The following is a 55,805-nucleotide window of genomic DNA, read 5'->3' as shown; positions in this document are numbered from 1 at the left end:
GCATGACCGATGCCGCGCCCTTCTTGGTTCAGGTATAACAAAACGCCGCTGCCCGTTTCCCCCATATGCGTCAAAGCCGCGTGAAGTTGGGGTCCGCAATCGCATTTGAGCGAGCCAAATATATCGCCGGTAAAGCAGGCCGAATGCAGGCGGGCCAGAACGGGGGCATTTCTGTCGGGTTTGCCAATCTCGATCGCGAAATGCTCTGTGCCACCATCATCGGGGCGAAACACATGCACGCGTCCAGCGTTATGGGCAGCAAGTGGCACGCGGGCGTGTACCACATCCTGCAGCGGCGCGAGCAGTGACATATAAGGAGAGGCCTCCTCAGCGGGAACCACGGTCAAACCATTCTGTGCCGCAAGGGTCATTGCGTCATCTGTGTTCACAAGTAAGACAGCGGGCAGCAGTTGCGCAGATTTGGCCAACTTGATTGCAGCGCGGTGACGTTCGGCGCAGCCCTCGCGTGCGCTGACAAAAGGCCCTTTCAATGGAGAGGCCAAATCATCCGCAGGGTTTGCTATGGCTTCGATCCACGATGTTTTGGCATCTGCGGGCAATTCCAGCCGTGCGATATCACCGTCATATGCAGGCGCTTTAAGTGTTGTGGCCCTGCGCTCGGTGATCGCGAGCACAACAGGCCCGATGGATTTGAATGTCTCCAATCTGTCTTTGGACAGGTGTTCTGCTGCAATCGCCAATGACATGCCCGTGTTTGAGCGCAACACAATCGGCACCCCCATACGTAAATCAGCGCGGGCACGGGCAATCAGTTCGGGCAGACTTGGGGCTAGGCTCATGTTCAATTCCATCAATATCAATGCGGCATATGTACTGATCTTTGTCAGAATGTGAAACATATCGCATGAATGTGAAACATACCCCGTTAAATTGACACGGTTGCGTGAGAGCGCTGTTGTAAATCTTGCCGAAAGCGTGAAGCCACATCACATCATGGGCAGAGATAAACAAAGGAGGGCATTCAAAATGGCCACTCTCAAAAAAATTCTGCTGGTGGACGATGACGACGATCTGCGCGAAGCGCTGAGCGAGCAGTTGGTGATGACCGAAGATTTCGATGTTTTCGAAGGCGACAGTGGTGCGGCCGGCATGGAGCGAATCAAAGATCAACATTACGATCTGGTGATGCTGGATGTGGGTCTGCCCGACACGGATGGACGCGAGCTGTGCAAATTGATGCGCAAAAGCGGTGTGAAGGCGCCCATCTTGATGCTCACTGGGCATGACACCGATGCGGACACAATCTTGGGTCTGGACGCGGGGGCAAATGACTATGTGACCAAGCCGTTCAAATTCCCTGTGCTTTTGGCCCGTATTCGTGCGCAGTTGCGCACACATGAGCAATCAGAAGCCGCGGTGTTCCAGCTTGGCCCGTATTCATTCCAACCTGCGCAAAAGATGTTGGTGACCGAAGACGAAAAGAAAATTCGTCTGACTGAGAAAGAAACCAACATTCTCAAGTATCTTTACCGCTCCTCTGAAACTGTTGTGCCGCGCGATGTGCTGCTGCACGAGGTCTGGGGCTACAACGCGGGCGTGACCACCCACACGCTTGAGACGCATATCTACCGCTTGCGTCAAAAGATCGAGCCTGATCCCTCGAATGCGCGTATTCTTGTGACGGAATCTGGTGGGTATCGTTTGGCGTCTTAAGCCGCGTCATCGACTTATATTTATGTGGAAAGGCCCAGGTCGTTTTGATCGGGGTCTTTTTTTGTGCATTTGGTCAAAAACGGGACTTCTTTTTTGGCATAGCTTGGAATGCACGCAAACCATGTGCACGTCGTCTTGTGTCGCCTTAGCGTCGCCTATTGTGTCGGTTCAAGTACATGATCGTACACGAGATTGTAGACATAAAGGTCGGCCAGATATGGAACTGCGCTTTTTCGAAATATATCGAAACCCCGAATATCTTTGGCTTTTGGCTGAAGGCATCGCGTTGAGCGCTGGTGTGACGCTGGCTGGCGCTTTGCTGGGGTTCATTTTGGCGCTGGGCTTGGCCGCCGCGCGCTATGAAAAAATTCCAGTTCTGCGTTACATAGCTGCCGGCTATGTGGATTTCATTCGCAACACGCCTTTGATTGTACAGCTATTTTTCGTGGCTTTTGGCCTGCCGCAATTGCTTGGCTATGTCTGGCCATTTTGGGCGCACGCCGTCTTGGCACTGATGTTGAACTTTTCGGCCTATTTCGCCGAAATTCTGCGGGCAGGGTTTCAGGTGGTCGATACAGGCCAGCATGATGCTGCCAAAGCTTTGGGCATTCCGCGCTATATTCAATTCATCAAAATTATCGTGCCGCAATCGATTGCGCAAATGTTTGCCTCGCTCAATTCGCAGTTCATCTTCTTGTTTTTGACCACAGGTGTAATTTCCGAGATCGGCGTGCGCGATTTGACCAATGCAGGCCTTTATATCGACAGTCGCACGTTTCGGTCATTTGAAGTCTTCTTCACCCTGACCGTGCTGTATATCCTGCTGTCTTTGGCCTTTAAGGCCTTGATGTACGCAATTGAGAAGCGCGCCTTTCGTTGGAAAACAGCACGATGAGAGATCTATTTATTTCCCTGATGGGCAAGCCTGACGGCATCATTTTGTTCCAGCTGATCGAAGCCACGCAATTCACGATTTATCTGTCTTTGATCGCTTTTCTTGGTGGTGGAATCATTGGCGGGTTGGTGACTTTGCTTCGCATTATGCCGAATAAAACCGCGAAAGGCATCGCTGTCAGCTACATTTGGCTGTTCCAATCCACGCCGCTGTTGATGCTGCTGTTCCTCACGGGACTTGGCGCGCCTGCGTTGCTGGGCATCACCATTGACCCTTGGGCTGCTGCGATATTTTCGCTGACGATTTATTCGTCGGCCTATCTGGCTGACGTTTGGCGCGGGGCGATTGAAAGCGTGCCGCAAGGCCAATGGGAAGGCGCGCGTGCGATTGGGCTTGGGTTCTACCCGACCTTGCGCAAAGTGGTCTTGCCGCAAGCGCTGAACATCGCTTTGGCGCCGACTGTGGGCTTTATGGTGCAGATCATTAAAGGCACTTCGCTGGCTTATATCATCGGGTTTCATGACCTTATGGCGATCGGCAAGCGCTGGGCCAATGCCCCTGTCGAGGGCTCAGAACCCTTCGTGATTTATCCGCTCATGGCGCTGATTTATTTCAGCCTTTGCTATCCGCTGACCTTGTTCTCACGCTGGCTTGAGAAACGCCTTGGGTCGCCCGCGCACTGATACACCTCATTCAAACTTATTCACCTTAAGGAGACCCCAATGTTGAATATTAAAGTAAAATCCCTGATTGCAGCCGCAGCGCTGGCCCTGCCATTCTCGGCCCCCGCCCATGCGGACCTATCGGATATACTGTCCGAGGGCGTGATCAAAATCGCTGTGCCTGAAAGCTTTGCGCCTTTTGGATCGCTTGGCATGGAAGGCGAACATGTTGGTTATGACGTCGATGTGGCGAAGCTTTTGGCTGAAAACCTTGGTGTTGAACTTGAGATCGTGCCCGTTGTGTCGAAACAACGTATTCCGTTTCTTGAAACAGAACGCGTTGATTTGGTGATCTCGTCATTGGGTGCCAACCCTGAACGTGCGAAATCCATCTGGTTTTCTGCTGCTTACGCGCCTTTCTATTCTGGTGTGTTTGCATCTGACGACACAATGATCAGCTCTGCTGCTGATCTATCTGGGCTGACCATCGGCGTGACCGGCGGCAACTTGGAAGACCTAGAACTGTCCAAAATCGCCCCTGACGATGCAAAAATCGTCCGTTTTGGCGATGATGCGGCCACTCTGTCTGCCTATACATCTGGTCAAATCGACGTTCTGGTTACAGGCAACACTGCTGCGGCGCAGTTGACTGTTGATCACCCCGAAATCAGCATTGCGACCAAGATAATCCTGAAAGAAAGCCCTGCGTTCATTGGCGTGAAAAAAGGCGACTTTGATCTGCTGCAATGGGTCAATGTTTTTATCTTGCACAAAAAATTGGGCGGCGAATTGGACGTGATTTCCCAAGAGTGGTTCGGTCAACCATTGCCGCCACTGCCAACATTCTAAGACGTAGAGATTTTCGTTTTGAGAAGGCCCCGCATGTCGGGGCCTTTTTGTATGCTGACGGAGGGTTCGAAATGAACCACATGATTGATTCAGTTCTGGGTGGCGCTGGCGGTTAAGGCCGATTAACCTGACGACCAAACCTAAAGGCCGTCTTGGCCAAATTGCAGGAACCCGCATATGTCATTTACGCTTGCCACTTGGAACATCAACTCAGTCCGCCTGCGCGCACCGCTTGTTGAAAGACTTTTGTCTGAGCAAGCCCCCGATGTGTTATGTCTGCAAGAGTGCAAATCCCCCGTTGATAAAATCCCGCTCGAGGGCTTTCATGCGCTGGGCTACACCCACATGGTTGCGCGCGGACAAAAGGGCTATAACGGCGTTGCGATCTTGTCAAAACTGCCGATTGCGGATGCGGGCGGCGAAGATTATGCCAGCTTGGGCCATGCGCGCCACGTTGCGGGCACGTTGGAAAACGGCGTAACCATTCACAATTTTTATGTGCCCGCAGGCGGTGACAAACCCGACCGCGAGATCAATGAAAAATTCGGGCAAAAGCTCGATTACCTGACTGAAATGCGTGACGCCTTTCACGCGGCAAAACTTGAGAAATCGATCCTTGTGGGCGATCTGAACATCGCGCCGCGCGAAGATGATGTGTGGGACCACAAAAAGATGCGCAAAATCGTGTCACACACAGAAATCGAAATCGAACATCTGGCGCAAACCCAAGAGGCAGGCGGCTTTGTCGACATCACACGCCAAGACATTCCCGAAGGGCTTTTGTACAGCTGGTGGTCGTATCGCGCCAAAGATTGGGACGCCGCAGATAAGGGCCGTCGTTTGGATCATATTTGGGGCACATCCGATATTTCAAACGCTGCACATTCCAGCCGTGTTCTGCGTGATGCCCGCGGATGGACCCAACCGTCTGACCATGCGCCAGTCTTTGCCACCTTCGACCTTTAATTCTGCTGCCAACAGGCGCATATAAAGCACAAGCACAGTTACAGGAGAGACCCAGATGATTGAACTCGGGACACCCAAAACCCCCACTGCGGGTGCGCATATTATTGACGTAAACGAAGACAACTTTATGGCTGAAGTCGTAGAGATGTCGAAAACGGTCCCTGTGATCATCGACTTTTGGGCGCCTTGGTGTGGCCCATGCAAAACGCTTGGCCCTGCTTTGGAAGCGGCAGTCAACGCCGCCGATGGCAAAGTGCGTATGGCGAAAATTGATGTCGACAAAAACCAAATGCTGGCAGGGCAAATGCGGGTGCAATCGATCCCGACTGTTTTCGCGTTCTGGCAAGGCGAGCCGATTGATGGCTTTCAAGGCGCGCTGCCGCAATCCGAAATCGATGCTTTTGTCGCCAAGCTGTTGGACCTCGGTGATGACGGTGGCTTGGACGCGGCGGTCGAGGCGGCTGATGAAATGTTTGAGGCCGGCGAGTTTGCTGATGCAGCTGAAACCTATGCGGCGATCTTGGAAGAAGACCCTAAAAATGTCGGTGCATTCGCAGGTCTAGCCAAATGTCACATCGCTCAAGGCGCATTGGATGAGGCTGAAGCGGTTTTGAACGGTATGCCAGCCGAAATTTCTGAAAACCCGATGATCGAGGCGGTGTTCGCGCAAATAGCACTCGCACGCGAGGCGGAAAACGCTGGTCCAGTTGCCGATCTGACCGCAGCTGTCGCGGCTGATCCCACCAATATGCAAGCGCGACTTGATTTGGCCACGGCCCTGCACGCAGATGGCCAAGTTGAAGACGCGGTTGAAGCGCTTCTGGCGGCGTTCAAGCAAGATCGTGATTGGAATGAAGGCGCAGCCAGAGAGCAATTGTTCAAGATTTTCGACAGTCTAAAAGCCAGCGACCCGATTGTTTTGAACGGACGTCGCAAATTGTCGTCGATGATATTTGTCTGATGGGACTGGCGGGCTAAGTCATGGCTATGAAAAATTCAAATGACCTGCCTTTGACGCTGCCCGTCTTTCCGTTGCCCGGTGCGCTTTTGTTGCCGCGTACGCCTTTGCCGCTGCATATTTTCGAACCCCGCTATTTGCAAATGGTCGAGGATTGCATGAAAACACCCGAACGCCTGATCGTTATGGCGCAACCACGCGGTGGGGCGGCGGGCGATCGTCTGAATGCCATTGGCTGTGCTGGGCGTTTGACGGGCTTTAACGAGACCGACGACGGGCGTTATATGATCACGTTGACTGGTATCTCGCGTTGTCGTATCGGCGATGAAATTGACGGGTTCGTACCGTATCGGCGCGCCACTGTTGAATGGTCCGGTTTTGAACGAGACCTTGGCGGGGCGGAACACGATATGGGGATGGATCGCAAAGCGATGCTGACACTGTTGCGTCGGTATTTTGCTGAGGAAGAGTTCGATGTCGATTGGGACGGGCTGGCTGGGGCCTCTGACGAGGTTTTGATCAACTCCATTTCGATGCTTTGCCCGTTCGATGCGGAAGACAAGCAAGCCCTGCTCGAAGCACCGTCTTTGTCGACACGCAGAGAAACGCTTGTCACACTTATGGAATTTGCCCTACGTGGCGGCACCAACGAGGACATGATGTAATGACACCTGATGAAATCCCTTTTGATCGCAGAATGCTGGAAGCCTTGGTGTGCCCGCACACACGCGGCATCTTGACCTATGACGCCGAGGCGCAAGAGCTGGTGTCCAAAACCGCGGGTCTGGCCTATCCCATCCGCAACGGCATTCCGATTATGTTGATGGACGAAGCGCGGCGTTTGGACGACTGATCTTGCCTCTGGCGACCTGCGTTAAAGCGGTTTGCCCTGCATCAGCTTGGGCAAATCACCACTGACACCAGCCGCCTCGCGCATGGCTGCACGGCGCAAGGATGGCAGGGCGTTCACCACGCCCATACCCAGATCACGCCCTAATCGCAGCAATGGGTTGTCGTTTGAAAACAACTTGTTGAACCCATCTGTCATCGCGGCCTGCGTGGTGACATCAAAGCGGCGCCACTGCTGGTAACGCATCAAAACATCGATGCGCCCTATATCTTCGCCGCGCCGATGTGCATCCACCAAAACTTCGGCCAGCGCACCTACATCTTTGAAACCTGCGTTCAAACCTTGCCCTGCAATCGGGTGCATTCCGTGGGCGGCATCACCGACCAAGGCCAGGCGATCAGCGGCAAAGGCATTGGCTAAGGTTAAGTTCAACGGATAGGTAAATCGCTTGCCCGCCAAAGATATGTCACCCAGAAAATCGCCAAAACGTGGCCGTAATACGTCTAGATAATCTGCATCTGGCAGTGCGTTTATATCGGTTGCGACGCTGGTTTTTTCGGTCCACACGATCGAGCTTTTGTTGTCTGGTAAAGGCAAAATGGCCAAAGGACCTGCGGGCATGAAATATTGATGCGCACAGCCCTCGTGGGGCAACTCATGTGCAATAGCGCAGACCAAAGCGGTCTGATCATAGCCCCAGCCGGTGCGCGCAATACCTGCGCGACTGGCCGTGCCGGATGTGCGCCCATCACAACCTACAATCAAAGCACCCGACAGTGTTGCCCCATCGTCCAATGTCAGATGCGCCCCCAAAGCGTCCACAGTTTGCGCGGCCACTGAGCCTGTCACTTGCGTGATGCGAGGATGTTTGGCGAGCGCCTTTAATAACGCGCGGCGCAAAAAACGATCCTCGACCATAAACCCAACGGGTCCGTCATCGGTCTCTGTGTGGTCAAATTCCAACATAAACGGCGCAGGGCCGTCGCCCGCTTTGCCGTCTGTGACTTTGACGTCCAAAATGGGCTGGGCGTTGTCGTGCACAGCGTTCCAAACGCCCAAAGCTTTTAGCAATCGTTGCGAGGATACTGACAGCGCATAGCCACGCCCGTCAAACCCATCATCTGCCAGCGCCGAGGCGCTCAATCGGTCGATAATGGTCACGCTTAAGCCAGCGTTTGCAACTGCCAAAGCCAAGGCTGGACCGTTGAGGCCACCGCCTACAATCAGGATGTCATTTGAATTTGTCATGCTGTCAATATGGCGCGCAATGCGGGATTGTCCATGCGTGTTTGTGCCGCTAGCTTAGGGCAAAATGATACGAATTGTCATTCGACCTTATCCTGACATCAATTTGACGACAAAAAGGCGACTCATGTCCAATATTTTCAAAAAATCCATGTGCGACTTGGGCCGTCATATCGGGGCAGGCGCACTGGACCCGCTCGACATTACGGCGCAATATCTTGACGCCGCCGAGGCGCATTCTAATGGAGCCCGCATATATGCCCGCATCACGCGTGAGCGTGCGCTGAGCGAGGCTGCAGCCGCCAGTAAACGTGCCAAGTCTGGTACGCGGCGCGGGCTTTTGGATGGTGTGCCTGTGTCTTGGAAAGACCTGTTCGACACAGCGGGCACAGCAACGGAAGCTGGATCAGGCCTGCTTGAAGGACGCGTGCCAACTGATGACGCCGAAGTGGTGCGCCGCGCCACAGCAAGTGGCCTTGTATGCTTGGGCAAAACCCATATGAGCGAATTGGCGTTTTCGGGTCTGGGCCTCAATCCGGTGACCGAAACAACGCCCTGCGTGAACGATTCCGCGGCTGTGTCTGGTGGATCATCGTCAGGCGCTGCGGGCTCTGTCGCGTTTAAATTGGCCCCAGGTGCTATCGGCACAGACACTGGCGGATCGGTGCGCATCCCTGCGGCGTGGAATGATTTGGTGGGGTTGAAAACCACATCGAACCGCGTACCACTTACGGGCGTTGTACCATTGGCTGAGTCCTTTGATACCGTTGGGCCTTTGGTCAAAACGGTTGAGGACGCCGCTGAACTCTTCGCGATTTTGGATGGCACACCAGCGGTGAATTTGCGTGATGCGACACTCAAAGGCAAACGCCTGTTGATGCTAGAAACTGTAGCTTTTGATGATATTCGCGAGGCTCCGCTTGCGGGATTTGAACGTGCGGTAATGCAGCTAAAAGATGCGGGTGCTGTTATTGAACGCGGCGCGGTGGATGTGGTCGAGCAAGCAATGGCTCTGTCGGGCATTTTATTTCCCGCAGAGGCTTATGGCACGTGGCGCGATGCAATTGAGGCCAATCCAAATGTAATGTTCCCGCCGATTTTAGAACGCTTCCGCGCAGGCGGCACAGTTATGGCGGCGGATTATGTCGATGCTTGGCGTAAATTGCAGACATACCGCGCCGAATATTTGGCCGCCACAGTTGGCTACGACGCGGTGATCTTGCCCACGGCACCGATTTTGCCGCCAAATATGGATCGGCTTTTGACCGATAGCGATTATTATGTGACCGAAAATCTTTTGGCACTGCGCAATACGCGCATTGGCAATTTGATGGGGTTGACGGGCTTGACGCTGCCAACAGGTGTACCATCGACTGGGCTTTTGTTGCAAACTCCGCCAAATACTGAGCACGAGTTGCTACGTTTGGGGGCAGCGGTAGAGCGCGCCTTGGCCTAAAAGTCACAGGTCCGTACGGCTGGCTTTGAAAAGGGGCGTCTTTTTCTGGACCGTTTGGCTTGAACGCGGTAACGTAGCTGCAAACAAGCGGGCAAAATGATCCGTAAAGACGAGGCAGTAGCAGTAATCATGACGTTTCCTGAGCGGTTTTCGAACCTGCCTGAATATGCGTTTCCGCGTTTGAGAACTCTTCTTGATGCGCATGCGCCAGGCGGTGAGATCGTACATATGACCATCGGCGAACCCCGCCATGCGATGCCCGATTTCGTCGGGGATGTTATGATGCAAACTGTTGATCTATTTGCGAAATACCCTGCCAATCACGGCACGCCAGAATTGCTTGACGCGATCGCCGGTTGGGTCAAACGGCGCTTTGATGTGGTGGTTGATCCGGCCACTCAAATCATGACGCTCAACGGCACACGCGAAGGCCTGATGAATGCCTGTATTGCGCTTTCGCCTGAAACCAAGCGCGGTAAAAAGCCCGTCGTTTTGATCCCCAATCCGTTTTATCAAGTCTATGCCGTGGCCGCCGCCACGGTCGGTGCGGAATCCGTTTTCGTGCCTGCGACTCGCGAGACGGGATTTTTACCAGATTACGCCAGTTTGCCGGCTGAGGTTTTGGATCGAACCACTGTGGCCTATATTTGCAGCCCGTCGAATCCCCAAGGGGCCGTGGCGCCGCGTGACTATTTGTGTGATTTGGTTGCATTGGCGGAAAAACATGACTTCACGATTTTTGCCGACGAATGCTATTCCGAGATTTATCGCGGCGCGGCCCCTGTGGGCGCGCTTGAGGCGGCGCAAGACATCGGCGCTGACCCTGAGCGTGTGGTGATTTTTCATTCGTTATCAAAACGCTCTAACCTTCCGGGCTTGCGTTCTGGCTTTGTGGCCTCTGGTCCTAAAAATATCGAACAGATCAAACAGCTGCGGGCTTATTCTGGCGCACCTTTGCCTTTGCCCATTCAAGCGATTTCTGCGCGGGCTTGGGCGGACGAGGCGCATGTTGCTGCATCGCGCGCGCTTTATGTTGAAAAACTAAATCTGGCGGATGAGATTTTTTCCGGCATCGATGGTGCTGGCGCACCGCAGGCTGGTTTCTTTTTATGGCTTCCTGTGGAAGACGGCGAAAAGGCAGCTTTAAAACTATGGACCGAAACTGGCGTGCGGGTTGTTCCGGGCGCTTATTGGTCACGAGACGTTCAGGGGCACAACCCTGGCAAAAATTATATACGGGTCGCTTTGGTGGCCCCAAAAGCAGAGACACAGCACGGGCTTATAACGCTTCGTGACTGTTTGTACGGTTGAAAGAGGCGAAAATGGCATCCTATCAGGCACGTGGTCGCGACCCACTTTTTGACAAAAACACCCAAGCGATTTTAGAACGCAGAGGGCGAGAACTTGTAGGGATCGGGCTGTTGCTTGGTGCCGTGATCATGGCGTTGATGTTGGGATCGTATTTGCCTGAGGACCCAAGCTGGTTGTCGGCCACCGATGCGCCAGTAAACAATGCCTTTGGGCGCTTGGGCGCGTCAATTGCTTCGCCGTTGATGATTATCGTTGGTACGGCGTCTTGGGGTATTTCAGCCGTGTTTGCCGTTTGGGGTGTACGTTTCATCACGCATCGCGGGGCCGAGCGGTCTTTGTCACGCGTGGTATTCGCGCCGATTTCAATCGCCTTGATTGCTGTTTATGCGTCAACCTATGCCAGCGTTGGTGTGCAAAGTCATGGTGGATTGTTTGGTGATACGGTTCTGTCTGCTTTGATCCAAATTCTACCGATCACACCCGCTTTAGCATTGAAATCATTGGCTTTTGTGACGTTTTTTGCGGCTGTGACCATGACGTTGTTTGTGTTCGGGTTTACACGTCAAGAGTTGAACGCTGTAGGCCGTTTTATGCTTTACGGCTTGATCGGTCTGTACTCTTTGATTTTGCACGCAACTGGTAAGGCTGCGCGTGGCTCTGTCGCGACGGGCCAACGCCTTGCGGCGACAAACGCTGAACGCCGAGCTGAAAAGCAGCGTATCTTGGCGGAAAACCAAGCTCTGGTAGAGGCTGAACAAGCGGTCGCTCCGCGTGTCGTTCGTGCTGAAGCGCATCAAGACGATGTGTTGGAACAGCCCGAGCCGACAGAATATGCAGAAAAATCTGGCCTGTTTTCCAAAATGCCCACCTTGTTGAAGCGTTCGCCAGATGTCTCGTTGCAGCCTGAGTTGGTTGAGCCAGAATTGGCACCAGAGCCGGATATGGGTGGCGGATTTGATGATCGTATTCGCAGCAAAATTTCAAATGTGGTGAACGCGCGGGTGCGGGCAGGATCACGAGCGATTTCCACAACAGGTGGTCGTGTCGAGCCGCCGTTATCTGCTGCACAAGCGGCCGTTGCAAAGTACAAAAAAGGCCCGAAACCGATGATCTTCTCTCAACCTGCGCCCTCTGTCGCGGCTGAGACTGGCGCAAGGTTCGATGATCCAGCGACTTACACCGATGAGGCGCTGGCCTATGCAGATGATAGTTATACCGACGAGGGATATGCTGAGGGTTATGATGAAGCCCCCACAGGTTACGCGCCGGTGGATTATGACGATGACATCGCGCTGGATACGCCCGAATATGTCGCGCCAAATGCAGCACGTTACGAGCCCGCAGTGACGGCACCTGAGCCAAAACGCGTTGTGCAGCATCCAGTGCGCAAACCTGCTGTGAAGTCAAAGCAAGCCCAAGCCGAAGCCCAGCCCGCGTTAAAATTCGACCCGAAAGAGGCCGAATATCAGCGTCCGCCATTGTCGCTGTTGGAGAGTGGCGATACCGTTGAGCGCTTTACTCTGTCTGATGATGCCTTGGAAGAAAACGCGCGCATGTTGGAAAACGTGCTGGATGATTACGGTGTCAAAGGCGAAATCGTTTCTGTGCGTCCTGGCCCTGTTGTGACCATGTACGAACTTGAACCTGCACCCGGTTTGAAGGCCTCGCGTGTGATCGGCTTGGCCGACGATATTGCGCGCTCCATGTCTGCGCTTTCTGCGCGTGTGTCCACTGTGCCGGGGCGCACCGTTATCGGGATCGAGCTGCCGAATGAAAACCGCGAGAAAGTTGTCTTGCGTGAAATTCTGTCAGCGCGTGACTTTGGCGACAGTAATATGAAGTTGCCGCTGGCTTTGGGTAAAGATATCGGTGGTGATCCTATCGTCGCCAATTTGGCCAAGATGCCTCACCTTTTGATCGCGGGGACCACCGGTTCTGGTAAATCTGTGGCGATCAATACCATGATCTTGTCGCTTTTGTACAAGCTGACGCCGGATGAATGCCGGATGATCATGATCGATCCGAAAATGCTTGAGTTGTCGGTTTATGACGGCATTCCACATCTGTTGTCGCCTGTTGTGACTGATCCGAAAAAGGCTGTTGTGGCGTTGAAATGGACCGTGGCAGAGATGGAAGATCGCTACCGCAAGATGTCCAAAATGGGCGTGCGCAACATCGATGGGTATAATGGTCGCGTCAAAGAAGCATTGGCCAAAGACGAAATGTTCTCGCGCACTGTGCAAACAGGTTTTGACGAGGAAACCGGCGATCCTATTTTCGAGACCGAAGAATTTAAGCCTGAAACCATTCCCTATATTGTTGTGATCGTCGACGAGATGGCCGATTTGATGATGGTGGCTGGTAAAGAGATTGAGGCCTGTATCCAGCGCCTTGCGCAGATGGCGCGGGCTTCCGGTATTCACATCATCATGGCGACGCAACGTCCGTCTGTTGATGTGATCACCGGCACGATCAAGGCCAACTTCCCGACACGGATTTCGTTCCAAGTCAGCTCGAAAATCGACAGTCGCACAATTTTGGGCGAACAGGGTGCTGAGCAACTTTTGGGCATGGGCGACATGTTATATATGGCGGGCGGGTCGAAAATCACCCGTGTGCACGGGCCGTTTTGTTCGGATGAAGAAGTCGAAAAAATCGTGTCTTACCTCAAATCCTACGGTCCGCCGTCTTATGTCGGGGGTGTGGTCGAAGGTCCGCCGTCTGACAAGGAAAGCAGCATTGATGCTGTGTTGGGTCTGTCTTCGGGCGGCAATACTGACACGGAAAATGCGCTTTACGACACGGCTGTGGCCATCGTTATCAAAGATCGCAAATGTTCAACCTCCTACATCCAACGCAAATTGGCGATTGGCTACAACAAAGCCGCGCGCCTTGTTGAGCAAATGGAAGACGAAGGCGTGGTCTCAGCGGCCAACCATGTGGGCAAACGTGAAATTTTGGTGCCTGAACAGTAAAACATATTGTCGCGTGATGTGCAGGACTTTGCTCATCACGCGGCCTTCCTGTTTATGTGATCAATTCTGGGATGTTTTGACACGCAAAGCTGCGTATATTGAGCCTATGAAAACACTTCGTTTCGCATTTGCGCCCGTTATCGCGTCTATTTGTTTCGCCCTTCCCGCAGCGGCTGAAAAGTTGTCGCTGACTGAGTTGTCCACTTATCTCAATTCGCTCGGCACGGTTCAGGCCGATTTCATTCAAAAGAATGACGACGGATCGTCGGCCAGTGGCGTGTTGACGCTTAAACGCCCTGGTCGGATGCGCCTGTCTTATGGCGGTGAAAATGATCCTTTGGTGCTTGGATCGGGCGGACAGGTGGGCGTGTTTGATCCTGGATCGAACGAGCCCCCTCAACGGTTTCCTATGTCCAAAACACCGTTGTCTTTGATTTTAGCGAACAACGTTGATCTGTCGCGGGCGAAAATGGTGGTTTCTCATACGGAACAAAATGGTGACACCGTTGTGCGTGCCCAAGATCCTGAGCATCCAGAATACGGGTCTATCGATTTGATTTTCGGCGATACGCCCGTCTTGAAAGCTTGGGTTATTCATGATGAAGGCGGCGGATCGACCACGGTTCAACTGACCAAAATGCGTCTGGGAGGAACAGTGCGAGATGCCGAATTCAACATCAGAGCGGAAGCGCGCCGCAGGGGCACGCCGATCGAATAGTTAAAGCTTGGTTTGCCTCATGCCCGCAGTGAGCATGAGGCAAAGCGTATCAAATTTTATTGCAAGATTTCAACTGAGCATAATAGCTGTTGGACCGCACGCTTGCTTCCGATGCGACGCGCAATAGCCATGGTTTCGAATTGTAGCTGCCACGGGCGTAGCCGGTGCGCCCCTCATGATAGGCCAAGTATTGTGACCGCGCATCGGTTTTTGCGATCCCAAGGCGCTCGGTCGATTTCGCCATATACCAGCCCATGAAATCTGTGGCGTCGTTGATCCTGTCGCGTTTCGCACCAAAGCGGCGCTGATCTTCGCGGTACTCATCCCATGTGGCATCAAGGGCTTGGGCATAGCCATAAGCAGAGCTTTGACGACCCATGGGAATGACCCCTAGCACGAACCGATATGGGGTGCGTGCGTTGCCGATGAATTTACTTTCTTGGTACAACACCGCCATCTGCACGTTCACCGGTACGCCCCATTTGCGCTCAGAGGCTTTCATCGCCCTCAAATACGTAGGGCGCTGGCTCACGATTGAGCAGGCGTTATCAAGATTGCGTGGTGCTGAAAAATTACCGCTGCCACAAGCGGCAACCAGCACCAACAGTGCCATCGCGCGAAGACCTTTTCTCATAACTGCTCTCATGTGTTATTTTTTCCAAGCATACCGCGTTTTTGTCTCACCGTAAAATGGCTTTCTTGTGAGTGAGCCGTTTCTTGATCATACAACAAAAGCCAGCAAAAGCGGCAAATACAACACCGACAACAGGGTCGATGCGACGACAAGTCCGGCAACGTCTTCGGCCTTGGCGCCGTATTTTTCAGCAAGCAGATAGGATGTGACAGCGACGGGAGTGGTGATTTGCAAGATCAAAACCGCATAAGGCACCGACGATAAGCCAAACCATTTGCCAAGAGCAACGGCGATGCCCGTGCAGATCACGGCTTTGAACACCGACAGTGCAGCGGCCTTTCCCAACCCGCGGGGTTCAAGCCGCGCGACGGCTACGCCGAGTGTGATCAGCATGGTGGGAATCGCGATTTGTCCCAATAAGTCCAAGGTGTTCATCATAAAGTTCGGAATCGTCCAACCTTGCCATAAAAACAACGATCCCAAAAGGGTGGCCGCCACTAGGGGTTCCTTTAAAGCCTTGCCGATAGAACCGCCGCCAGCCGTGATGTAGACACCGAAGGTGAAGGACCAAATCGCCATGACCGCAAAAATGATGATGGCGTAGCTGAGGCCTTCGTCGCCGAATGCGAAATAAGCCAAGGGCAGGCCAAGGTTGCCAACATTGCCGAAAATCAAAGGGTTTAGAAAAGTGCGGGTTTCAAGTTTGAGAATTTTCACAGCAAGATACATGATCACCGTCACAGACCCGTAAGCAGCTATAGAGGCCAAGGACAGTTTGGTTAACGCTGCAGGGTCGATTTCGGCTTTGACCAATGCCGTGAAGATCAAAGCGGGAACCGATAAAGTCATGGCCAGTTTGGTCACGAATTCAATGCGGTACTCGTGACCGCTTTTCACCCAAATGAAGCCAATCGCAGCCAAAAGAAAGACTGGCGACACGATTTCTAAGACTGTTAGAATTAAGTTCACAAACTGTTTCCCGAATAATCGGCCGTCCCCCGTGGACACCGCCAGCTGGAAAAGCTTAATAACGTGTAACGGGGGTTGCAATGTTATGTTGAAAACACGCGCAAAATATCATTTGGGACAAGTTGTTCGCCACCGAAAGCATCCCTTTCGTGGCGTGGTTTTTGACGTGGATGCCATTTTTGCCAATACCGAAGAATGGTATGACGCCATTCCCGAACAAAGCCGACCCAAAAAAGATCAGCCCTTTTATCATTTATTGGCTGAGAATGATCAAAGTTACTATGTCGCCTATGTCTCAGAGCAAAATTTGATTGCTGATTATTCTGGCGTTCCAGTGGAACATCCAGATCTTTCGGATCTTTTTGGACCGTTTGAAGATGGCACATACCCGCTTCACTTTCAGATGAACTGAGGTCGGAGTGAGCTAATGCTCGGTTGCAAATGGAAGTCTAAAGGACAGTGTGTTTTGGTTTGCGCGGCGCGCGTAGTTTAATTCGCGCGTCAGTTGGTGGATGAGGAGCCAACCAAACCCACCTTCTGGTAAATCTGCAATGTCACATGTCAAATCTATTTGAGCGCCTTTGGGAATCTCGCCATTTGGCATTGAGTGTCCCGTGTCGATTATTGTGCAGTCTAACGTTTCTTTTGAGTAATTCAGATGGGCCTCAATCAGTCCAGTGTCACTGGCGGAGTAGGCGTGTTTAACAATATTGTTGAGCACTTCTGCGATGACGAGTTCAACTGTACTCCAGTCATCTTGTGACAAGCTCAGATTGGACATACTGGATTTGATGGTCTGCAAACCACGTCGTACAGAACGATCGTTAGCGGGGATGATCAAACGCAGGACGCCGTTTCCACCGTGATGGTTGTAATCGTCGCCCAGAGAAGCGCACGTAGAGACGTCCGAATTTTTTTCAGGACGCATCGGCAACGCCCGCCATCGCTGAGGTGGCATTGTCATGAATTGCGAAAACAGTGTCCATACGTGTCAGGTGGAACACTTTTTGGACAGCGGGTTGTAAAGAGGCAAGTTCAAGTGTTTGCTCTGCTTTCTTGGCTTTGAGCGCCGCAACCACAGCGCCCAGCCCTGAGCTGTCGAGGAATTCAACTTGGGACATATCAAGCACAACACGTCTTGGGCCAGCGTCTGTGAGTTTGCGCATTTCATCTTTGAACTGAATGGCGCAGACCGCATCAATTCTATTTTCGCAGATTGTTACCAAACGTGCGTTATCGAAGTCTTTATGATTTAATTTCATTTGACACCTTTTGATCGAATTCAATCTGATCCTAGGGGAAATGTCTTACCAAGGTGTGTGTTGTGACCGAAATTATGCCCTGAATTGGCGCGGTATTTAGATATAAATTTATCAAATAATTGCGTCTGTTTGATGAGCCTGTGCCCATGCGCTTTGAGCAAAGATCTGTTGGTCAATGGGGGCGAACATGGTATTCGGCTGCGCATGAGCGATACATATAATCCCCCCCAAGACCCGCTGGATGTGATCCATGCAGATCATCAAATTCTGATTGTGAACAAACCTGCAGGGCTTTTGTCCGTTCCGGGCAAAGGCGAGCATCTATCTGATTGTTTGATGGCGCGCATTTTGGGGGCCTTTCCTGAAGCCTTGCTTATTCACCGGTTAGACCGCGATACCAGTGGCGTGATGGTCTTTGCTTTGACACCCCATGCGCAAAAACACATTGGTCAGCAGTTTGAAAAACGGCGCACAAAAAAGACTTACGTCGCGCGTATTTTTGGCAAGCTGGAACCGAAAACAGGCACTGTCGATCAGCCGATTATCGTGGATTGGGAAAACCGTCCTTTGCAAAAAATTTGCCATGAAACAGGTCGTGCTGCGCAGACGGATTGGCGGGTGCAACGCTATGACGAGACAGGCACGCGGGTGCGGCTTTATCCCCATACGGGGCGATCACATCAGCTGCGGGTGCATATGCTGTTTCTGGGGCATCCGATCATGGGCGACCCGTTGTATGCCACTGGCGATGCCCGTGATGCGCCGCGTTTGATGCTGCATTCCGAGAACCTGAAATTCCGTCACCCTGATGGTGGGGCTGGCGTAAGCTACACCGCGAAGTGTCCATTTTAGTCCCTTTATGTCACATGAGATGGGGGGTGTAATTGGCCGTCCGATTGCTTATCTTAATCTATAGATAATCAAAGGGAGTGGACTGATGAGTCTTCGCATTAATACGATTGTACCGAACTTTACCGCTGAAACAGACAAGGGAACGATTACGTTTCACGACTGGATTGGCGATTCTTGGGCGATTTTGTTTTCTCACCCAAAAGATTTTACGCCTGTATGCACCACCGAATTCGGCGCTGTTGCACAATTGGCTGATGAATGGGCCGCGCGTGGCACCAAAGTGATCGGCGTTTCTGTGGATGGTGTTGAAGAACACAAAGGCTGGAAAAAGGACATCGAATCTTTTGCTGGCACAACCGCTGATTTCCCGATCATCGCAGACAGCGATCTGGCTGTGTCCAAAGCTTTCGATATGCTGCCAGAAGACGCGTACATGCCCGATGGCCGCACGCCTGCTGACAGTGCCACTGTGCGCTCAGTTTTCATCATTTCGCCTGACAAAAAAGTCCAGTTGATGATGACTTACCCTATGTCTGTTGGCCGTAACTTTGCCGAGATTTTGCGGGCTCTGGATGCCTTGCAAAAAACATACGGCGCGCCGCTTGCGACGCCTGCGAACTGGGTGACGGGCCAAGACGTTGTTGTGGCTTTGTCGCTTGATAATGACGCGGCTGAGGCCAAATTTGGTGCGCTTGATATCAAATTGCCTTACCTGCGTATGGCCAAAGATCCTAAGTAAGGTTCTAGAGTTTTCCAGTTGATATTGGCATATAGGGGCCACGCGCGCTGAGGTGTGCGTAGCCCTATCTCGTTAAGGTTTGGACATTCAAAATGCAGTTTTTAAAATTAGACACGAAAACTGTGTCGTCATTCGATGAGGTTCTCGGTGCTGATGTGCATGTCGTACACAGTGGCATTGGTCCAAGCTTTCGGACGCTTAAGGCGCATATGGGGGCAGGGCGCGCTTGTGCGTTGATGTTGAAAGCTTTCATTCGCCCCAGTCCGCAGGCGTCTGACAACGTGTCGGGTAATATTTACCGCAAGCAGGTCCGGTTTCCCAAGGTGTTTGGCAATCCGGCCATTCGTGGGCTGTACCGCTATTTCAAATTGGTCGATGCCACTTTGTTAGAGGCCGCTTTGCAAGTCGAAGTGGAAGCCGTCAATCCTGAGGTTACTATTGTTTATAATGGTACAAACTATCCTGAATCTGTGCTCAATCAGGTCACCAAGGGGCGCAAGCGCGTGTTCCTTGAGGCTGGTTTTTTCCCCAGAACGCTGCAATTTGATCCTGTTGGGTTGAATGGGGCCAATTCGGTGCCGCGTGACCCAAATTTCTATCTTGATACCGACGAAGATTTCGCCGCAGATGACCTGCCTGATCTGGTGAATGATCGCGCCTCTAAAAACCAATTTGATGCCACGGAACTGCCGAAAGATTTTATCTTTGTGCCGTTCCAAGTGCCGTCCGATATGCAGGTCACGCGCCATTCGCCATGGGTGAAAGATATGGAGGCGTTTTTGGATGTGGTTTGCGATGCGGCAGATCGCAATCCTGACGAGGTGTTTGTGATCAAAGAACACCCAAGTTTCAAACGGTCTGTCATTGGTTTGCGGGACCACCCTCGGGTGATCTTTGCCAATGGCAATGTCACGTCCAAGATGATCCAAAAGGCCCGTGCTGTCATCACACTGAATTCGACCGTGGGGATTGAGGCGTTGTTGTTTGACACCGATGTGATCACTTTGGGCCATGCCTGTTACAATATCGAGGGGCTTGTCCAGCATGCGACGGGGCCACAAGACTTGGACCGCGCGCTTGGGGCACTGCGCAACGGGACTTGGACGGTCAATCCCAAGTTGCGTCAACAATTCTTGGGCTATCTGCATAACAGATACCTTGTTAGCGGCACCTTTTGGGAGCCCCCGATCGATTTGGCTGAGCAGATTTTGAAACGGGCGAAGTGATATACTGTGCAAAGAGGTAGGCATGTTTGGATTTAAAAAAATCAAAGCTGTCACCCAGCTGACCCTTGAGCCACCAAAACCATCAGCAGGGCGCCAAGGCTTGGCCATTGTTTTGATCGTTAAAGATGAAGAACAGCACATTGAGGAATGGGTTGCCTTTCATCTGGCGGCGGGCGTAGCGCATTTTTATGTCTATGATAATGGCTGCACCGATCAAACCCTTGCGCGCCTTGTGTCTGTTGCAGGGGTAAAGGCGACGATTGTGCCATGGGATCAAAAGCTGTGGGATGCGCGCAGTGGGGCCGAACTTCACAATCAGGTTTTGGCCTACGCCCACGCGATTCGCAATTTTGGGTCAGGGCACCGCTGGATGAGTTTTATCGATGCGGATGAATTTCTTGTACCAAAAGCGCAGGCTGATTTACCCTCATGTCTAGCGCATTTGGAGGATGAGGCTTGCGTGTCTTTGCCGTGGCATATGTTTGGTCGCAACGGATTTGAAACGCCCCCTCAAGGTGGGATCGTTGCCAATTATACTCAACGCCATCCTGATCCGCTTGACCCCAAAGGGGTATGTAATTTCAAACTGATTTTAGACCCTTGTCGCGTCACCTCTATGGGGGTGCATATAGCTCAATGTGATCAGCGGGATTGCACGGTTAACGATAGCGGTGCTCAGGCCACGTCACAGACCAGACGCGATCCGTCATTCTATTCCGCTGACTTCATCCAGCTGAATCATTATTACACGCGCTCTAACTCTGAACTTGAAGCGAAAATCAATCGCGGCTCAAATATGCGGCACGATCAAGACGCGCACAGGCGCAAGGTAATGGCCAATGTCGCACGGGTTGAGGGCGAGGGCGTCGAAGATCGCTTTGCACAAAACTGGTTCGCTGCGCGGCGGTGATTGCAGGCGGCGCCGGCATGATGAAAGGTCTTGTTTGATGGTCTTAAATGAAAAAAGCCCCGCTGTTTCCAGCGGAGCTTTGTCGTGTTTTTGCAAAGAAAAGCTTACTCAGCTTTTTCTTCTTTGATTTCTTCACCAGTAGCCTGATCAACCATTTTCATGGCCAAACGTACTTTGCCGCGGTCGTCAAAGCCCAAGAGTTTCACGAAGACTTCTTGACCTTCTTTGAGCACGTCAGATGGGTGGTTCAAGCGACGGTTTTCAATTTGTGACACGTGCACAAGACCATCACGTTTGCCGAAGAAGTTCACAAAGGCACCAAAGTCGACGACTTTGACAACTTTACCTTTGTAGATTTTGTTTTCTTCAGGCTCTGCAACGATGGAGTGGATCATGTCGTAGGCTTTTTTGATCGCTTCAGCATCGGAAGACGCGATCTTGATGATGCCTTCGTCGTTGATATCGACTTTCGCGCCAGAGGTTTCCACGATCTCACGGATCACTTTACCGCCGGAACCGATCACTTCACGGATTTTATCCGTTGGGATCTGCATGGTCTCGATCTTAGGAGCGTGCTCAGAGAAAGAAGACGCGCCAGACAAAGCTTTGTTCATTTCGCCCAAGATGTGCAAACGACCTGCTTTGGCTTGTGCCAAGGCTTTTTCCATAATCGCTGGCGTGATACCGGCAATTTTGATGTCCATTTGCAAAGACGTGATACCGTTTTCTGTACCAGCCACTTTAAAGTCCATGTCGCCCAAGTGATCTTCGTCACCCAAGATGTCAGACAAAATAGCGTATTCGCCGTCGTCTTCCATGATCAGACCCATAGCAACACCAGCCACAGCGGATTTAAGCGGAACGCCCGCATCCATCATGGACAAGGAGCCACCACAAACAGACGCCATTGAAGACGAACCGTTTGATTCAGTGATCTCAGACACAACACGTACAGTGTATGGGAAATCTGTTGCCGCAGGCAAAACAGCCTGAAGTGCGCGCCATGCCAGTTTACCGTGACCAATCTCACGACGGCCTGGGCCAGACACACGACCAACTTCACCTACAGAGTAGGGAGGGAAGTTGTAGTGCAACAAGAAGTTGGATTTGAAGTTGCCGTGCAGCGCGTCGATGAATTGCTCATCATCGCCTGTGCCCAATGTGGTCACAACCAAACCTTGTGTTTCGCCGCGTGTGAACAGGGCAGAACCGTGTGTGCGTGGCAAAATACCAGTTTCAGAAACGATAGGACGGATCTGATCAAGCGCACGACCATCGATACGTTTGCCTTCGCGTACAACAACGCCGCGCAAAACAGATGATTCAAGACCTTTCAATGCAGAACCGAGGTTTGCATCTTCAAGCTGCTCTTCTGACAATGTCGCCAAGATCGCTTCTTTTGCCGCTGAAACAGCTGCAACACGTTCTTGTTTATCAGTGATCGCGTAAGCCGCTTTCATCGCGTCTGTACCAGCGGCCGCAACTGTTGCTGCCAAGTCTGAGTAATCAGGCGCTTCGAATTCGAATGGCTCTTTCGCGCAGGCTTCAGCCAATTCAACGATCAAGTCGATCACAGGCTGAATTTGCTGATGCGCAAAGTTCACAGCGCCGAGCATTTCTTCTTCGTTCAGCTCGTAAGCTTCTGATTCAACCATCATCACGGCATCTTTGGTGCCAGCGACAACCAGATCAAGACGTTGATCAGGGTTGTTGCGCAGGTCCTGCATGTCGTCGATTGTTGGGTTCAAGATGTATTCGCCATCTTCAAAACCAACACGTGCACAAGCAATCGGACCGCGGAACGGCGCGCCTGAAATGGTCAAAGCAGCAGAGGCCGCGATCATCGCAACAACGTCTGGGTCGTTGACAAGATCGTGGGACAGAACTGTACACATCACGAGAACTTCGTTTTTGAAGCCTGGAACGAACAGAGGGCGGATCGGACGGTCGATCAAACGCGCAGTCAGCGTTTCTTTTTCCGTTGGGCGGGCTTCGCGTTTGAAGAATCCACCTGGAACTTTACCAGCCGCGTAGTATTTTTCTTGGTAGTGCACTGTCAGGGGAAAGAAATCCTGACCAGGCTTTTGTTTACGAGCAAAGGTCACGTTGGCCATGACAGATGTTTCGCCCAAAGTGGCGATCACTGAACCGTCGGCCTGACGCGCAACTTTACCTGTTTCCAGTGACAGCGTTTCTTCGCCCCACTGGATTGATTTTTTCACTTCATTGAACATGAATTTAGCATCCTAATTGGGAGTGCCCTGACCCCTGTCAGGTCTCCCGTGATATATAGCGGCCCCATTGCCGCCGATCCCTCTATCATTCTTCACAGCACGGGGATCATCGCGCTACGTCTCAGATAGTCCGCCCATACACGAAATACCTGTGTTTGGGAAGCCATCTATGCGCAGACCGGTACAAACGGCTGCTTTCAGCAAATTGTTTTGTTCTTTACTCTGGCTTGATACAGGTCCCTCGAACTAAGATCTGCCCTGTGGCCTTAATCCCTTTGTTGTGAGAATTTTCTATGCGTTCCCTCCTGTTATCTCTGAGCGTTCTTATTGCAGGGGTTTGCATCCCTCATGTCGCACAGTCGCAATCACAGTCACAGGCCCTTCAAGCCGAGAGTAAAATCTTGGCCATCGGCGATTCATTGATGGCGTGGCATAGTGCGTCAGGCGCATCCATCGCACATGTCGTTGGCAAAGCGTTGAATGAACCGGTGCTCAATCGCGCGATTGGGGGCGCAAAAATCATCCATGCTTTGCCCGTCACCGGCGCGCTCGGGTTTAAAATTTCCGCGCAATTTCCCACAGGCCAGAACGTCACGCCTAAAGATTGGGTGATCATGACAGGGGGTGGTAATGACCTGTTTTTAGGGTGCGGGTGCAACAAATGCGATCGGCGTATCCAACGTATGATCGACCCCAAAGGCCAGTCCGGTGAAATCCCTAAACTTATCACCAAAATCCGCAACACCGGTGCCCGCGTGATCTATATCGGATATCTGCGCAGCCCCGGCGTGGATTCCGTCATCGATGCGTGCCTGCCCTTTGGAAACGAATTCGAAGCGCGTATCGCCACCATGGCCGCAAGCGATGATGGCGTGTTCTTTGTGTCGCTTGAGGGGCTCACCCAACACGGCGATAGATCTATGCATGGCGTCGATATGATCCACCCCTCGCGCAAAGCCTCAAACCTGATCGGCCTGCGCGTGGCGGATGTGATCCGCAAAGCCGACAAGACCCGCTGATGCCATATTTGTGTGCAAGCATCATTTTGGCCTAAGCCGAAGGCGGTGCTTAAGGGCGCATAGGAATTCGGAAGAGGCGAACGGTATTTTCGACCAAAGCCGCCGTCCGCGAACTTTGCAGCAAGAGGCAGTAAATAATTCTCATTACGCGATGCTGCGTGATGCATCAATGTCTACTGTTCCAACTCTACTCATTTTTTATGTGGCTGCGGTTGAGGTTTTTCTAGCGACAGTTCACAAAGAAATGCCGCCACAATTTACTATGGAGAGTGCTAAAATGTCGCTACGGGTAGACAGAATAATCACGATCTTGAAGCCCAGCATTCCAGTGCGAGAAGGAACACGACTATATACTGGGTTCGAGGAGCTGAGCACATGCAACGGAAAAACCTATGGGCACTTTCGTAGCCTATGTGGCGGCCCAGTGGGTCATAAAGGTCGGCGATTTTCACCATCGGCCGTGTGGAAATCAGCTGAGGCGTGTGGGTTCGCAAGGCTTGAAGACGCTATACCTTCCCGCACACTTCAAAACGATATTCATGACGTATGTGTTGCAACAAATTCTCAGCAAGACAACGCAACAACACACTTTCAAGCGCTCAATGATGTTCGCCAACTCATCGTCGCGGATGGGGTCAGTATCGACTTACCTGGCATATATGCTTGGAAAATAGATGGTATCGGAATCTATGTTGGCAAATACACCCGCAAATCTCGCCCACTTCGCGAGTACAATAAGAACGTTAGGCATCTTCTTAACGGTGAAATGTATCGCCCGCAGAATCCAACGGGCTTCCGGCGCGTCCATCACGCATTGGCGCGCGCTGTGACAGATGGTCTTCGTATCGAATTGCATATTTTAGAGAACTGCTCGCCTGAAAATTTGAATGCAAGAGAGCAACACCTTATTTCAACGATAGCTTGCGGAAACTTGAACGGCTAGCTTTCACTGAAATCCTGCGGCAATTAAGGGCTTGCCTTTCCGCTTGCCAGCCTTCCCAAAATGACCGTTAGTTGAGCGATCTCGAAATCAGCCCTTAGCACAACCGCAGCGAACTTCCGCTCTTTCCCGCATCGCAGACCTAAGTGTCGACCTAATAGAAAATCAGGTTTCGCCCATGCTCACGCGCCAAACTTGATAAGATCTAAGGTCAATTCGCACCCAAAATTCCAGAAAAAACCTTTAAAACATGTAAAGTGAGGTGGGGCGAAAGCTTTAAACTTTTGAAAACACGGGTCGCAATGTCTTGTAAGATTTTGAAAGACAGGTCGGGGCAACGTGCGGTGGGGCCACGGAATTGGTTAACGTAGTATGCAAAAACGCGCCCCGAAGGACGCGCTTTTCTCAGATTAAATCTGATAACAAATCGTTTAGCGACGCAAGCCGAGGCGCTCGATAAGCGACTGGTAACGTGAAACGTCTTTGCCTTTTACGTAATCAAGAAGCTTACGGCGCTGCGCAACCATCATCAAAAGGCCACGGCGACCGTGGTTGTCTTTTTTGTGTGTTTTGAAGTGCTCTGTAAGTGTCGCGATACGTGAAGAAAGGATAGCAACCTGAACTTCGGGTGAGCCGGTGTCACCTTCTTTGGTTGCGAATTCTTTCATGATACGTGCTTTGTCTTCTGCAGTAATCGACATCGGGGTCTCCTTTATAAGGTTAGGGTACGAAGACGGCACAAGCCGGGATGTCGTCCAGCAAGGCCCATGAATCACCCGCATAATTTGATACGGATGGGGGCGTATAGGCGGTTTCTGTGCAAAAGGAAAGTTTTTTGCGTAACCTACGGAGGGCTAGTTGCTGCCCCCCGTAGACGTGGTGTCGATCATGATCTCCGCAGCAATTTGTTTGGCCCATTCGCCGATGATCGGAACCACTTCGATTTGGTTCAAGATATAGCCAACGATGGACACAACGATTGTGGCGCCAGCAACGGACCCAAAGCCAAACGCCAAGCCGCGCAGGAAATTGAACCACATCAGGCGCCAAGTTGAATCGTGCAGACGAATAAAGCGATGCGCATTGAGGCGGGCCACTTCTTGGCTCAGTTTTTCGATGTCATTTGACGTGTTTTGAAGAAGGTCACTCATAGTGGGTTCCATTGATGTGATAAAACTTTACAGTCGTTTTTTGAAATTAACCTTTATTAACGACAGTTTAGGTCAAAGTGTTTTTAAAATGTGCATCGGATTATTTAGATATATGTGCTATAGGTCGCGTTGTGAAGAAGTGGTGAGGTGAGACATGCTATGGGCATTGGCACTTTTGGGTATGCTGCCAGCAGCTTTCGTCTTTGGTGACGCGAAGCCTGTTGAGACTGACAGTGAGGCGGATGGCGACGGCGTGAACACCTCGGAGACCTTAGATAAAGATCAAGATGACTCCTTTACCGACATCTTAGATGACGGAGTTGGTGAAGATCTTTCTGCAGAAGCTTCCGATCTGCAGCCTGTGAGCTATTACGCGGTATCGAATGGTTTAGAAACCACTTACGATGATTTCAAAGTCGGCGAAGACGAAATCACTCTTCATTTGACGGATGATGGCAACGGTGAATTCATTGTGGATACACTGCAAGACCAAGACGACGGCACAATTGGCGTCAGCTTGAGTTACTTCGATGGCGAGGCTGAAACAACGCTCAGTTTTCCCGGTCTTGATGAAGTCCCTGCAGAAGATATTTTTATAGGCGTAACGTCGCAAGAAACAGGTGGCGAAACGATCTATAGTCTTGAGAGTATTGGCGATTTTGGTGCGATTCTACCTGACGATCCAGATGTGCCCGCAGAGCCTGGTGGTGAGTCTATCGATCTTGCTCTCGCGCCATCTGATCCAGATGTGCCTGCATTGTCGTCTGGGATCAGTGGCCTTGATGAGCCTGTACTAATGCCCAGTTCCCCAAGTGAGGTTGATCAGGTTTTTGAGCACATTTTAGCTGATGGTGGTGACACGCTTGTCCTCAATGACGATCCTTTTCAAGGTGGTTTTGACGCCGATATTGTGACGACAGGTGACACCGCGAGCATCGAAACGGATTACGCTTTGCATCAGATTTCTGGCAGTGATGATGATGATACAATCGTGCTTGGTGATGATGCGGCGATTGTTCAAGCGGGTGACGGCGACGATTCTGTTTATGCTGGCGAGGGCACGGCTATCGTGTCTGCTGGTGACGGCGATGACGTCGTTTTCGGCGGTGATGACGCTGGTTCCGATTATCTTTTGGATGGTGGTGCAGGTGATGATGACCTGTCTGGGGGAGAGGCTGATGAGGTCTTGATTGGTGGTCTTGGCGCCGATTCGATCTCGGGAGGCTCTGGCGATGATACCTTAGTTCTTGATCAGCAAGACACTGCAAATGGTGGTGCTGGCGATGATACGTTCTGGTTGTATTCAGATGGTCATGTTGATGCTGACTTTGCGCAAATTACGGATTTTGCGCAGGGCGAAGATATCATTCGGGTGACGCTGCCAATGGAAGCCGAAGGCACAGATGGTTTAGTTGTAGAGGTAGTGCAGATTGAAGATGGGAGTGGGTCACAAGTCTTGGTTAACGGTGATGTGATTGCAGTTGTGCAAGGCGCCTCTAATGTCACGGCAAGTGATGTTATTGTAGATCGCACTCTCTAAGGCTTAGGCTGGATTTACGGCGCCCAGATCTGAGGCTGCTCACTATATGCGATGTAAAGCGGGTGTTTTGGGTGCCCTGCTTTTGACAGTCCCAAATGATACAAAGGCTGATGTGTCTTACGCAGCATCTGTTCAACATAATGTCCGCGTTTTAGATGCGCGCCGTGCGTGCCCCATGCGCAGACAATCGTATCGGCCCAAACTGAAAATTCTAAAATCGTCTTGTCGTTTTCAGAACCAATAGGGTCTGTGGCTGCCCGCATTTGACGTGGATCTGTATCGCGCCACGCAAAGATATTAGTCACACAAAAAGCCCCATAGCCAAGTGTCCGTGCGCGGCGCTCACAGCGTTCCACTGTTGGATCGTTTTGAACTTCTGTGGCTGTCGATGGATTAAGCATGACAAACAACACTTTAGGAGCTTGGCTATCCCAAACGCGGGTTAGGGCATAGCGATATCTCTCACAATCAGAGTAGACTGCGGTTGAAGGTGCGTCGCCTTTGGTGTGTGTGCGTGTGATCATGTCAGCAAACCCAATCGCATCGCTTGATGTTGTTACAGGTTGAAGACGCGGCTCGGGTGGACTTCGCCGGCTTTGTAGGTGCCAACAGCGACGGGTTGGTCGTTGTAAGATACCCAAACTTCATCGCCATATTCCGCCGTGCCGCCGAACACCATGCCAGGGTTTCCATTCTTCAACTTGGCAGCGCCCTCAGCGGTTGCACGCAGTTCTTCCAAACCACCCAGACCTTCGGACACAGGCAGGATATATTCGTCCAGACCTTCGGTCTTGGCCAACTCGTTGACCAAATCAATAGTCACGCCATCATCGGTTTCCCAAGGACCAGACCATTCGCGGCGCAGCCATTCAACATGGCCGTAACAGCCCAAGAATTCACCCAAATCGCGTGCGATAGAGCGGACATAGCCACCTTTGCCACAAGTCATTTCCAGTAAAACATGATCTGCATCGGTGCGCTCGATCATCAGCATTTCATCGACATAAAGTGGACGTGCGGCGATTTCGAAATCTTCATCTTCGCGAGCTAGTTTGTAAGCGCGCTGACCGTCAATTTTCACGGCAGAAAACTTTGGCGGCACCTGCAAGATATCACCAACGAATTGCGGTAAAGCCGCTTCGATTTCCGCGTCCGTCGGGCGCAAATCGCTGGTGGTGATCACTTCGCCTTCAGTGTCGTCAGTATTGGTCGCTTGACCCAAGCGCACAGAGAATCTGTAGCACTTCAACGCATCGGTGATGTAAGGAACCGTTTTGGTCGCTTCGCCCAAGGCAATCGCCAAAAGACCTGTGGCCTCGGGATCAAGCGTGCCTGCATGGCCTGCTTTTTGCGCGTTCAATGCCCATTTAACTTTGTTGACAACCGCGGATGAGGTCATGCCCGCGGGTTTGTCGACGATCAGCCAGCCGTGCACGGCGCGTCCTTTTTTGCCCCGTGCCATTATTCGTCTTCGTCCGATGTTGGTGCGTCTTCATCGGGTGTGTCGACTTTGTTCAAATCCCGTTGAATGCGTTCGTCTTTGAACAACTCACGTGTCGCATCCATACGGTCAAACGTGTCATCCAATTCAAAGCGAAGTTCGGGAATGTGCTTTATTGTCAAAGCCTTGCCAACATGATGGCGGATCAGGCCCGTCCGACGACGCATCGCCTCAAGCGCCTCATTGGCACCATCGCCGCCAAGCGGCATGATGTAAACTGTTGCGATGCGCATATCGTTTGTTACGCGGACCTCGCCGACTGTAATCGACAGGGCTGTGATCGCAGGATCGTGGATTTCACCACGTGCGAACATCTCCGACAAGCGGCGGCGGATTGCTTCGCCAACGCGAAGGGTGCGGTGCGAACCTGATTGTCCGCCTGAATTTGTACGTCTAGCCATAGAGGCGAAATAGTCGTGATTGCGTGTTCTTGCAAGCAAGGCTTTGCCAAACGCGGAACATAGGGGTAAACCTCGGCCAAAATTTTAGGATAGGAGCCCATAAAATGACCGACCTTCCAGGCATCGTGATTACAGGAGCATCAGGCCGCATGGGGCAGATGTTGATCAATACTGTGATGGGGTCCGACAAGTGCAAACTTGTGGGCGCAGTTGAGCGCACAGGCCATGATTGGGTCGGGCGTGACGTAGGCGAGGCGATGGGTGGCATGCCGAATGGTGTGATCGTCACCGATGACGCGCTTGAAGCCTTTTCGCACGCTCAAGCCGTGATCGACTTCACCGCACCTGCGGCAACCGTGGCGTTTTCAACCTTGGCCGCGCAAGCACATTGTGTGCATGTGATTGGCACCACAGGTATGACGGACGATGACATCGCAAAACTGAGCGCTGCTGCACATCACTGCACGATTGTGCGGGCTGGAAATATGTCTTTGGGTGTCAATCTTTTGACCAAACTCACCAAAATGGTGTCGGAGGCTTTGGATGCGGATTTCGATATCGAAGTGGTCGAATCGCATCACAATCGCAAAGTCGATGCGCCGTCTGGCACCGCTTTGATGCTGGGCGAGGCCGCTGCAGAAGGGCGGGGCGTCAAGCTGGCAGATGTTTCTGATTCAGGTCGCGACGGTATCACGGGTGCCCGCAAGCGTGGTGACATCGGATTTTCTGCCATTCGTGGTGGTGACATCGTGGGCGAGCACGACGTGATGTTCCTTGGCGATGGCGAACGAATTATTCTGCGCCATGTTGCCTCTGATAGGTCTTTGTTTGCCAAGGGCGCTTTAAAAGCTGCACTTTGGGGGCAAACGCAGAAACCCGGCGAATACGATATGATGGATGTTTTGGGGCTTTAAAACATCATGCTTTTAATTTTGAGCGCAGGATCAACTCCTTGCGCTCAAAAATCGACAGCAATGCCTTTTTTCTCGTAGTCGCCGTAGCGCACAGGCTCAGGCCCGTCGCGGCCACCAAGTTCAAGAGGCATAGCCGCAAGTTCGGCGTCGCGTTTGGTGCGGCGTTCTTCGGCCTCAGCGAGCGCACGCTGGGCTGCGGCTGGAAGGTGACTAATATCACGCGCTTGTGGGTTTGACGTCTCGTCGGTCATCGGGAAATCCTTGTTCGGTTCATAAGACTGATATACGAGGCAAAGCCATGAAAACAAGATCATCAAAAGACGCGAGCCTCGATGCACGCCGCGCAGCGCTTGCGCTTCTCGATGCCGTTACGATTGAAAAACGGTTGTTGTCCGAAGTTTTGCCCAGCAAGACGGAACGTTTGGACCCGTCTGAGCGAGCACGCGCGCAGCGGCTGGTGACGGAAGGTCTGCGGGCGATGGATCGCAGCGACCGCATGCTTGGGCCACATTTGACAAAACGCCCCGCGCCACATGTGATGAATGCTTTGCGTTTGGGCGTTTATGAGATTTGCGGTGCTGGTGAAGCGTCGCACGGCGTGGTGAATTCCTATGTGTCTTTGATGCAAGAGCGTACAAAGTCGAGCCATTTCAAGGGTCTGGTCAATGCGGTGTTGCGTAAAGTGGCTGACGAGACTGATAAATGGGACACATTGCCCGTACCGATGATGCCCAAATGGCTGCGCAAACCTTTGCTGGCAGATTACGGCAAAGAGGTGGTCACAGCGATTGAAGCGGCTCATGCAAAAGGCGCGCCGCTTGATTTGACCTCGAAAACCGGTGGCACAGATGTGGCTTTGGCTTTGAGCGCGGATATTTTGCCGACAGGCAGTTTGCGCCTCAGTTCTGCCATGCAAGTGACCAAGCTCAATGGCTTTGATGATGGTGATTGGTGGGTGCAAGATGCCGCAGCGGCCTTGCCTGCGCGGATTTTGGCGCCGCAAAAAGGCGAGCGAATCTTGGATATGTGCGCGGCCCCCGGTGGGAAAACGCTGCAAATCTCGGCGGCGGGCGCGGAAGTGACCTCACTGGATGTGTCTGAGAGCCGGATGAAACGTCTCGTTGAGAACCTTCAGCGGTGTTATTTGCCTGCGATTCCCGTTGTGAAGGACGCGCTTGAGTTTGAAGATGAGCCTTTCGATGCTATTTTGCTGGATGCGCCCTGCACAGCGACAGGCACGATTCGCCGTCATCCTGATTTGCCTTACTCAAAAGATGGATCTGAATTTCCGGGTCTGTTCGAGCTGCAAGAGCATATGATTGATCGCGCACTGACACTGCTCAAACCGAACGGGCGTTTGGTCTATTGCACCTGTTCATTGCTGATTGATGAGGGTGAAGAGCAGGTCAGAGATGCTTTGACACGCCACCCTGATTTACGTGTTGATTTGGACGCTTTGAAAATTGCGGGTGTTGAGACCGATTGGATCGGGCCTGAGGGCCTGCGCACGCGGCCTGATTTTTGGGCAGAGCGTGGTGGAATGGATGGATTTTTCATAACGGTTTTCCGCCGGTCTTAAATTTGGGGCGAAATCACCGATGACAGGATAGGTTGTAACCTGTATCTAAGTCTCAAACCATAAACGCCTTGAGCAATGCAGGGTGAGGCAGACAGAGCATGTCGCAAACTGAAGACTGGCGCGTAAAAATGACTCGTCGCATGAACAGGTTTCATGCGTGGCGTGCGGCGCGTGCACGTGCTGCGACTGGATTTGTGTCTCAGCCTGAACCCAAATCTATCGGATCGTTTGCGAAAGGGCGTCAGCTGATTGCGGGCAACTTTCTGTTCGCAGGCCAGCTGGTTGAAGCGCCCAAAAGTGCCATTTGGGATTTGGACGTCACGAGCGATGCCTTTGTCGAAGAACTGCATGGCTTTGCGTGGCTGGATGACTTGGCCGCTGTCGGCGATATGCAGGCGCGCAAGCGGACGCAGGATTGGATGATAGTGTGGATGGATCGTCATGCAGGCGGCTCGGGTCCGGGGTGGACGCCTGACTTGACGGGCCGCCGTTTGATCCGTTGGATCAACCACGCTTTGTTTTTCTTGTCGGGGCAAGATACGCCTGTATCGAACGCATTTTACAAAACTCTGGCGCAGCAAACTATTTTCTTGTCACGCAGATGGCACACGGCCTCGCAAGGTTTGCCACGATTTGAGGCTTTGACGGGGCTGATTTACGCTGGTCTGTCTTTGCAAGGGATGGAAGAACACGTTGATCCAGCGGTCAAAGCCTTGGCGAAAGAATGCGAAGAGAACATCAACGCCGAAGGGGGACTGACGACGCGCAACCCAGAAGAGCTGTTGGAGGTGTTCACACTGTTGACATGGGCTGCTGCCGCTTTGTCTGAGGCGGGTCGCATTGCGGGAGACCATCACATCGCGGCGATTGAGCGGATCGCGCCGACGCTGCGCGCTTTGCGTCATTCGGATGGTGGGCTTGCACGCTTTCATGGTGGAGGGCGTGGCATCGAAGGTCGACTTGATCACGCACTTGTCAGTTCGGGCAACACAACGCCCCCGTCACAGGGGCTGCATATGGGGTATTTGCGTCAATCTGCTGGGCGTACCTCGATTGTCACAGATGCTTCGCCACCACCAGCGCGAGAAAATTCATTCAATGCACATGCTTCAACCTTGGCGTTCGAACTGACATCTGGGCGACGCCCTTTGGTCGTGAACTGTGGTGCGGGCACAAGTTTTGGTGATGAGTGGCGCCGCGCTGGGCGGGCCACGCCGTCGCATTCGACGCTTGGAATCGACGGGTTTTCGTCATCGCGTCTTGGGGCAAAACGATTGATAGGTGGCCATATGCGTGAGCTTTTGGTTGATACGCCCGATGACGTACGATTGGAAATTCGCAGCACCGACGAAGAGCTTGGATTTGTGGCGGGGCACAACGGATATGTGCGCACCCATGGCTTGACGCATGTGCGCCAGATCGATTTGTCTGCTGACGGGCGTGGCATTGCGGGCGAAGATACATTGGCCACGATCACCCGTGCGGACGAGACGCAATTTGATCGCATGATGGATAAACTGAAGCTGCAAGGCATTCCGTTTCATGTGCGCTTTCATCTGCACCCTGATGTCGATGTCGCCTTGGATATGGGCGGTGCGGCTGTGTCGATGGCGCTTAAGTCTGGCGAAATTTGGGTCTTTCGTCACGACGGACGGGCTAAATTGAGCGTGGAACGGTCAGTTTATTTAGAAAAAGGCCGATTAAAACCCCGCGCAAGCAAACAAGTGGTTCTATCTGCCGCCGCAATGGATTATGCGACGCGCGTCCGTTGGACTCTTGCGAAGGCGCAGGACACGCCGACAACCTTGCGAGATCTTGAACGAGACGACGACATTTTGACCTGATCTGAAATGTGATCTGGCTTGCTGGATCACCAAATGACTGCCTATCTGGGGACTTCTGATGACTGATCTTTATCCGGTGCGCCGCGCGCTTCTTTCTGTTTCTGACAAAACGGGTCTTGTCGACCTTGGCAAAGCGCTTGCCGCTCGTGGTGTTGAGCTCTTGTCGACCGGCGGTTCTGCCAAGACGCTGCGCGACGCGGGACTTGAGGTCAAGGATGTGGCTGATGTCACGGGCTTCCCTGAGATGATGGATGGTCGTGTGAAAACGCTGCATCCTAAAGTGCATGGTGGCCTGTTGGCGCTGCGCGACAATGATGATCACGTCAAAGCGATGCGCGAGCACGACATTCTTGGGATCGATTTGTTGATCGTAAACCTCTACCCATTTGAGGCCGCTTTGGCGCGTGGTGCAGAATACGACGAAATGATCGAGAACATCGACATCGGCGGCCCTGCGATGATCCGCGCCTCAGCGAAGAACCATGGGTTTGTGACTACGGTTGTGGACGTTGAAGACTATGACGCTTTGCTGGCTGAATTGAACGCCAACGATGGCCAAACATCTTATGTTTTCCGTCAAAAATTGGCACAGATTGCTTATGCACGTACCGGCGCCTATGACGCGGCTGTATCCAATTGGATGGCTGACGCGATTGGCGATGCCGCGCCGCGCCGCCGTGCTTTCGCGGGCACAATCAAGCAGACATTGCGTTACGGCGAAAACCCGCACCAGTCTGCGGCTTTCTACACAGACGGTTCAAACCGTCCCGGTGTGGCGACAGCGACCCAGCATCAGGGCAAAGAGCTGTCCTATAACAATATCAACGACACCGATGCGGCGTTTGAATTGGTGGCTGAATTTGATCCGGCTGAAACCCCAGCTGTTGCAATAATTAAGCACGCCAACCCCTGTGGTGTTGCCAAAGGGGCTACGCTTTTGGAAGCCTATAAGAACGCGTTTGATTGTGACCGCACCTCCGCTTTTGGTGGCATCGTTGCTTTGAACCAAGCGCTGGATGCTGAGACTGCCGAAGCTATCGTTGAGATTTTCACCGAAGTTGTGATTGCCCCCGGTGCGACGGATGAAGCCAAAGCGATTTTTGCTAAGAAAAAGAACCTGCGCCTGCTCACAACCGACGGTTTGCCAAATGTTTTGGAAGCCTCACATACTGTGCGTCAGGTTGCTGGCGGGTTGTTGGTGCAAAACAAAGATGCGGGCTTTATCAGCTTGGATGATCTGAAAGTGGTGACCAAAGTGGCCCCAACTGACGCGCAGCTCCAAGATATGCTGTTCGCATGGAAGGTGGCGAAGCACGTCAAATCCAACGCGATTGTCTATGTCAAAGACCAAGCGACAGTTGGTGTCGGCGCTGGGCAGATGTCTCGTCTTGATTCCGCATTGATTGCAGCTGCGAAATCCAAACGTATGGCGGATGCCATGGGGCTAGACGAATCCTTGGCTGTTGGTTCTGCTGTGGCCTCTGACGCGTTTTTCCCATTCGCCGATGGTTTGCTTGAGGCTGCTGCCGCAGGCGCCACTTGTGTGATCCAGCCGGGTGGCTCTATGCGCGATCAAGAAGTGATTGATGCCGCAGACGAGGCGGGCCTTGCTATGGTGTTCACCGGTATGCGCCATTTCCGTCACTAAACAAGGTTAGGATTGAACATGCGTATCACGGCTTTGACGGCTCTGATCACTTTTGTGATTGACCAGCTTTCCAAATGGGTCGTGGTGCATGCGCTTAATCTGCGCTCTGTTGGTGAAATAGATGTGTTCTCGCCCTTTTTGGTGTTCCGCATGGCGTGGAACACCGGAATCAATTTTGGCCTGTTTTCCCAATACGCGGCGATGTTGCGGTGGGGGTGGGTCGCCTTGGCGATTGTCATGTCTCTTTGGGTTTTGACCTGGGTGCGGCGCGAAAATTTTGGCTATATCGGCAACCTCAGCGCGGGGCTTTTGGTTGGCGGGGCCTTGGGGAATGCGATTGATCGTGTGCTATACGGCGCTGTTGCGGACTTTTTGAACATGTCATGCTGCGGCTTTGCGAACCCATATTCTTTTAACGTCGCGGACATTACGATTTTCGCAGGAGCCTTTGGGCTTATTCTTTTCACAGGTGACACGCAAAAGCGTGCGTGACCTTATCGCGTGGTTGCGTTAGAAACGTTCAGACGATGAGGCGGAGAGAACATATGTTGTACGCAAAGAGCATTAAAATGGTTATGTGTTCGGTGATTTTGATCGCCGGAACGGCCTGTGCATCCAAGTCTACGATTGCGCCTGCCGCTGTGGGGACAGGTCCAGATGAGTTCTCGATCACACCCGTAAAGCCGCTGGAATCACCGCAAGACTTTGCTGCGCTGCCTACGCCAACTTTGGGTGGGACAAATCTGACGGACGCATCTCCGAAAGCCGATGCGATTGTGGCCTTGGGCGGACGGGCCTCAACGGCCACGGGTGTTGATGGTGATATTGTGACCTATGCGTCGCGCTATGGCGTTGACCAAAGCATTCGCAGCGATTTGGCGGCGTCCGATGCGCGCTTTCGCAAGTTGAAAACGGCAAGTCCTTCGTTTCCTTGGGTCAAAAACAAGTATGAGCGCGCCTATCGCCGTCTAGCGCTTGATCCTTGGGTCGAGCTGGAGCGTTTGCGTGCGCTTGGTGTGCTTGTACCATCTGCGCCCCCTAAGAGCTAAACACTGTTCACTTAACCGTCAACTGCGCTTGTCCTCAGCTTAGAGAGAGGTCAACTATAGGCGTGAACGTTGTTTGAAGGTGAACGCATGAAAACTCTTCTAAGTGCTTTTTTTATGAGCTTGGCATTGCCGGTTGCTGCGGCAGATATTTCCAGCTTTTCGCTCGACAATGGCATGCAAGTTGTCGTCGTCGAAGATCACCGCGCCCCCGTCGTGGTGCAAACTGTTTGGTACAAAGTGGGCGCAGCTGACGAGGTGCCGGGCAAAAGTGGGATCGCGCATTTCCTTGAACACTTGATGTTCAAGGGCACGGACAAAATGGAGGCTGGCGAATTATCAGCCACAGTCACCCGCAATGGCGGTTCTGATAATGCTTTCACAAGCTGGGATTACACCGCTTATTATCAGCGTGTTGCAGCAGACAGATTGCCGTTGATGATGGAAATGGAAGCGGATCGTATGCGCGGTTTGCAAATGACCGAAGACGATGTCGCGACAGAACGCAATGTGGTGCTTGCAGAGCGCAATCAACGCACAGACAGTGACCCAGACGCTTTGTTTCGTGAACAAATGCGTGCAGCACAGTTCCTAAATCACGGCTACAGTATCCCAATTATTGGCTGGCGTCATGAAATCGAACAGCTCAACCGTGAAGATGCCTTCGCGTTCTACCGCCAATACTACGCACCAAATAATGCGATTTTGGTTGTCGCTGGGGATGTGGATCCTGATGAGGTGAAGGCCCTCGCAGAAACCTATTATGGCCCGATAGAGCCGACTGTCGGCTTGCAGGACCGTGTGCGCCCAACAGAACCACCACAGTTGGCTGAGCGCCGTATGACCATGCGCGACGCCCGTGTTTCGCAACCCTATGTCACGCGCAGCTATATCGCGACAGAGCGTAATCCAGGCGATCAGTCCGAGGCCGCAGCGCTTGAGTTTTTGGCCAGCTTGTTGGGGGGCGATGGGGCCACCTCGTACCTTGGGCAAGCCTTGATGTTTGAAGATCCGAAAGCGATTTATGTCTCTGCGTTTTACAACGGGACATCGGTCGACTTAGGCAGTTTCGGATTGGTTATTGCACCTGTTCCTGGTGTGTCTTTGGAAGAGGCCGAGATCGCATTGGATGCAACAATCACGAGATTCTTGGAGGAAGGTGTCGATTTAGAACAGTTTGACCGCCTTAAAACCCAACTGCGTGCCTCGCTGATTTATGAGCAGGACAATATCGAAAGCCTTGCGCGTGGGTACGGACAGGACCTGACCATTGGTTTAAATATTGAAGACGTAAAGGCGTGGCCAGAGGTGCTGGATGCTGTCACCCCCGAAGATGTCATGGCTGCGGCCAGACGCGTTTTCAACAAATCCAACGCTGTGACAGGATTTTTGATGCCTGAGATTGCATCAGACGACATGCAAGAGGACACTGTACAATGAAGCCTTTTATTTCTGTGATCGCGGGGGCCGTATTGGCTATCTCTGGCGCGATATCACCTGCATTTTCTCAAATCGATGTTCAAGAAATTACCACTGAGGGTGGCATAACCGCATGGCTGGTGGAAGAGCATTCGATTCCATTTACAGCTCTTGAACTGCGCTTCCAAGGCGGTACAACGTTGGATCGTGCTGGTAAGCGCGGCGAGATCAATTTGATGATGGCGACCTTGGAAGAAGGCGCCGCCGATCTTGATGCGCAAGGTTTTGCCAAGGCGCGCGACAGTTTGGCTGCGCGATTTGATTTCGATGCCAATACAGATTCGGTCTCGATTTCAGCACGCTTTTTGACCGAAAACCGCGATGAGGCCGTGGCCTTGTTGCGCACGGCTATTATGGAGCCGCGCTTTGATCCAGCGGCGGTGGATCGTGTGCGTGGGCAAGTGTTGTCGAACATCGAGTCCAATACAACGTCGCCAAGAAACATTGCCTCTTCGACATTGAACGCGCTCGCTTTTGGCGATCATCCTTATGGCAGCTCACCAAGTGGCACGATTGAAACAGTTTCAGGCCTGACGCCTGAAGATATGTCGACGGCGCGCACCCGTGCCTTGGTCAAAGATCGCCTGTATGTCTCAGCCGTGGGCGACATCACAGGGCCAGAACTGGCTGAACTCTTGGATGGCTTGCTAGGAGATTTGCCGCAATCTGGCCCAGAACTTCCCCCTTACGTCGCACCTGCACTCACGGGGGGCGTGACCGTGGTTCCGTTTGACTCACCTCAATCTGTTGTGATGTTTGGCCACTCTGGTATCAAACGCGACGATCCTGATTTTATCCCTGCTTATATCGCCAACGAAATCATCGGTGGCACACGCGAATCGCGCTTGATGCAAGAGGTGCGCGAAAAGCGCGGACTGACTTATGGCATCGGATCTTACCTTGTGTCCTACAATCAATCCGAGGTGGTCTTGGGGCAGTTTTCATCGGGCAATGCCGTGACTGCGCAGGCTATTGACGTGGTGAAAGACGAATGGCGCAAACTCATTGATGATGGCATCAGTGCAGCGGAACTTGAAGAAGCCAAAACCTATTTGACGGGGGCTTACGCTTTGCGGTTTGATGGGAATGCGCCGATTGCCAGTATCTTGGTTGGGATGCAAATGTCAGGGCTGGAACGCGATTACATTGTGCATCGCAATGACTTGGTGAATGCAGTGACGCTGGGTGATCTCAACCGCGTTGTGCGTGAATTGTACAAGCCCGAAGAGCTAACCTTTGTCGTTGTTGGTCAACCGGATGATCTAAAATCTGATTGATTTGAACATGGCCGAATCGGGAGGCCTCATGCTATTTCTAGTGCTATGAATTCTCCTGACCTCAATATAGGCCAATCTGGGCCAGAATCGCGCCCTGTTATCCGTCAATTGGATGAGGGCGCGATCAATCGGATTGCTGCTGGCGAGGTGGTTGAACGCCCCGCTTCTGCGGTGAAAGAACTGGTTGAAAACGCTATCGATGCAGGTGCGCACCGTATCACTGTTGATTATGCCGATGGTGGCAAGACTTTGATCCGCGTAACTGATGATGGCTGTGGTATGACCGCCGATGATTTGCCGCTTGCGCTGTCACGTCATGCGACATCCAAGATTGACGGCACAGACCTGTTGAACATTCACACCTTTGGTTTTCGGGGCGAGGCGTTGCCATCGCTTGGTGCTGTTGGGCGTTTGAAAATCACGTCACGGGCCGAGGGTCATGACGGCGTTTCTTTGTCCATTTCGGGTGGACGCTTTGATCCAATCAAGCCTGCCGCCTTAACAAAGGGCACTGTTGTTGAGCTGCGTGATCTGTTTTTCGCTACGCCTGCACGGCTGAAATTTCTGCGCACAGACCGCGCCGAAGCCAAAGCTATTTCCGATGTGGTCAAACGTCTGGCGATGGCCGAACCGTTTGTGGGCTTTGTGTTACGTGATGTGTCGGGCGGAGGCGAAGGTCGCGTGACGTTTCGCGCTGATCCGCAAACGGGTGATATGTTCGATGCGCTGCACGGTCGACTGGCGACAGTCTTGGGTAAAGAGTTCGCTGAAAACGCGTTGGCGATTGATGCAGAACGCGAGGGTCTACATCTGACGGGCTATGCCGCTTTGCCAACCTATTCGCGTGGCTCTTCTGTGGCGCAGTTCTTGTTCGTCAACGGGCGCCCCGTGCAAGATCGGCTTTTGCTTGGGGCCTTGCGTGCCGCTTATTTTGACTATCTCAGTCGCGACCGTCATCCCGCTGCTTGCCTGTTTATCGACGTAGATCCGCACCGTGTGGATGTGAATGTGCACCCAGCCAAATCTGAAGTCCGATTTCGTGAACCTGCCGAGGCGCGCAGTTTGATCGTATCTGGTCTGCGGAACGCTCTGGCCGCCGCAGGGCACCGTGCCTCGACGACAGTTGCACAAGATACGTTGAAAGCTATGCAGCCAGAAACATCATTCTTGGGTCGTCAAAATCATCTTCAAGCCGATGATGCTGCACCGCGCATTTATCAAATGGATCGACGTGAATCCTCTGGTTATACAATGCCGCCGCGCCCATCCGCTGACAGTGTTCAAAGCAGCTATGAGTGGCAAGCGCCCGAGCGTGCTGATGTCCCTGGTTTTGCTGAAGTGGCCATGCCGTCTGCACGGGTTGAAGAGGTGGCACGTCAGCCCGCTGCTGAAAAACTGCCATTGGGCGCCGCGCGGGCTCAGGTGCATGAAAACTACATCATCGCGCAAACCGAAACAGGTATCGTGATTGTCGATCAACATGCCGCCCATGAGCGGCTGGTCTATGAGAAACTCAAGAAACTGATGGCCGAAAACGGTGTCGCATCGCAAGCGCTGCTGATTCCTGAAGTGATTGAGTTGGGCGTAAATGATGCTCAAACACTGCTTGATTTGGCGGATGATTTGGCTGGACTTGGTCTGGTGATCGAGGCCTTTGGCGCGGGAACTATTGCTGTGCGCGAAACGCCTGCCATCTTAGGCCGTGTCGATGCTTCAGCGATGATTTCGGATATATTGGATGAATTGGCAGACCTTGGTGACAGTCATACCGTGCAAGCTCGCATCGAGGCGGTGTTGTCACGCGTTGCCTGCCACGGGTCCATTCGCTCAGGGCGTTGGATGCGCGGCGAAGAAATGAACGCGCTGTTACGTGAGATGGAATCAACACCCCATTCGGGGCAGTGCAATCATGGTCGCCCGACCTATGTGGAGCTAAAGCTCTCCGATATTGAACGTTTGTTTGGACGCACATGATGATTTTAGACGATCCCCAAATACAGATCTATGCGCTGATTGGCGGCGTGGTGGTCTTCGTGATCATCTTGTTAATGCTGTGGTCTGTGTTGCGCAGCACGTCGAAATCTATGGCGCAAATGTCCATGCTCGGGCACCGCGTTGAGCAACTCTCGTCGAGCCAAGATCACTTGAGCGGTAGTCTTAACAGCGTGGCACAAACGCAAGCCATTGCGCAGAACCAGCTGACCAATTTGATGGAACAGCGCCTTGGTGAAGTGCAGCTGAATCTGCATGAAAACCTGTCGGCCTCGCAGCAGCGCACGGGGGAGAACCTCGCGAAGATGCAGCAGCAGATGTCGGATAATATGGCCGCGCAGCAACTCAAGCTGCAAGAGAACCTATCGCAAATGCAGATGCGCACTAACAACGCTATGACCGAAATGCAAGAGAAAATGGGGCAAAGCCTTATGGGCAGCGCCAAGCATACGGCGAGTTCGCTGGGCGAGTTGCAAGAGCGCTTGCAGACCATCGACAAAGCGCAGGCTAATATTGAAAAGCTGTCGGGCAATGTGTTGTCGCTGCAAGATATTTTGTCGAACAAGCAAACACGTGGCGCGTTTGGAGAAATCCAGCTTAACGATATCGTTGGCAAAGCTCTGCCAAAAGACAGCTATACTCTGCAAGCGACACTGTCGAACGGCAGACGTGCGGACTGTTTGATTCATTTGCCCAATCCTCCAGGATCGATTGTTGTCGATAGCAAGTTCCCGCTTGAGGCCTATGAGGCCCTACGGCGCGCAGGCACCCAATGGGAAGTGAATGAAGCGGCCAAGATGATGCGCACAGCTGTGAAAAAGCACGTCAATGATATTTCAACCAAGTATATCATTGAGGGCGAAACTGCTGGCGGTGCCTTGATGTTTTTGCCTTCTGAGGCTGTGTATGCTGAGTTGCATGCCAATTTTCCCGAGCTGGTACGTGAGGGGTTTGATAAACGTGTTTGGATTGTGTCACCCACCACCTGCATGGCGACGTTGCACACGATGCGCGCGATTCTAAAAGATGCGCGGATGCGTGAACAGGCAGGGTCTATCCGTAAAGAGCTGGCGCTTTTGGCGGGCGATGTGGATCGGCTTGGCACTCGTGTGGGCAATTTGGATCGCCATTTTGGTCAGGCGGCAAAAGACATCGAAGACATCAAGATTTCGGCAGACAAAGCTGGCAAGCGTGCGCACAGACTGGATCATTTTGATTTCGAGGAACTGGCTGCAGACACCCCGGCTGTGCAACCGACTGATGTGTTGCCGTTGACGCCTAAGGTCTGAGTGCATTTTTACCCTTAGGGAGTGCAAGGATTGAGGTTGCCAAGAAGCAGTCCGGAGGGCATCACTCCACCTATGGCAGTAGTAAAACGAACCCCCTTTATTTTGGTCATAGTGTTGTGGCTTAGCGGTGTCTTGGCGGCAGGCCAATTCGCTAAAATTTCGGTGACATTTCCCTATTTTCGCGAGGCGTTCTCGTCACATGGAGCAACGCTTGGGTTTCTCGTTTCGCTGGTTTCAACGGTTGGCTTGGTCTGCGGGCTATTTGCTGGCGCATTTGTCGCGAGAGTGGGCGCGCGTAAGCCGCTGGTTGCGGCGCTGTGTTTGGGCGCTGGTTTGTCGATTTATCAAAGCTCGATCCCAAGCTTTGCACCCTTTTTGATCAGTCGTTTGTTCGAGGGTCTTTCACATCTTTTGATTGTTGTCGCAGCTCCCACAGTTTTGGGGCAGGTTACGGAACCGCGTCATCGTGCCGTGACGATGGCGTCGTGGAGTACAGTTTTTGCTGTGTCCTTTGCTGTGTTCTCGTGGGGTGGGACCTCGCTTGTGGATCGCTTTGGGGTGCCTTTTTTGTTTTTGTGCCACGGCGTGGGCATGGTCGTTGCCGCGTTTGCTGTGTGGATTTTTCTGCCAAGTCACATCATCCCACGCTCGCCCGATCCATTGACGTTGCGGGCCATCGTGGCGCGCCATATCACGGCCTATACTTCACCTTGGATCGTAGCACCGGCGGCGGGTTGGTTTTTCTATGCAGCGGGATTTGTGGCACTGGTCACGGTCATGCCCGATTTCTTTACGCCAGAGCATCGTCATGCGTTGGTCGGCATTTTGCCTTTGTCTGCGCTGTGTGTCTCAATGACTTTGGGCATCGCTTTGGTGCGGCGTTTTACCTCTATCCCTGTTGTCATCGGGGGCTTTTGTATATCGATGGCCATGACACTGTCTTTGGCTTTTGGCGTGCCCGTGGAATGGGCTGGCATTGCGATTTTAGCGACGACAGGCCTTGCGCAAGCCGGTAGCTTTTCGGCCATTCCGGTTTTGAATGTCGCACCGCAGGACCAAGCTCTTGCCAATGGGGCACTGGCGCAGTTGGGCAATGCTGGCAATATGGTTGGCACGCCGCTGTTGATTCTGCTTACCAATGCCTTTGGTTTGAATGGGTTGATCATTTTTGCGGCCACAACATTTGGTTGTGGGGCTGTGATTCATCTATGGTTGGCACGGTTGCGCAGGGGCTGAGCCCGTTGAAAATATTTATAGAGACCACTCAAACAAAAGAACCGTTCAGTTTCCTGAACGGCTCTTTTAATTTAGTAAGCTGCTGAAGCTCTTAGCCTTGACGGGCTTTGAAGCGTGGCTGCGTTTTGTTGATCACATAAACGCGACCTTTACGGCGCACAATGCGACAATCGCGGTGCCGGCTTTTCAGCGAGCGGAGTGAGTTGCGAACTTTCATGTCCAGTCTCCTTATCGCGGCGCCTGCGTGCGCCAGTTAAAACCTATCTAACGGAACGATGGTGGGTATAACAAGGTTCGAACTTGTGACCCCTTCGATGTCAACGAAGTGCTCTACCACTGAGCTATACACCCATTTTCGTCCAAGGGAGTATTACGTTTTAATTGATCCGGCCACAAGGGTGTTAGCAATCAAAGCGTAGGTCTCTCCCACGTCAGTCCGAGGGCGTATAAAAGGAGTCGGAGCATTGATCAAGGGCTTTTGGAAAGGAAAATCGAAAGCTATAGTTTTCTGTGAAAGGGCAACGACATGAACAAGGTTCCTTATCGGCTATGCCGACCTGAAAAGCGCACGTCATGCGTTGTGTTTTCTTCGCCTCACAGTGGGTGCGAATATCCCTCTGACATGTTGAAACGCTCGATTTTAGACCCTTTTACGCTCAGGTCGTCCGAAGATGCCTATGTTGATCGGCTTTTTTCGGACACGCCCAGCTATGGCGCTATATTTTTAAATGCAACCTATCCAAGGGCTTGGGTCGATTTGAACAGAAGAAGTGACGAGCTGGACCCTGCATTGATTGATTCTGTTTTCGGGCGCGGGTTGAATGCGCGGGTATTGTCGGGCTTGGGTGTGATTCCCCGAGTGGTGGCGGGAGGGCGCGCGATTTACAGCGGCAAGCTTACGCGCGCAGAGGCCGATGTGCGCATCGCCCAAGTGTGGCAGCCATATCACTTAATGCTTGAGACGCTTTTGCGTGAAACCAAGACCCTTTTCGGTCAAGCGCTGTTGGTTGATTGCCATTCAATGCCGCGTGAAGCACTTAAACAGGTCAAAACGCCAAAGGGTGTGCGGCCCGAAATCGTGATCGGGGATCGTTATGGCGCCTCAGCGAGCAGCGCTTTGGTTGACGGGGTCGAGGCCGCGTTTCGCGCCGAAGGGTTTGAAGTGCTACGCAATGTGCCTTTTGCAGGAGCTTATATTTCTCAGCATTATGGGCGGCCAAGACAGCACCAACATTGTGTGCAAATTGAAATTGATCGTTCGCTTTATATGGATGAGAAAACTTTGATTCCCTTAAGCGCGTTTGATGACGTTAAACAAAGACTCAGCGGGGCTGCGCGGCGTATCACGCAATTGGATGCGGGACGATTACCTTTGGCGGCAGAATGATCAGCGTGCGAACTTGATGGCTACAAAGACCGGCCTTTGATGATCGCGTCCTTGCCAAATTTGCGGCGAATTTCGTCGCGGGCACGTTCCGCATCCGCGCGTTTACCCGCATCGGGATCAAGCATGTCAGCCGATAGATTCGCACCGTCGTCTGAGACGAGATTGCTGATGCCAACGCCGATTAACCGGAAAGGTCCCTCAGCGATGGCTTGGTCCAGTAACCCGCGTGCGGTGCGATAGATTTGATCCGCCAAATTCGTTGGACTGGATAACGTTAGGCGCCGAGTTAAAGACGTATGATTGGCGCGCTTCAGTTTTAACGTGACGACATGGCCCGCTTGCGCCTTTGTCTTGGCGCGATCAGAGACCTGTTCTGACAAGCGCCAAATATGTTTGTCGAGCACATCTATCGCCATGGTATCCGCTGAAAACGTGGTTTCTTTTGATATGGATTTAACGATTCGGCGTTGCGAAATCCGTCGCGCATCTAGACCGCGTGCCAGATGCCACAGATGGTCGCCCATCGATCCAAACCGGACATGCAAATCATCACGCTCCCATCGGCGTAAATCGGCAAAGGTGCGAATGCCTGCTTTCTCAAGCGAGGCTTGCCCGACTTTGCCAACACCCCAGATGAGTTTGATGGGTTTGTCCGCGAGAAAGCTTTCGGTTTCCGCCATCCCGATGACAGAAAACCCGCGTGGTTTATCCAAATCAGAGGCGATTTTGGCCAAGAACTTATTATGACTAAGGCCGATTGATCCGGTTAAGCCAAGCTCTTGCTGCATGCGTTTGACCAATCGCGCGAGCATCACAGCGGGCGGTGCGCCGTGCAGAGTTGCTGTGCCGCTCAGGTCCATGAATGCCTCATCCAAGGACAGGGGTTCGACCTTGGGCGTCAGCTCGTCCATCATTTCGCGAATGGCTTTGGAGGCCTCGCTATAGGCCGACATGCGGGGTGGGACGACCACGGCTTCTGGGCACAGTTGCAGGGCTTTAAACATGGGCATGGCAGACCGCACACCTTTGACGCGTGCGATGTAGCAGGCGGTCGATACAACCCCGCGTTTGCCGCCACCGATGATCACAGGTTTGTCGCGCAAATCAGGATTGTCGCGTTTTTCAACCGAAGCAAAAAAAGCGTCGCAGTCCATATGTGCGATGCTCAGTTCATACAGTTCAGGATGCGATAGTACGCGCGGTCGACCACAGGACGGGCAGCGCGCGCCAGCCTCAAAGGTGGTCAAACAATCACGGCACAGATTTGGCATCGAACCCTCGGTTTTGGACTGGCTGCTCTATACGTGCAGTTTGAATTTGGATAGACACTATCTAAATAGATACAAACAAACGAGTGGTGTAGTCATGATTGAATATGGAATTCCTGCGTTTTTAACAGGTGGTAATCTTGTGGTGCTGGCGATTGCCGCGTTTATCGTCTTGCTTGTCTTCAAGGGCGTGCGCATCGTGCCGCAATCTGAAAAGTTTGTTGTCGAACGTTTTGGTCGTTTGCGTACGGTGCTTGGACCTGGGATCAACTTTGTAATCCCTTTGATCGACCGCGTGGCGCATAAAATTTCCATTTTGGAACGCCAATTGCCCAATGCGATGCAAGACGCGATTACGTCTGACAACGCGCTGGTAAAAGTGGAAACCTCTGTGTTTTACCGTATCACTGAACCTGAGCGCACGGTGTACCGTATTCGCGATGTCGATGGCGCGATTGCCACGACTGTGGCCGGTGTTGTGCGTTCTGAGATCGGCAAGATGGAACTCGACCAAGTGCAATCGAACCGCTCTAGCCTGATCGAGACGATCAAAGCGCAGGTTGAAAGCGCCGTGGATGACTGGGGAATCGAAGTCACGCGGGCCGAGATTTTGGACGTAAACCTTGATGAGGCGACCCGCGCCGCGATGCTGCAACAGCTCAACGCCGAGCGCGCGCGTCGTGCAGCCGTGACCGAGGCCGAAGGGTCTAAGCGGTCTGTTGAATTGAACGCCGATGCACAACTCTATGCGGCTGAACAAATCGCCAAAGCGCGCCGTATTGAGGCGGATGCAGAGGCTTATGCAACGGCTGTTGTGGCCGAAGCGATCACCGAAAACGGCATTGAAGCCGCGCAATACCAAGTGGCGTTGAAACAGGTCGAGGCGCTGACAGCTGTCGGCAACGGCACAGGCAGTCAAACCGTGATCGTGCCTGCTGCGGCACTTGATGCCTTCGGTGATGCGTTTAAGTTGTTCGGAGGCAAGAAATAATGGATCCGATGACGCCAGTCGATATTTGGGCGCTTTGGTGGATTTGGGGCCTCGGGGCTGTTGCTTTGCTAGTGCTTGAAGTCTTTGCGCCGGGGTTCCTTTTTTTGGGATTTGGGGCAGGGGCGTCCGTTGTGGCGGCTCTTTTGGGGCTTGGCCTTGGGTCAGGCAACCCTGCGATCTTGGCGCTTATCTTTGCTGTTGTTTCGATGGCGGCATGGTATGTCATGCGCCGCATCTTTGGGGTGCGTAAAGGCCAAGTCAAAATCTGGGACAAAGACATCAACGATGACGTTTGAAGCCCCCTATGTCTAACGACGCTGTTGACGATTTTGATGGCGCGAAAATAGCAATCTTGCGCGGGGGAGATGTTTTGTCGCTTCTGCGCGATGATCAGCCTGACATAGCTTTTCCCAATCACTGGGACTTGCCGGGGGGCGGGCGCGAGGGTGACGAAACTCCGATCCAGACTGCTGCGCGTGAGCTGTTCGAAGAGTTGTCCGTGACGCTTGATCCAAGCAAAATTATTTATCATGCTAAAGAACGAAAATCATCGGCACAGCCAGATGTGGCTGTGCATTTTTTTGTCGCGCGTTGGGATGATCTGCCAGACAGTGGTATTACCTTGGGGGACGAGGGCCAGCGTTGGTGCTGGATGCCTGTATCAGAATATTTATCGCGCAAGGATTCGATTGAGCTGATACGCGCAAGATTGTCGCGCGCACTTATGACGCTCAATGAAAGGATTTAGGCGTTTTTGATCTCGTCCAAAATCGCCAAAGCCGCTTGGCGTGGATCGGCTGCTTGCCAAATAGGGCGGCCCACAACCATGTGATCGACCCCGTCTTTGATGGCCTGCGCAGGGGTTGCCACACGTTTTTGATCCCCAAGGGCAGCACCTGTTGGGCGCACACCAGGGGTGACGATCAATTTGCCTTCTGCTTCTGGCAGGGCGCGTACAAGGACAGCTTCTTGCGGGGAGCAAATCACACCATCTGCGCCAGCCCGTAAGGCATTGCCTGCGCGTTCTTGGACCAAATCTTTAATTTCGCCTGACTTGATCAATGCCCCATCCAAGTCAGCTCGATCCAAAGAGGTCAAAATGGTCACTGCCAAAATTTTCATGTCCGACCTTGACGCGCCTTGTTTAGCAGCTTCGACCACATAAGGGTCACCATGGACCGTCAGAAAATCGATATCAAACTGCGCTGTGCCGCGTACCGCGTTTTCCACCGTCGCGCCGATGTCAAAGAATTTCATGTCGAGAAAAATCTTTTTACCGTGCTCTTGTTTGAGTTCATTGGCCAAAGCCAGCCCGCCACCTGTGAGCATACCCAACCCGATTTTATAAAAGGATACTGCGTCACCAATCTGTTTGGCGACCTCAAGGCCTTTGATCACATTTGGAACATCGAGGGCTACGATTAGGCGGTCATCTGCGGGTGCGGTCATGGTCTGGCTCCTATGATTTGCACCTCTCATATTGCCATCACTGACATGAGACAAGCCGTGGGCATTATAACATGTCACTGAACCTCTGACATTGAGCCATATCAGGGCGCAAACTTCTCGTATTTGTGATCTTGAATTGGGGCCGAGTGCCAACCACATAAAGATCAAGGTTCCACCGCAAAGCGCGCCGCATTTGGGCGCTGTGCATTTGGGACGCTTATTTGAAAGGATACGATGATGGACATGGAAAAGTTCACAGAACGCTCACGCGGGTTTTTGCAGGCTGCACAAACCATTGCAATGCGCGAAAGCCACCAAAAATTAAGCCCTGAGCATTTGCTTAAAGCGCTTTTGGATGATCCCGAAGGACTCGCCTCTGGACTGATCACCAGCGCTGGCGGCGATGCGAAAGTCGTGACTGAAGTCGTCGACACAGCGCTGGCCAAAGTACCGCGCGTCTCTGGCGATGCAGGGCAAACTTATATGGATCAATCCACCGCCAAGGTGCTGGATGAGGCCGAGAAAATCGCCACCAAAGCAGGTGACAGCTTTGTCCCTGTTGAGCGCATCTTAACGGCGCTTGCTGTGGTAAAATCTGCCGCGAAAGACGCACTTGTGGGGGGCGGCATCACGGCGATGAAACTCAATGCCGCGATCAATGATATCCGCAAAGGCCGCACGGCTGATAGTGCCTCGGCTGAAGACGGCTATGACGCGTTGAAAAAATACGCACGCGATCTGACTGAGGCCGCCGAAGAGGGCAAAATCGACCCTATTATTGGTCGTGATGAAGAAATCCGCCGCGCCATGCAGGTCTTGTCACGTCGTACCAAAAATAACCCTGTTTTGATCGGGGAGCCGGGCGTGGGTAAAACCGCGATCGCTGAAGGTCTCGCCCTGCGCATCATTGATGGCGATGTGCCTGAATCCCTGCGCAACAAGAAACTGATGGCGCTTGATATGGGCGCGCTGATTGCGGGTGCAAAATATCGTGGTGAATTCGAAGAGCGGCTCAAATCGATTTTGAAAGAGATCGAAGCGGCCTCTGGCGAAATCATTCTGTTCATCGATGAAATGCACACGCTTGTTGGCGCAGGCAAAAGTGATGGCGCGATGGATGCGGCCAACCTGATCAAGCCTGCGCTGGCGCGTGGCGAGCTGCATTGTATCGGCGCGACCACTTTGGACGAATATCGCAAATACGTCGAAAAAGACGCGGCCTTGGCACGGCGTTTCCAACCAATCATGGTTGAAGAACCAACTGTCGAAGATACGATATCCATTTTACGCGGCATTAAAGAAAAATACGAAGTGCACCACGGTGTGCGGATTTCGGACGCAGCATTGGTGGCGGCAGCAACGCTGTCGCATCGTTACATCACGGATCGGTTTTTGCCGGACAAAGCTATCGATTTGATCGACGAGGCTGGCAGTCGATTGCGTATGGAAGTGGACAGCAAGCCAGAAGAGCTGGACCAGTTGGATCGCCAAATTTTGCAGCTTCAGATCGAGGCCATGGCATTGTCTAAAGAAGATGATGCTGCCTCCAAAGATCGTTTGGAAAAACTTGAAAAAGAGCTGGCTGATTTGCAGGAAAAATCCGCAGGCATGACGGCCAAATGGCAAGCGGAACGTGACAAGCTGGAAGGCACACGTGACATTAAAGAAAAACTGGATCGTGCGCGCGCTGATTTGGAAATCGCCAAACGCGAAGGCAACTTGGCCAAAGCGGGCGAGCTGTCTTACGGTGTGATCCCGCAGCTGGAAAAACAGGTCGAATCCGCAGAGGGTCACGAGGCTCAAGACCTTTTGGTCGAGGAAGCCGTGCGCCCTGAGCAAATCGCAGAAGTGGTCGAGCGTTGGACGGGGATTCCGACTTCTAAGATGCTCGAAGGCGACCGCGAAAAATTGTTGCGCATGGAAGACGCGTTGCACAATCGCGTCATCGGTCAACACAGTGCGGTGCGTGCTGTCGCCAATGCTGTGCGCCGCGCGCGTGCTGGTTTGAACGACGAGAACCGTCCTTTGGGATCGTTCTTATTTCTTGGGCCAACGGGTGTGGGTAAAACCGAGCTGACCAAAGCCGTCGCCGAGTTCTTGTTCGACGATGACAATGCGATGGTTCGGATTGATATGTCCGAGTTCATGGAAAAGCACGCTGTGTCGCGTTTGATCGGGGCGCCTCCCGGCTATGTCGGTTATGACGAAGGTGGCGTTTTGACCGAAGCTGTGCGGCGCAGGCCTTATCAGGTGGTTCTGTTCGACGAAGTTGAAAAAGCACATCCTGATGTGTTCAACGTGTTGTTGCAGGTGCTTGATGACGGTGTGTTGACAGACGGCCAAGGGCGAACTGTGGATTTCAAGCAAACGCTGATCATCCTTACGTCGAACCTTGGGGCGCAGGCGCTGAGTCAAATGCCTGATGGGGCTGATCCTGCGGCGGCGAAACGCGATGTCATGGATGCCGTGCGCGCCCATTTCCGGCCTGAGTTCTTGAACCGTTTGGATGAAACCATCATCTTTGATCGCTTGGCGCGGGCCGATATGGGGGGCATCGTTCAGATCCAGCTTGGGCTCTTGGACAAACGCCTTGCGCGACGCAACATGTCTATCGTGCTTGATGATGGGGCCAAAGCTTGGCTTGCGGATGAGGGGTATGATCCTGTGTTTGGGGCGCGTCCGCTTAAACGGGTGATTCAACGTGCTTTGCAAGATCCGCTTGCAGAACGATTGTTGGCTGGCGACCTCAAAGATGGCGAGGCCATCGAGGTCACAGCGGGTGCTGATGGGTTGATCATCGGCGATCGCAAGGGGGCTTCAAATCGCCCAAAGCCAGATGACGCGATTGTTCATTAAACATTGATCGAATACAGCTATACTGAAAGGCGGCTCTACAAAGAGCCGCCTTTTTCGTGTGATATTCATTGGTGACAATCTGTTCTTATCTTGCATGCGAAAGTATGCTGAAAAAATAGGCAGATTTGAGGGCTGGATAGCGCTAACAGAGTTGTCTCTTATTTTATTTATGGCAGGGTCGCGCCAATACAAATCGGGTTAGGAAAGTAATATGTGGAGTTGGGCAATGGGTGCGCTGCAAGTGATGGCGCTGTTTTTTGTCTTTGTGTTAGGTGCCGTGGTGCTAGGCGCGATAGTGTTGTATGTGTTTGATAAGCGGCAAACACGCGATGCAGTTTTGCGCAACTATCCAGTCATTGGGCATTTTCGCAGCCTGTTCACTGAATTGGGCGAATTCTTTCGTCAGTATTTTTTTGCGATGGACCGCGAAGAATTACCGTTCAATCGGGCGCAACGTGATTGGATTTATCGCGCGGCGGATAAAAAAGGCAATACCATTGCGTTCGGGTCCACGCGGAACCTGTCTGTGCCCGGCACGACTATTTTCGCCAATGCAACCTTTCCACCGCTTGACGATCAATTCGCGACCACGGACCCGATGGTTATTGGTGAAAATTGCCGAACTCCCTTTACCGCGAATTCAATTTTCAACATCTCTGGCATGTCTTTTGGTGCAATTTCAAAGCCTGCGGTCTTGGCTTTATCCAGAGGTGCCAAAGAAGCTGGCATTTGGCTCAACACAGGCGAAGGCGGGTTGTCCCCGTTTCACCTCGAGGGCGGCGCTGATTTGGTCTATCAAATCGGCACTGCAAAATACGGCATCCGCGACGAGGCTGGCAATCTTGATGACGATAAATTGCGTGCCATGGCCGCGCATGAAACTGTTCGCATGTTTGAGATCAAGCTGAGCCAAGGCGCGAAGCCGGGTAAAGGCGGTATTTTGCCCGCCGCCAAAATCACGCCTGAGATTGCGCAAATCCGTGGGTTGAAACCAGGCGAGGACGGTATTTCGCCCAATCGTCACCGCGAAGTCGATGACTTCGGTGATCTGTTGGATTTCATCGGCCATATCCGTGAGGTTACAGGCAAACCTGTTGGATTTAAATTTGTGGTTGGTTCGTCGCGGCCATGGGACAAATTCTTTGCCTTGATCAAAGAGCGCGGAGTTGATTCAGCGCCAGACTTTATCACCATCGATGGTGGTGAAGGCGGCACGGGCGCTGCGCCAATGCCCCTGATGGATTTGGTTGGCATGCCAATCAAAGAGTCTTTGATCCGTATCGTTGATTTGCGTGACAAATACGGATTGCATGATCGCATTCGGATTATTGCTGGCGGTAAGCTGGTGAACCCCGCGGACTTGGCTTGGGCTATTTGTGCAGGCGCGGATTTCGTATGTTCTGCGCGTGGTTTTATGTTTAGCCTTGGCTGCATTCAGGCGTTGAAGTGCAACAAAAATACTTGCCCAACAGGTATCACGACACACGACCCGCATTTACAAGGCGGCTTGGTTGTCGAAGACAAATACAAAAAAGTGGCTGCTTATGCTGTTGCGTCAATAAAGGAGCTTGAAACCATTGCGCATTCGGTTGGCGTGCTTGAACCGCGCCAAATGCGTCGTCATCATGTTAGGATTGTACAGGCGGATGGCACGTCCCGAGAGTTAGAGCGCATTGTGCCAAGTTACAAAGAGTCAACGAAGACGTGACATGAGTTTGCTTTGAGAAATGTGCGTGTCGGGCTATCTATAACGAAATCACCGTGGAGAGCCCGTCATGACATTTAAAAGCGACCTAAAGTATTCAGCTATTACGCCGGAAAGCACCTACCTCAATCGCCGCAGCTTAATGAGTGGTTTGGTTGGAGGAGGCGCCGCACTTGGTGCTGGGTTGCTTGGGGCATCACCTGCACGCGCACAAGATGCGCCTGATTTCGAAATTAACGGGTTCGATACGACTGAAAAGCCAAACACATTTGAAGAGATTACGTCCTATAATAACTTCTATGAGTTCGGCACAGGCAAAGAAGATCCTGCGAAGAATGCGCATACCCTGACGACTGATCCGTGGGCTGTGGAAATCGACGGTTTGGTTGATCGTCCTGGTTCCTATGATCTTGCGGATATTTTGGCCAAGGTGGATATCGACGAACGTATCTATCGTTTCCGTTGTGTCGAAGCTTGGTCGATGGTTATCCCTTGGAATGGGTTTGAGTTGAACCAGCTGTTAAACTTGGCGGGCATTCAGTCCACTGCTAAATACGTGCGCTTTGAAACACTGTTTCGCCCTGAGGAAATGCCAGGTCAAAAACGTGCCCTGCTGGATTGGCCTTACGTTGAAGGATTGCGCCTTGATGAGGCGATGCATCCTTTGACGCTTATGGCGACGGGTCTGTATGGTAAGGAGCTGCCAAATCAAAATGGTGCGCCACTGCGTTTGGTCGTGCCTTGGAAATATGGTTTCAAATCTATCAAATCGATCGTGAAGATCACACTGACAGACACCCAGCCCCTCAATACATGGAAATCGATCAACGCGAGAGAGTATGGCTTCTACTCGAACGTTAACCCAGAAGTCAGCCACCCGCGTTGGACACAATCCTCCGAGCGCCGCATCGGCGGGGGTCTATTTGCCAATCGACTGCAAACGGTCAAATTCAATGGTTACGAAGAGCAGGTCGGCGATCTCTACAAAGATCTTGATCTCACAAAAAACTACTAAGCCATTTCGTATCAACAGGGGCGGCGGCTGCTGCCTCTTTTATATTGCTTCGCACAAGGACCTCAGATGACTTCTTTCACGCAAACCAAACAAACCATTGCCCAAGCCGTGAACGGGGTTTTGCGTCGCGTTCCTGCGTGGCCACTTTATATTGTCGCTGTGATCCCTCCGGTCTTCATGTTTTTTGCGGCCTTGAATGGAAAGCTTGGCGTCGATCCCGTCAAATCGCTTGAGCATGAAATGGGGGAGCTGGGGCTTCAAGTTTTGATTGCTGTGCTGGCGATCTCTCCGCTGCGGCGTCTTACGGGTATCAGCCTGATCAAGTTTCGCCGTGCACTTGGGCTAATCGGGTTCTTCTACATTTTCTTACATTTGTTGGTCTGGTTGGTTCTGGATGTGCAGATCGTTGACCAAATCGTAAAAGACATCATCAAGCGCCCCTATATTACCATCGGGATGGCAGCTTTCGTGTTGATGATCCCTTTGGCGATCACATCGAACAATTGGTCACTGCGTAGGCTTGGCCCCAAATGGCGTAGCCTACACAAACTCACTTACCCTGCGGTCATACTGGGCGGGGTTCATTTCGTTTGGTTGGTCAAAGGCTGGCAGCTTGAGCCATTGATCTATTTGGCTGTTATCTTGGGGTTGTTAGCATTGCGGGTGAAACCCAAACGGCGCGTGGCAAGATCCTGATCAAGGCGAATGCCTGCGGATTCGCACAGCGTATAGGTGGCGAGTGGCATTTGACATGGCGCGTCACTACATATGGTGGGTGAACTGTTCGCGACAACAAGCTTGGATCAAGCGAAAGCCTGAGGTTGAGGTGCGATTGTGCAGAAGTCCATTTTTTATTGTTGCTTTTCAGACTGTTACGCATTTTTTCAAGAAAG

55 protein-coding genes and 1 tRNA gene (1 of these 56 running past the window's edge) are annotated in these 55,805 nt (G+C 52.4%); 39 read left to right on the top strand and 17 right to left on the bottom strand.

The features are described from left to right. Positions 1-800, bottom strand: partial view of a GTP cyclohydrolase II gene (gene ribA / locus KO503_RS07995; protein WP_215991027.1) — the 5' portion only. It extends 289 nt beyond the left edge of the window; the window shows 800 of its 1,089 coding nt (coding positions 1-800); it begins with the start codon at positions 798-800; the stop codon falls past the left edge of the window. A gap of 187 nt (positions 801-987) precedes the next feature. Here ribA and KO503_RS07990 point away from each other — a divergent pair, with 187 nt between their 5' ends. The 8 genes from KO503_RS07990 (at position 988) to KO503_RS07955 (ending at position 6,857) form a co-directional block, all read left to right on the top strand. Next, complete coding sequence (locus KO503_RS07990) at positions 988-1,674, top strand: response regulator transcription factor (protein WP_215991026.1); 687 nt, start codon at positions 988-990, stop codon at positions 1,672-1,674. Positions 1,675-1,891: 217 nt separating this feature from the next. After that, a complete protein-coding gene (locus KO503_RS07985) occupies positions 1,892-2,569 on the top strand; it encodes an amino acid ABC transporter permease (protein WP_215991025.1) in 678 nt (225 codons plus the stop codon). Next, a complete protein-coding gene (locus KO503_RS07980) occupies positions 2,566-3,252 on the top strand; it encodes an amino acid ABC transporter permease (RefSeq protein ID WP_215991024.1) in 687 nt (228 codons plus the stop codon). Before KO503_RS07985 ends, KO503_RS07980 begins: the two co-directional genes overlap by 4 nt. Positions 3,253-3,291: 39 nt before the next feature. Continuing rightward, positions 3,292-4,080, top strand: coding sequence for a transporter substrate-binding domain-containing protein (locus KO503_RS07975; RefSeq protein ID WP_215991023.1), 789 nt, complete (start codon positions 3,292-3,294; stop codon positions 4,078-4,080). A gap of 177 nt (positions 4,081-4,257) precedes the next feature. Next, the gene (locus KO503_RS07970; RefSeq protein ID WP_215991022.1) at positions 4,258-5,046 is read left to right on the top strand and encodes an exodeoxyribonuclease III; all 789 of its coding nucleotides are present in this window, start codon (positions 4,258-4,260) and stop codon (positions 5,044-5,046) included. A 55-nt stretch (positions 5,047-5,101) separates the two neighbouring features. Then, positions 5,102-6,007: a thioredoxin family protein gene (locus KO503_RS07965; protein WP_215991021.1), complete on the top strand. Its 906-nt coding sequence runs from the start codon at positions 5,102-5,104 to the stop codon at positions 6,005-6,007. Between the two features lie 26 nt (positions 6,008-6,033). Beyond that, the gene (locus KO503_RS07960; protein WP_215991020.1) at positions 6,034-6,669 is read left to right on the top strand and encodes an LON peptidase substrate-binding domain-containing protein; all 636 of its coding nucleotides are present in this window, start codon (positions 6,034-6,036) and stop codon (positions 6,667-6,669) included. Beyond that, positions 6,669-6,857, top strand: a complete 189-nt coding sequence (locus KO503_RS07955) for a Trm112 family protein (protein ID WP_215991019.1) — start codon at positions 6,669-6,671, stop codon at positions 6,855-6,857. Before KO503_RS07960 ends, KO503_RS07955 begins: the two co-directional genes overlap by 1 nt. Before the next feature lie 21 nt (positions 6,858-6,878). On the opposite strand, the gene KO503_RS07950 is transcribed toward KO503_RS07955, so the two are convergent. Further along, a complete protein-coding gene (locus KO503_RS07950; protein WP_215991018.1) occupies positions 6,879-8,102 on the bottom strand; it encodes a UbiH/UbiF/VisC/COQ6 family ubiquinone biosynthesis hydroxylase in 1,224 nt (407 codons plus the stop codon). 124 nt (positions 8,103-8,226) lie between these two features. On the opposite strand from KO503_RS07950, the gene KO503_RS07945 reads away from it, so the two are divergent. From KO503_RS07945 to KO503_RS07930, 4 genes are all read left to right on the top strand, one after another. Further along, complete coding sequence (locus tag KO503_RS07945) at positions 8,227-9,555, top strand: amidase (protein WP_215991017.1); 1,329 nt, start codon at positions 8,227-8,229, stop codon at positions 9,553-9,555. Positions 9,556-9,684: 129 nt separating this feature from the next. After that, positions 9,685-10,866: an aminotransferase class I/II-fold pyridoxal phosphate-dependent enzyme gene (locus KO503_RS07940; protein ID WP_215991186.1), complete on the top strand. Its 1,182-nt coding sequence runs from the start codon at positions 9,685-9,687 to the stop codon at positions 10,864-10,866. Positions 10,867-10,877: 11 nt separating this feature from the next. Beyond that, a complete protein-coding gene (locus KO503_RS07935) occupies positions 10,878-13,841 on the top strand; it encodes a DNA translocase FtsK (protein ID WP_215991016.1) in 2,964 nt (987 codons plus the stop codon). 106 nt (positions 13,842-13,947) lie between these two features. Next, complete coding sequence (locus KO503_RS07930; protein WP_215991015.1) at positions 13,948-14,559, top strand: LolA family protein; 612 nt, start codon at positions 13,948-13,950, stop codon at positions 14,557-14,559. A 49-nt stretch (positions 14,560-14,608) separates the two neighbouring features. On the opposite strand, the gene KO503_RS07925 is transcribed toward KO503_RS07930, so the two are convergent. After that, positions 14,609-15,193, bottom strand: a complete 585-nt coding sequence (locus KO503_RS07925) for a lytic transglycosylase (RefSeq protein ID WP_215991014.1) — start codon at positions 15,191-15,193, stop codon at positions 14,609-14,611. A gap of 87 nt (positions 15,194-15,280) precedes the next feature. Next, positions 15,281-16,162: an AEC family transporter gene (locus tag KO503_RS07920; protein WP_215991013.1), complete on the bottom strand. Its 882-nt coding sequence runs from the start codon at positions 16,160-16,162 to the stop codon at positions 15,281-15,283. 85 nt (positions 16,163-16,247) lie between these two features. On the opposite strand from KO503_RS07920, the gene hspQ reads away from it, so the two are divergent. Continuing rightward, positions 16,248-16,574, top strand: a complete 327-nt coding sequence (gene hspQ, locus KO503_RS07915) for a heat shock protein HspQ (RefSeq protein WP_215943105.1) — start codon at positions 16,248-16,250, stop codon at positions 16,572-16,574. A 12-nt stretch (positions 16,575-16,586) separates the two neighbouring features. On the opposite strand, the gene KO503_RS07910 is transcribed toward hspQ, so the two are convergent. Both KO503_RS07910 and KO503_RS07905 read right to left on the bottom strand, forming a co-directional pair. Next, positions 16,587-17,090 carry an ATP-binding protein gene (locus KO503_RS07910; protein ID WP_215991012.1) on the bottom strand — a complete coding sequence of 168 codons (504 nt, stop codon included), beginning with the start codon at positions 17,088-17,090 and terminating at the stop codon, positions 16,587-16,589. Then, positions 17,080-17,424: an STAS domain-containing protein gene (locus KO503_RS07905; RefSeq protein ID WP_215991011.1), complete on the bottom strand. Its 345-nt coding sequence runs from the start codon at positions 17,422-17,424 to the stop codon at positions 17,080-17,082. The genes KO503_RS07910 and KO503_RS07905 overlap by 11 nt, the downstream gene beginning before the upstream one ends. 204 nt (positions 17,425-17,628) lie before the next feature. Here KO503_RS07905 and KO503_RS07900 point away from each other — a divergent pair, with 204 nt between their 5' ends. From KO503_RS07900 to KO503_RS07885, 4 genes are all read left to right on the top strand, one after another. Continuing rightward, complete coding sequence (locus KO503_RS07900) at positions 17,629-18,276, top strand: RluA family pseudouridine synthase (protein WP_215991010.1); 648 nt, start codon at positions 17,629-17,631, stop codon at positions 18,274-18,276. 85 nt (positions 18,277-18,361) lie between these two features. Next, a complete protein-coding gene (locus KO503_RS07895) occupies positions 18,362-19,015 on the top strand; it encodes a peroxiredoxin (protein ID WP_215943101.1) in 654 nt (217 codons plus the stop codon). Between the two features lie 92 nt (positions 19,016-19,107). Continuing rightward, positions 19,108-20,241 (top strand): capsular polysaccharide export protein, LipB/KpsS family, encoded by a 1,134-nt coding sequence (locus KO503_RS07890; protein WP_215991009.1) that lies wholly within the window; start codon positions 19,108-19,110, stop codon positions 20,239-20,241. A gap of 22 nt (positions 20,242-20,263) precedes the next feature. Next, positions 20,264-21,151, top strand: a complete 888-nt coding sequence (locus KO503_RS07885; protein WP_215991008.1) for a glycosyltransferase family 2 protein — start codon at positions 20,264-20,266, stop codon at positions 21,149-21,151. 104 nt (positions 21,152-21,255) lie between these two features. Here the strand turns inward: KO503_RS07885 and pnp are convergent, their stop codons facing one another. Further along, positions 21,256-23,385 (bottom strand): polyribonucleotide nucleotidyltransferase, encoded by a 2,130-nt coding sequence (pnp, locus tag KO503_RS07880; protein WP_215991007.1) that lies wholly within the window; start codon positions 23,383-23,385, stop codon positions 21,256-21,258. Positions 23,386-23,678: 293 nt separating this feature from the next. Here pnp and KO503_RS07875 point away from each other — a divergent pair, with 293 nt between their 5' ends. Together KO503_RS07875 and KO503_RS07870 are read left to right on the top strand one after the other, a co-directional pair. Continuing rightward, positions 23,679-24,404 (top strand): SGNH/GDSL hydrolase family protein, encoded by a 726-nt coding sequence (locus tag KO503_RS07875; protein WP_252730995.1) that lies wholly within the window; start codon positions 23,679-23,681, stop codon positions 24,402-24,404. A gap of 169 nt (positions 24,405-24,573) precedes the next feature. Further along, complete coding sequence (locus KO503_RS07870) at positions 24,574-25,347, top strand: hypothetical protein (RefSeq protein WP_215991006.1); 774 nt, start codon at positions 24,574-24,576, stop codon at positions 25,345-25,347. A 428-nt stretch (positions 25,348-25,775) separates the two neighbouring features. On the opposite strand, the gene rpsO is transcribed toward KO503_RS07870, so the two are convergent. Both rpsO and KO503_RS07860 read right to left on the bottom strand, forming a co-directional pair. Then, positions 25,776-26,045, bottom strand: a complete 270-nt coding sequence (rpsO, locus tag KO503_RS07865; RefSeq protein ID WP_215991005.1) for a 30S ribosomal protein S15 — start codon at positions 26,043-26,045, stop codon at positions 25,776-25,778. 153 nt (positions 26,046-26,198) lie between these two features. Further along, a complete protein-coding gene (locus KO503_RS07860) occupies positions 26,199-26,495 on the bottom strand; it encodes a DUF5665 domain-containing protein (protein ID WP_215991004.1) in 297 nt (98 codons plus the stop codon). Between the two features lie 154 nt (positions 26,496-26,649). Between KO503_RS07860 and KO503_RS07855 the strand changes: the two genes are divergently transcribed. After that, the gene (locus KO503_RS07855) at positions 26,650-28,035 is read left to right on the top strand and encodes a calcium-binding protein (RefSeq protein ID WP_215991003.1); all 1,386 of its coding nucleotides are present in this window, start codon (positions 26,650-26,652) and stop codon (positions 28,033-28,035) included. A gap of 14 nt (positions 28,036-28,049) precedes the next feature. On the opposite strand, the gene KO503_RS07850 is transcribed toward KO503_RS07855, so the two are convergent. From KO503_RS07850 to rbfA, 3 genes are read right to left on the bottom strand one after another with little or no spacing between them, the layout of a single operon-like run. Beyond that, positions 28,050-28,559, bottom strand: coding sequence for a DUF1643 domain-containing protein (locus tag KO503_RS07850; protein ID WP_215991002.1), 510 nt, complete (start codon positions 28,557-28,559; stop codon positions 28,050-28,052). A 32-nt stretch (positions 28,560-28,591) separates the two neighbouring features. Further along, positions 28,592-29,497, bottom strand: coding sequence for a tRNA pseudouridine(55) synthase TruB (truB, locus tag KO503_RS07845; protein WP_215991001.1), 906 nt, complete (start codon positions 29,495-29,497; stop codon positions 28,592-28,594). Further along, positions 29,497-29,937 carry a 30S ribosome-binding factor RbfA gene (gene rbfA / locus KO503_RS07840; RefSeq protein ID WP_215991000.1) on the bottom strand — a complete coding sequence of 147 codons (441 nt, stop codon included), beginning with the start codon at positions 29,935-29,937 and terminating at the stop codon, positions 29,497-29,499. Before rbfA ends, truB begins: the two co-directional genes overlap by 1 nt. 104 nt (positions 29,938-30,041) lie before the next feature. Between rbfA and dapB the strand changes: the two genes are divergently transcribed. Further along, positions 30,042-30,851 (top strand): 4-hydroxy-tetrahydrodipicolinate reductase, encoded by an 810-nt coding sequence (dapB, locus tag KO503_RS07835; protein ID WP_215943086.1) that lies wholly within the window; start codon positions 30,042-30,044, stop codon positions 30,849-30,851. Positions 30,852-30,895: 44 nt separating this feature from the next. Here the strand turns inward: dapB and KO503_RS07830 are convergent, their stop codons facing one another. Beyond that, positions 30,896-31,102 carry a DUF1674 domain-containing protein gene (locus KO503_RS07830; RefSeq protein ID WP_215990999.1) on the bottom strand — a complete coding sequence of 69 codons (207 nt, stop codon included), beginning with the start codon at positions 31,100-31,102 and terminating at the stop codon, positions 30,896-30,898. 47 nt (positions 31,103-31,149) lie between these two features. On the opposite strand from KO503_RS07830, the gene KO503_RS07825 reads away from it, so the two are divergent. The 10 genes from KO503_RS07825 to KO503_RS07780 all read left to right on the top strand — a co-directional run bounded on the left by KO503_RS07825 (position 31,150) and on the right by KO503_RS07780 (position 44,241). Further along, positions 31,150-32,430 carry an RsmB/NOP family class I SAM-dependent RNA methyltransferase gene (locus tag KO503_RS07825; RefSeq protein ID WP_215990998.1) on the top strand — a complete coding sequence of 427 codons (1,281 nt, stop codon included), beginning with the start codon at positions 31,150-31,152 and terminating at the stop codon, positions 32,428-32,430. A gap of 98 nt (positions 32,431-32,528) precedes the next feature. Next, positions 32,529-34,274, top strand: a complete 1,746-nt coding sequence (locus tag KO503_RS07820; RefSeq protein WP_215990997.1) for a heparinase II/III family protein — start codon at positions 32,529-32,531, stop codon at positions 34,272-34,274. Positions 34,275-34,332: 58 nt separating this feature from the next. Next, positions 34,333-35,922 (top strand): bifunctional phosphoribosylaminoimidazolecarboxamide formyltransferase/IMP cyclohydrolase, encoded by a 1,590-nt coding sequence (purH, locus tag KO503_RS07815; protein ID WP_215990996.1) that lies wholly within the window; start codon positions 34,333-34,335, stop codon positions 35,920-35,922. 18 nt (positions 35,923-35,940) lie between these two features. Next, positions 35,941-36,414, top strand: a complete 474-nt coding sequence (gene lspA, locus KO503_RS07810) for a signal peptidase II (RefSeq protein ID WP_215990995.1) — start codon at positions 35,941-35,943, stop codon at positions 36,412-36,414. Between the two features lie 77 nt (positions 36,415-36,491). Next, positions 36,492-36,971, top strand: coding sequence for a DUF3035 domain-containing protein (locus tag KO503_RS07805; protein WP_215990994.1), 480 nt, complete (start codon positions 36,492-36,494; stop codon positions 36,969-36,971). An 87-nt stretch (positions 36,972-37,058) separates the two neighbouring features. Next, complete coding sequence (locus tag KO503_RS07800) at positions 37,059-38,408, top strand: M16 family metallopeptidase (protein WP_215990993.1); 1,350 nt, start codon at positions 37,059-37,061, stop codon at positions 38,406-38,408. Continuing rightward, positions 38,405-39,724, top strand: a complete 1,320-nt coding sequence (locus tag KO503_RS07795) for a M16 family metallopeptidase (RefSeq protein ID WP_215990992.1) — start codon at positions 38,405-38,407, stop codon at positions 39,722-39,724. Before KO503_RS07800 ends, KO503_RS07795 begins: the two co-directional genes overlap by 4 nt. 45 nt (positions 39,725-39,769) lie before the next feature. Continuing rightward, a complete protein-coding gene (gene mutL / locus KO503_RS07790; RefSeq protein WP_215990991.1) occupies positions 39,770-41,698 on the top strand; it encodes a DNA mismatch repair endonuclease MutL in 1,929 nt (642 codons plus the stop codon). Beyond that, positions 41,698-43,005, top strand: a complete 1,308-nt coding sequence (locus tag KO503_RS07785; RefSeq protein ID WP_252731005.1) for a DNA recombination protein RmuC — start codon at positions 41,698-41,700, stop codon at positions 43,003-43,005. Before mutL ends, KO503_RS07785 begins: the two co-directional genes overlap by 1 nt. 72 nt (positions 43,006-43,077) lie before the next feature. Further along, positions 43,078-44,241, top strand: a complete 1,164-nt coding sequence (locus KO503_RS07780) for an MFS transporter (protein ID WP_215990989.1) — start codon at positions 43,078-43,080, stop codon at positions 44,239-44,241. 91 nt (positions 44,242-44,332) lie between these two features. On the opposite strand, the gene ykgO is transcribed toward KO503_RS07780, so the two are convergent. Both ykgO and KO503_RS07770 read right to left on the bottom strand, forming a co-directional pair. Next, on the bottom strand, positions 44,333-44,458 hold the full coding sequence (gene ykgO / locus KO503_RS07775; RefSeq protein WP_085850311.1) for a type B 50S ribosomal protein L36: 126 nt from the start codon (positions 44,456-44,458) through the stop codon (positions 44,333-44,335). Between the two features lie 59 nt (positions 44,459-44,517). Beyond that, positions 44,518-44,592, bottom strand: a tRNA-Val gene (locus tag KO503_RS07770). A gap of 175 nt (positions 44,593-44,767) precedes the next feature. Here KO503_RS07770 and KO503_RS07765 point away from each other — a divergent pair. Further along, positions 44,768-45,628, top strand: coding sequence for an N-formylglutamate amidohydrolase (locus tag KO503_RS07765; RefSeq protein WP_215990988.1), 861 nt, complete (start codon positions 44,768-44,770; stop codon positions 45,626-45,628). 20 nt (positions 45,629-45,648) lie between these two features. Here KO503_RS07765 and KO503_RS07760 read toward each other — a convergent pair whose 3' ends face one another. Then, on the bottom strand, positions 45,649-46,899 hold the full coding sequence (locus KO503_RS07760) for a DNA polymerase IV (RefSeq protein ID WP_215990987.1): 1,251 nt from the start codon (positions 46,897-46,899) through the stop codon (positions 45,649-45,651). Between the two features lie 94 nt (positions 46,900-46,993). Here KO503_RS07760 and KO503_RS07755 point away from each other — a divergent pair, with 94 nt between their 5' ends. Genes KO503_RS07755 through KO503_RS07745 form a run of 3 tightly spaced genes read left to right on the top strand, consistent with a single transcriptional unit; the run spans position 46,994 to position 48,635 of the window. Further along, positions 46,994-47,887: an SPFH domain-containing protein gene (locus KO503_RS07755; RefSeq protein WP_215990986.1), complete on the top strand. Its 894-nt coding sequence runs from the start codon at positions 46,994-46,996 to the stop codon at positions 47,885-47,887. Beyond that, positions 47,887-48,183: an NfeD family protein gene (locus KO503_RS07750; protein WP_354667579.1), complete on the top strand. Its 297-nt coding sequence runs from the start codon at positions 47,887-47,889 to the stop codon at positions 48,181-48,183. Before KO503_RS07755 ends, KO503_RS07750 begins: the two co-directional genes overlap by 1 nt. 8 nt (positions 48,184-48,191) lie before the next feature. Beyond that, positions 48,192-48,635: an NUDIX domain-containing protein gene (locus tag KO503_RS07745; RefSeq protein ID WP_215990985.1), complete on the top strand. Its 444-nt coding sequence runs from the start codon at positions 48,192-48,194 to the stop codon at positions 48,633-48,635. Here KO503_RS07745 and pyrF read toward each other — a convergent pair. Further along, positions 48,632-49,336, bottom strand: a complete 705-nt coding sequence (gene pyrF, locus KO503_RS07740; protein ID WP_215990984.1) for an orotidine-5'-phosphate decarboxylase — start codon at positions 49,334-49,336, stop codon at positions 48,632-48,634. The two genes, KO503_RS07745 and pyrF, sit on opposite strands and share 4 nt — an antisense overlap. A gap of 237 nt (positions 49,337-49,573) precedes the next feature. Here pyrF and clpB point away from each other — a divergent pair, with 237 nt between their 5' ends. The 4 genes from clpB to msrQ all read left to right on the top strand — a co-directional run bounded on the left by clpB (position 49,574) and on the right by msrQ (position 55,608). Beyond that, positions 49,574-52,192, top strand: coding sequence for an ATP-dependent chaperone ClpB (clpB, locus tag KO503_RS07735; protein ID WP_215990983.1), 2,619 nt, complete (start codon positions 49,574-49,576; stop codon positions 52,190-52,192). A 211-nt stretch (positions 52,193-52,403) separates the two neighbouring features. Continuing rightward, on the top strand, positions 52,404-53,900 hold the full coding sequence (locus KO503_RS07730; RefSeq protein WP_252730994.1) for an FMN-binding glutamate synthase family protein: 1,497 nt from the start codon (positions 52,404-52,406) through the stop codon (positions 53,898-53,900). Between the two features lie 67 nt (positions 53,901-53,967). Continuing rightward, a complete protein-coding gene (msrP, locus tag KO503_RS07725) occupies positions 53,968-54,912 on the top strand; it encodes a protein-methionine-sulfoxide reductase catalytic subunit MsrP (RefSeq protein WP_215990982.1) in 945 nt (314 codons plus the stop codon). Positions 54,913-54,978: 66 nt separating this feature from the next. Further along, entirely contained in the window at positions 54,979-55,608 is a 630-nt protein-coding gene (msrQ, locus tag KO503_RS07720; RefSeq protein ID WP_215990981.1) for a protein-methionine-sulfoxide reductase heme-binding subunit MsrQ, read from the top strand. Positions 55,609-55,805 lie beyond the last annotated feature (197 nt).

It is taken from the genome of Pacificibacter marinus (assembly GCF_018860505.1).
In the GTDB taxonomy this organism is placed as follows: Bacteria; Pseudomonadota; Alphaproteobacteria; order Rhodobacterales; family Rhodobacteraceae; genus Celeribacter; species Celeribacter marinus_B.
The sequence above is the reverse complement of the archived record's forward strand: the minus strand, read 5'-3'. Positions and strand labels throughout refer to the sequence as shown.

Excerpts from the sequence above, each read along its gene's own strand:
- KO503_RS07895 (WP_215943101.1), top strand. The coding sequence starts at position 18,362 with ATGAGTCTTCGCATTAATACGATTGTACCGAACTTTACCGCTGAAACA.
- pnp (WP_215991007.1), bottom strand. The coding sequence starts at position 23,385 with ATGTTCAATGAAGTGAAAAAATCAATCCAGTGGGGCGAAGAAACGCTG.
- clpB (WP_215990983.1), top strand. The coding sequence starts at position 49,574 with ATGGACATGGAAAAGTTCACAGAACGCTCACGCGGGTTTTTGCAGGCT.
- msrP (WP_215990982.1), top strand. The coding sequence starts at position 53,968 with ATGACATTTAAAAGCGACCTAAAGTATTCAGCTATTACGCCGGAAAGC.
- rbfA (WP_215991000.1), bottom strand. The coding sequence starts at position 29,937 with ATGGCTAGACGTACAAATTCAGGCGGACAATCAGGTTCGCACCGCACC.
- KO503_RS07820 (WP_215990997.1), top strand. The coding sequence starts at position 32,529 with ATGTCGCAAACTGAAGACTGGCGCGTAAAAATGACTCGTCGCATGAAC.
- KO503_RS07780 (WP_215990989.1), top strand. The coding sequence starts at position 43,078 with ATGGCAGTAGTAAAACGAACCCCCTTTATTTTGGTCATAGTGTTGTGG.
- KO503_RS07830 (WP_215990999.1), bottom strand. The coding sequence starts at position 31,102 with ATGACCGACGAGACGTCAAACCCACAAGCGCGTGATATTAGTCACCTT.
- KO503_RS07760 (WP_215990987.1), bottom strand. The coding sequence starts at position 46,899 with ATGCCAAATCTGTGCCGTGATTGTTTGACCACCTTTGAGGCTGGCGCG.
- purH (WP_215990996.1), top strand. The coding sequence starts at position 34,333 with ATGACTGATCTTTATCCGGTGCGCCGCGCGCTTCTTTCTGTTTCTGAC.
- ykgO (WP_085850311.1), bottom strand. The coding sequence starts at position 44,458 with ATGAAAGTTCGCAACTCACTCCGCTCGCTGAAAAGCCGGCACCGCGAT.
- KO503_RS07970 (WP_215991022.1), top strand. The coding sequence starts at position 4,258 with ATGTCATTTACGCTTGCCACTTGGAACATCAACTCAGTCCGCCTGCGC.
- KO503_RS07935 (WP_215991016.1), top strand. The coding sequence starts at position 10,878 with ATGGCATCCTATCAGGCACGTGGTCGCGACCCACTTTTTGACAAAAAC.
- KO503_RS07785 (WP_252731005.1), top strand. The coding sequence starts at position 41,698 with ATGATTTTAGACGATCCCCAAATACAGATCTATGCGCTGATTGGCGGC.
- KO503_RS07805 (WP_215990994.1), top strand. The coding sequence starts at position 36,492 with ATGGTTATGTGTTCGGTGATTTTGATCGCCGGAACGGCCTGTGCATCC.
- KO503_RS07990 (WP_215991026.1), top strand. The coding sequence starts at position 988 with ATGGCCACTCTCAAAAAAATTCTGCTGGTGGACGATGACGACGATCTG.
- KO503_RS07910 (WP_215991012.1), bottom strand. The coding sequence starts at position 17,090 with ATGCGTCCTGAAAAAAATTCGGACGTCTCTACGTGCGCTTCTCTGGGC.
- KO503_RS07765 (WP_215990988.1), top strand. The coding sequence starts at position 44,768 with ATGAACAAGGTTCCTTATCGGCTATGCCGACCTGAAAAGCGCACGTCA.
- KO503_RS07945 (WP_215991017.1), top strand. The coding sequence starts at position 8,227 with ATGTCCAATATTTTCAAAAAATCCATGTGCGACTTGGGCCGTCATATC.
- msrQ (WP_215990981.1), top strand. The coding sequence starts at position 54,979 with ATGACTTCTTTCACGCAAACCAAACAAACCATTGCCCAAGCCGTGAAC.
- lspA (WP_215990995.1), top strand. The coding sequence starts at position 35,941 with ATGCGTATCACGGCTTTGACGGCTCTGATCACTTTTGTGATTGACCAG.
- dapB (WP_215943086.1), top strand. The coding sequence starts at position 30,042 with ATGACCGACCTTCCAGGCATCGTGATTACAGGAGCATCAGGCCGCATG.
- pyrF (WP_215990984.1), bottom strand. The coding sequence starts at position 49,336 with ATGACCGCACCCGCAGATGACCGCCTAATCGTAGCCCTCGATGTTCCA.
- KO503_RS07980 (WP_215991024.1), top strand. The coding sequence starts at position 2,566 with ATGAGAGATCTATTTATTTCCCTGATGGGCAAGCCTGACGGCATCATT.
- KO503_RS07825 (WP_215990998.1), top strand. The coding sequence starts at position 31,150 with ATGAAAACAAGATCATCAAAAGACGCGAGCCTCGATGCACGCCGCGCA.
- mutL (WP_215990991.1), top strand. The coding sequence starts at position 39,770 with ATGAATTCTCCTGACCTCAATATAGGCCAATCTGGGCCAGAATCGCGC.
- KO503_RS07730 (WP_252730994.1), top strand. The coding sequence starts at position 52,404 with ATGTGGAGTTGGGCAATGGGTGCGCTGCAAGTGATGGCGCTGTTTTTT.
- KO503_RS07905 (WP_215991011.1), bottom strand. The coding sequence starts at position 17,424 with ATGAAATTAAATCATAAAGACTTCGATAACGCACGTTTGGTAACAATC.
- KO503_RS07800 (WP_215990993.1), top strand. The coding sequence starts at position 37,059 with ATGAAAACTCTTCTAAGTGCTTTTTTTATGAGCTTGGCATTGCCGGTT.
- KO503_RS07850 (WP_215991002.1), bottom strand. The coding sequence starts at position 28,559 with ATGATCACACGCACACACACCAAAGGCGACGCACCTTCAACCGCAGTC.
- KO503_RS07900 (WP_215991010.1), top strand. The coding sequence starts at position 17,629 with ATGAGCGATACATATAATCCCCCCCAAGACCCGCTGGATGTGATCCAT.
- KO503_RS07745 (WP_215990985.1), top strand. The coding sequence starts at position 48,192 with ATGTCTAACGACGCTGTTGACGATTTTGATGGCGCGAAAATAGCAATC.
- KO503_RS07940 (WP_215991186.1), top strand. The coding sequence starts at position 9,685 with ATGACGTTTCCTGAGCGGTTTTCGAACCTGCCTGAATATGCGTTTCCG.
- KO503_RS07890 (WP_215991009.1), top strand. The coding sequence starts at position 19,108 with ATGCAGTTTTTAAAATTAGACACGAAAACTGTGTCGTCATTCGATGAG.
- KO503_RS07930 (WP_215991015.1), top strand. The coding sequence starts at position 13,948 with ATGAAAACACTTCGTTTCGCATTTGCGCCCGTTATCGCGTCTATTTGT.
- KO503_RS07750 (WP_354667579.1), top strand. The coding sequence starts at position 47,887 with ATGGATCCGATGACGCCAGTCGATATTTGGGCGCTTTGGTGGATTTGG.
- KO503_RS07925 (WP_215991014.1), bottom strand. The coding sequence starts at position 15,193 with ATGAGAAAAGGTCTTCGCGCGATGGCACTGTTGGTGCTGGTTGCCGCT.
- hspQ (WP_215943105.1), top strand. The coding sequence starts at position 16,248 with ATGTTGAAAACACGCGCAAAATATCATTTGGGACAAGTTGTTCGCCAC.
- KO503_RS07755 (WP_215990986.1), top strand. The coding sequence starts at position 46,994 with ATGATTGAATATGGAATTCCTGCGTTTTTAACAGGTGGTAATCTTGTG.
- KO503_RS07955 (WP_215991019.1), top strand. The coding sequence starts at position 6,669 with ATGACACCTGATGAAATCCCTTTTGATCGCAGAATGCTGGAAGCCTTG.
- KO503_RS07985 (WP_215991025.1), top strand. The coding sequence starts at position 1,892 with ATGGAACTGCGCTTTTTCGAAATATATCGAAACCCCGAATATCTTTGG.
- KO503_RS07860 (WP_215991004.1), bottom strand. The coding sequence starts at position 26,495 with ATGAGTGACCTTCTTCAAAACACGTCAAATGACATCGAAAAACTGAGC.
- KO503_RS07795 (WP_215990992.1), top strand. The coding sequence starts at position 38,405 with ATGAAGCCTTTTATTTCTGTGATCGCGGGGGCCGTATTGGCTATCTCT.
- KO503_RS07960 (WP_215991020.1), top strand. The coding sequence starts at position 6,034 with ATGAAAAATTCAAATGACCTGCCTTTGACGCTGCCCGTCTTTCCGTTG.
- truB (WP_215991001.1), bottom strand. The coding sequence starts at position 29,497 with ATGGCACGGGGCAAAAAAGGACGCGCCGTGCACGGCTGGCTGATCGTC.
- KO503_RS07975 (WP_215991023.1), top strand. The coding sequence starts at position 3,292 with ATGTTGAATATTAAAGTAAAATCCCTGATTGCAGCCGCAGCGCTGGCC.
- KO503_RS07870 (WP_215991006.1), top strand. The coding sequence starts at position 24,574 with ATGTCTACTGTTCCAACTCTACTCATTTTTTATGTGGCTGCGGTTGAG.
- rpsO (WP_215991005.1), bottom strand. The coding sequence starts at position 26,045 with ATGTCGATTACTGCAGAAGACAAAGCACGTATCATGAAAGAATTCGCA.
- KO503_RS07875 (WP_252730995.1), top strand. The coding sequence starts at position 23,679 with ATGCGTTCCCTCCTGTTATCTCTGAGCGTTCTTATTGCAGGGGTTTGC.
- KO503_RS07965 (WP_215991021.1), top strand. The coding sequence starts at position 5,102 with ATGATTGAACTCGGGACACCCAAAACCCCCACTGCGGGTGCGCATATT.
- KO503_RS07855 (WP_215991003.1), top strand. The coding sequence starts at position 26,650 with ATGCTATGGGCATTGGCACTTTTGGGTATGCTGCCAGCAGCTTTCGTC.
- KO503_RS07950 (WP_215991018.1), bottom strand. The coding sequence starts at position 8,102 with ATGACAAATTCAAATGACATCCTGATTGTAGGCGGTGGCCTCAACGGT.
- KO503_RS07885 (WP_215991008.1), top strand. The coding sequence starts at position 20,264 with ATGTTTGGATTTAAAAAAATCAAAGCTGTCACCCAGCTGACCCTTGAG.